48 protein-coding genes and 1 tRNA gene (1 of these 49 running past the window's edge) are annotated in these 57,671 nt (G+C 35.0%); 19 read left to right on the top strand and 30 right to left on the bottom strand.

The genetic code is table 11. The features are described from left to right. The 4 genes from N2Z72_00465 to N2Z72_00450 all read right to left on the bottom strand — a co-directional run. On the bottom strand, positions 1-881 hold the 5' portion of the coding sequence (locus N2Z72_00465; GenBank protein MCX7696149.1) for a mannose-1-phosphate guanylyltransferase. It extends 214 nt beyond the left edge of the window; the window shows 881 of its 1,095 coding nt (coding positions 1-881); the start codon lies at positions 879-881; the stop codon falls past the left edge of the window. Between the two features lie 50 nt (positions 882-931). Continuing rightward, positions 932-1,684 (bottom strand): permease-like cell division protein FtsX, encoded by a 753-nt coding sequence (locus N2Z72_00460; protein ID MCX7696148.1) that lies wholly within the window; start codon positions 1,682-1,684, stop codon positions 932-934. A gap of 205 nt (positions 1,685-1,889) precedes the next feature. Further along, positions 1,890-2,915 (bottom strand): PorP/SprF family type IX secretion system membrane protein, encoded by a 1,026-nt coding sequence (locus N2Z72_00455; protein ID MCX7696147.1) that lies wholly within the window; start codon positions 2,913-2,915, stop codon positions 1,890-1,892. Between the two features lie 13 nt (positions 2,916-2,928). Beyond that, complete coding sequence (locus N2Z72_00450) at positions 2,929-4,866, bottom strand: gliding motility-associated C-terminal domain-containing protein (GenBank protein ID MCX7696146.1); 1,938 nt, start codon at positions 4,864-4,866, stop codon at positions 2,929-2,931. A gap of 46 nt (positions 4,867-4,912) precedes the next feature. Between N2Z72_00450 and N2Z72_00445 the strand changes: the two genes are divergently transcribed. Genes N2Z72_00445 through N2Z72_00435 form a run of 3 tightly spaced genes read left to right on the top strand, consistent with a single transcriptional unit; the run spans position 4,913 to position 9,828 of the window. Then, positions 4,913-8,524: a HAMP domain-containing histidine kinase gene (locus tag N2Z72_00445; protein ID MCX7696145.1), complete on the top strand. Its 3,612-nt coding sequence runs from the start codon at positions 4,913-4,915 to the stop codon at positions 8,522-8,524. A gap of 54 nt (positions 8,525-8,578) precedes the next feature. Further along, a complete protein-coding gene (gene trxA / locus N2Z72_00440; protein ID MCX7696144.1) occupies positions 8,579-8,896 on the top strand; it encodes a thioredoxin in 318 nt (105 codons plus the stop codon). Further along, positions 8,893-9,828 carry a DUF58 domain-containing protein gene (locus N2Z72_00435; GenBank protein ID MCX7696143.1) on the top strand — a complete coding sequence of 312 codons (936 nt, stop codon included), beginning with the start codon at positions 8,893-8,895 and terminating at the stop codon, positions 9,826-9,828. The genes trxA and N2Z72_00435 overlap by 4 nt, the downstream gene beginning before the upstream one ends. Here N2Z72_00435 and N2Z72_00430 read toward each other — a convergent pair. From N2Z72_00430 to N2Z72_00395, 8 genes are read right to left on the bottom strand one after another with little or no spacing between them, the layout of a single operon-like run. Continuing rightward, on the bottom strand, positions 9,763-11,082 hold the full coding sequence (locus tag N2Z72_00430) for a tetratricopeptide repeat protein (GenBank protein MCX7696142.1): 1,320 nt from the start codon (positions 11,080-11,082) through the stop codon (positions 9,763-9,765). The genes N2Z72_00435 and N2Z72_00430 overlap by 66 nt on opposite strands. 5 nt (positions 11,083-11,087) lie before the next feature. Then, positions 11,088-11,723, bottom strand: a complete 636-nt coding sequence (locus tag N2Z72_00425; GenBank protein ID MCX7696141.1) for a hypothetical protein — start codon at positions 11,721-11,723, stop codon at positions 11,088-11,090. 54 nt (positions 11,724-11,777) lie between these two features. After that, on the bottom strand, positions 11,778-12,776 hold the full coding sequence (locus N2Z72_00420; GenBank protein MCX7696140.1) for an NAD(P)-binding domain-containing protein: 999 nt from the start codon (positions 12,774-12,776) through the stop codon (positions 11,778-11,780). 5 nt (positions 12,777-12,781) lie between these two features. After that, on the bottom strand, positions 12,782-14,458 hold the full coding sequence (locus N2Z72_00415; protein MCX7696139.1) for a M28 family peptidase: 1,677 nt from the start codon (positions 14,456-14,458) through the stop codon (positions 12,782-12,784). After that, complete coding sequence (locus N2Z72_00410) at positions 14,455-16,104, bottom strand: Zn-dependent hydrolase (protein ID MCX7696138.1); 1,650 nt, start codon at positions 16,102-16,104, stop codon at positions 14,455-14,457. Before N2Z72_00410 ends, N2Z72_00415 begins: the two co-directional genes overlap by 4 nt. A 4-nt stretch (positions 16,105-16,108) precedes the next feature. Then, a complete protein-coding gene (lgt, locus tag N2Z72_00405; protein ID MCX7696137.1) occupies positions 16,109-16,942 on the bottom strand; it encodes a prolipoprotein diacylglyceryl transferase in 834 nt (277 codons plus the stop codon). Further along, positions 16,939-17,340, bottom strand: a complete 402-nt coding sequence (locus N2Z72_00400) for a RidA family protein (GenBank protein ID MCX7696136.1) — start codon at positions 17,338-17,340, stop codon at positions 16,939-16,941. Before N2Z72_00400 ends, lgt begins: the two co-directional genes overlap by 4 nt. Positions 17,341-17,363: 23 nt before the next feature. Then, positions 17,364-18,542, bottom strand: coding sequence for a sigma-54 dependent transcriptional regulator (locus N2Z72_00395; GenBank protein ID MCX7696135.1), 1,179 nt, complete (start codon positions 18,540-18,542; stop codon positions 17,364-17,366). Between the two features lie 87 nt (positions 18,543-18,629). On the opposite strand from N2Z72_00395, the gene N2Z72_00390 reads away from it, so the two are divergent. From N2Z72_00390 to N2Z72_00335, 12 genes are all read left to right on the top strand, one after another. After that, on the top strand, positions 18,630-21,263 hold the full coding sequence (locus N2Z72_00390; GenBank protein MCX7696134.1) for a lamin tail domain-containing protein: 2,634 nt from the start codon (positions 18,630-18,632) through the stop codon (positions 21,261-21,263). Further along, the gene (locus N2Z72_00385; GenBank protein MCX7696133.1) at positions 21,263-21,871 is read left to right on the top strand and encodes a DUF3109 family protein; all 609 of its coding nucleotides are present in this window, start codon (positions 21,263-21,265) and stop codon (positions 21,869-21,871) included. The genes N2Z72_00390 and N2Z72_00385 overlap by 1 nt, the downstream gene beginning before the upstream one ends. Before the next feature lie 17 nt (positions 21,872-21,888). Then, the gene (locus N2Z72_00380) at positions 21,889-23,562 is read left to right on the top strand and encodes an amino acid permease (protein MCX7696132.1); all 1,674 of its coding nucleotides are present in this window, start codon (positions 21,889-21,891) and stop codon (positions 23,560-23,562) included. 29 nt (positions 23,563-23,591) lie between these two features. After that, positions 23,592-24,599, top strand: coding sequence for a 3-deoxy-7-phosphoheptulonate synthase (gene aroF / locus N2Z72_00375; GenBank protein ID MCX7696131.1), 1,008 nt, complete (start codon positions 23,592-23,594; stop codon positions 24,597-24,599). Beyond that, complete coding sequence (locus tag N2Z72_00370; GenBank protein ID MCX7696130.1) at positions 24,599-25,294, top strand: HAD-IIIA family hydrolase; 696 nt, start codon at positions 24,599-24,601, stop codon at positions 25,292-25,294. Before aroF ends, N2Z72_00370 begins: the two co-directional genes overlap by 1 nt. A 195-nt stretch (positions 25,295-25,489) precedes the next feature. Next, complete coding sequence (locus N2Z72_00365) at positions 25,490-26,746, top strand: IgA Peptidase M64 (GenBank protein MCX7696129.1); 1,257 nt, start codon at positions 25,490-25,492, stop codon at positions 26,744-26,746. A 286-nt stretch (positions 26,747-27,032) separates the two neighbouring features. Then, a complete protein-coding gene (locus N2Z72_00360; GenBank protein MCX7696128.1) occupies positions 27,033-27,455 on the top strand; it encodes an Hsp20/alpha crystallin family protein in 423 nt (140 codons plus the stop codon). A gap of 704 nt (positions 27,456-28,159) precedes the next feature. Continuing rightward, complete coding sequence (locus tag N2Z72_00355; GenBank protein MCX7696127.1) at positions 28,160-30,160, top strand: urocanate hydratase; 2,001 nt, start codon at positions 28,160-28,162, stop codon at positions 30,158-30,160. Positions 30,161-30,164: 4 nt separating this feature from the next. Beyond that, on the top strand, positions 30,165-31,082 hold the full coding sequence (locus N2Z72_00350) for a hypothetical protein (protein MCX7696126.1): 918 nt from the start codon (positions 30,165-30,167) through the stop codon (positions 31,080-31,082). A gap of 7 nt (positions 31,083-31,089) precedes the next feature. Further along, positions 31,090-31,821 carry an FKBP-type peptidyl-prolyl cis-trans isomerase gene (locus N2Z72_00345; protein ID MCX7696125.1) on the top strand — a complete coding sequence of 244 codons (732 nt, stop codon included), beginning with the start codon at positions 31,090-31,092 and terminating at the stop codon, positions 31,819-31,821. Positions 31,822-32,330: 509 nt separating this feature from the next. Beyond that, positions 32,331-34,535: a TonB-dependent receptor gene (locus N2Z72_00340; GenBank protein MCX7696124.1), complete on the top strand. Its 2,205-nt coding sequence runs from the start codon at positions 32,331-32,333 to the stop codon at positions 34,533-34,535. An 11-nt stretch (positions 34,536-34,546) separates the two neighbouring features. Next, a complete protein-coding gene (locus N2Z72_00335; GenBank protein MCX7696123.1) occupies positions 34,547-34,936 on the top strand; it encodes a heavy-metal-associated domain-containing protein in 390 nt (129 codons plus the stop codon). 9 nt (positions 34,937-34,945) lie between these two features. Here the strand turns inward: N2Z72_00335 and N2Z72_00330 are convergent, their stop codons facing one another. The 17 genes from N2Z72_00330 to N2Z72_00250 all read right to left on the bottom strand — a co-directional run bounded on the left by N2Z72_00330 (position 34,946) and on the right by N2Z72_00250 (position 49,353). Continuing rightward, entirely contained in the window at positions 34,946-35,506 is a 561-nt protein-coding gene (locus tag N2Z72_00330; protein ID MCX7696122.1) for an acyltransferase, read from the bottom strand. A 62-nt stretch (positions 35,507-35,568) separates the two neighbouring features. Next, positions 35,569-36,033 carry a biopolymer transporter ExbD gene (locus N2Z72_00325; protein ID MCX7696121.1) on the bottom strand — a complete coding sequence of 155 codons (465 nt, stop codon included), beginning with the start codon at positions 36,031-36,033 and terminating at the stop codon, positions 35,569-35,571. Next, positions 36,030-36,608, bottom strand: coding sequence for a biopolymer transporter ExbD (locus tag N2Z72_00320; GenBank protein MCX7696120.1), 579 nt, complete (start codon positions 36,606-36,608; stop codon positions 36,030-36,032). Before N2Z72_00320 ends, N2Z72_00325 begins: the two co-directional genes overlap by 4 nt. A gap of 7 nt (positions 36,609-36,615) precedes the next feature. Next, positions 36,616-37,014 (bottom strand): hypothetical protein, encoded by a 399-nt coding sequence (locus N2Z72_00315; protein MCX7696119.1) that lies wholly within the window; start codon positions 37,012-37,014, stop codon positions 36,616-36,618. 6 nt (positions 37,015-37,020) lie between these two features. Next, positions 37,021-37,836: a MotA/TolQ/ExbB proton channel family protein gene (locus tag N2Z72_00310; GenBank protein MCX7696118.1), complete on the bottom strand. Its 816-nt coding sequence runs from the start codon at positions 37,834-37,836 to the stop codon at positions 37,021-37,023. A gap of 24 nt (positions 37,837-37,860) precedes the next feature. Next, positions 37,861-37,948: transfer RNA gene (locus N2Z72_00305), tRNA-Ser, on the bottom strand. 49 nt (positions 37,949-37,997) lie between these two features. Continuing rightward, positions 37,998-39,206, bottom strand: coding sequence for a peptidoglycan DD-metalloendopeptidase family protein (locus N2Z72_00300; protein MCX7696117.1), 1,209 nt, complete (start codon positions 39,204-39,206; stop codon positions 37,998-38,000). Then, positions 39,203-40,072 carry a DUF4292 domain-containing protein gene (locus tag N2Z72_00295; GenBank protein ID MCX7696116.1) on the bottom strand — a complete coding sequence of 290 codons (870 nt, stop codon included), beginning with the start codon at positions 40,070-40,072 and terminating at the stop codon, positions 39,203-39,205. The genes N2Z72_00300 and N2Z72_00295 overlap by 4 nt, the downstream gene beginning before the upstream one ends. Beyond that, positions 40,059-41,750: a tetratricopeptide repeat protein gene (locus tag N2Z72_00290; GenBank protein ID MCX7696115.1), complete on the bottom strand. Its 1,692-nt coding sequence runs from the start codon at positions 41,748-41,750 to the stop codon at positions 40,059-40,061. The genes N2Z72_00295 and N2Z72_00290 overlap by 14 nt, the downstream gene beginning before the upstream one ends. Further along, on the bottom strand, positions 41,750-42,748 hold the full coding sequence (locus N2Z72_00285; GenBank protein MCX7696114.1) for a sugar phosphate nucleotidyltransferase: 999 nt from the start codon (positions 42,746-42,748) through the stop codon (positions 41,750-41,752). Before N2Z72_00285 ends, N2Z72_00290 begins: the two co-directional genes overlap by 1 nt. A 13-nt stretch (positions 42,749-42,761) precedes the next feature. Then, complete coding sequence (gene dut / locus N2Z72_00280; protein MCX7696113.1) at positions 42,762-43,193, bottom strand: dUTP diphosphatase; 432 nt, start codon at positions 43,191-43,193, stop codon at positions 42,762-42,764. A 30-nt stretch (positions 43,194-43,223) separates the two neighbouring features. Further along, positions 43,224-43,931, bottom strand: a complete 708-nt coding sequence (locus N2Z72_00275) for a methyltransferase (protein MCX7696112.1) — start codon at positions 43,929-43,931, stop codon at positions 43,224-43,226. Further along, positions 43,928-44,455, bottom strand: a complete 528-nt coding sequence (locus tag N2Z72_00270) for a hypothetical protein (protein ID MCX7696111.1) — start codon at positions 44,453-44,455, stop codon at positions 43,928-43,930. The genes N2Z72_00275 and N2Z72_00270 overlap by 4 nt, the downstream gene beginning before the upstream one ends. Positions 44,456-44,464: 9 nt before the next feature. Then, positions 44,465-44,962 (bottom strand): 30S ribosomal protein S16, encoded by a 498-nt coding sequence (locus N2Z72_00265; protein ID MCX7696110.1) that lies wholly within the window; start codon positions 44,960-44,962, stop codon positions 44,465-44,467. A gap of 62 nt (positions 44,963-45,024) precedes the next feature. Further along, a complete protein-coding gene (locus tag N2Z72_00260; GenBank protein ID MCX7696109.1) occupies positions 45,025-46,248 on the bottom strand; it encodes a bifunctional 3,4-dihydroxy-2-butanone-4-phosphate synthase/GTP cyclohydrolase II in 1,224 nt (407 codons plus the stop codon). Positions 46,249-46,510: 262 nt separating this feature from the next. Then, positions 46,511-47,923, bottom strand: a complete 1,413-nt coding sequence (locus tag N2Z72_00255) for a T9SS type A sorting domain-containing protein (GenBank protein ID MCX7696108.1) — start codon at positions 47,921-47,923, stop codon at positions 46,511-46,513. Between the two features lie 38 nt (positions 47,924-47,961). Further along, positions 47,962-49,353, bottom strand: coding sequence for an arginine decarboxylase (locus tag N2Z72_00250; GenBank protein MCX7696107.1), 1,392 nt, complete (start codon positions 49,351-49,353; stop codon positions 47,962-47,964). Positions 49,354-49,452: 99 nt separating this feature from the next. Here N2Z72_00250 and N2Z72_00245 point away from each other — a divergent pair, with 99 nt between their 5' ends. Continuing rightward, positions 49,453-51,660, top strand: coding sequence for a M43 family zinc metalloprotease (locus N2Z72_00245; protein MCX7696106.1), 2,208 nt, complete (start codon positions 49,453-49,455; stop codon positions 51,658-51,660). Positions 51,661-51,665: 5 nt separating this feature from the next. On the opposite strand, the gene polA is transcribed toward N2Z72_00245, so the two are convergent. Then, entirely contained in the window at positions 51,666-54,419 is a 2,754-nt protein-coding gene (gene polA / locus N2Z72_00240; protein ID MCX7696105.1) for a DNA polymerase I, read from the bottom strand. Between the two features lie 237 nt (positions 54,420-54,656). Here polA and N2Z72_00235 point away from each other — a divergent pair, with 237 nt between their 5' ends. The 3 genes from N2Z72_00235 to N2Z72_00225 form a co-directional block, all read left to right on the top strand. After that, positions 54,657-55,595: a helix-turn-helix domain-containing protein gene (locus N2Z72_00235; protein ID MCX7696104.1), complete on the top strand. Its 939-nt coding sequence runs from the start codon at positions 54,657-54,659 to the stop codon at positions 55,593-55,595. Positions 55,596-55,728: 133 nt separating this feature from the next. Continuing rightward, the gene (locus N2Z72_00230) at positions 55,729-57,189 is read left to right on the top strand and encodes a formylglycine-generating enzyme family protein (GenBank protein ID MCX7696103.1); all 1,461 of its coding nucleotides are present in this window, start codon (positions 55,729-55,731) and stop codon (positions 57,187-57,189) included. Between the two features lie 12 nt (positions 57,190-57,201). After that, the coding region (locus N2Z72_00225) for a hypothetical protein (protein MCX7696102.1) at positions 57,202-57,671 on the top strand (470 nt) is incomplete at its 3' end.

The raw sequence follows: 57,671 nt of genomic DNA, 5'->3' as shown, positions 1-57,671 counted from the left end.
TTATTATTATCCTGTGGCATGTGGCTGTGTAATGATCCCCATGTGCCAAGATCTGACCATAGAAATTGACTTAAAACTACGTACACGTTATCTTTAGCTTTTTCCATAACTGCATAGTCGATAGATATGTTTCGGCATGATGCGTATGCTTCTTCTATGAATTTTTTTTCATCCGATGTATTATACACATCTTTGCCTTTCTCAAAAGCATGAGCTATGTCAGGAGCATGAGTTTGGAGAGCTTGCAATATGGAGGAAATTGACCATACAAAAATACCTGCGTTCCAAAGAAACTCTCCACTTTTAATAAATTCCTTTGCAAGATTAATGTCTGGTTTTTCAGTAAATGTTTTAACTTTTCGTATGTTGGGATGTATTTTGGAACTGTCGTGTTGGCTAAATTGGATATAGCCATAACCAGTATCAGGGCGTGTTGGCATGATTCCTAATGTAATTAGCCACGGATTGTTTCGAGCAAATTCAACTGCAAGATTAATATCATCAACAAATTTATCATCATGTTGAATAAGATGATCAGAAGGAGCAACAATCATAACCCCACTAGAATGTGTTTTATAAAGTTTTTGTGCAGCATAGGCTATACAGGGAGCAGTGTTTTTTCGATAAGGTTCAATAATGATCTGATTTTCGGGTAAGGAAGGCAATTGTTCTTTAACATAATGAACGTATTGTTCACTTGTAATAACGTATATGTTTTCTGGTTTGCAAACTTTTGCATATCGTTCATATGTTAGCTGAATAAGTGTTTTTCCGAATCCAAAAATATCTATGAATTGTTTAGGTTTTGACACCCTACTTAAAGGCCAAAATCTTGTCCCTACACCTCCTGCTAGGATGACTGTAAAAACATCTTCCTTCATGCTTTTTTGCAAACCTACGTAATTTTTTCGAATTGAAAAAGTTGAATAAATTAATAGGCATATAAAAGATCTACATTAAGTTTTATGTAGTGCCTTAAAGAAATTAATGTTGAAATAAAAGAAATAAAAATACCAGCAAATAGTATTGATCCGAAAATGAGGAACATATCTAAGGTAGAAAAAATAAATTGTAAATCAGGAATCTGATTCAGCACAAATTGAAAACTTATTTTAAGAAGAAATGCTGCAAAGACCGAAGCTATCAAACTAAACCATAAAAATAATACCAAGAAAGGTCGAAAAATAAAACTTTTGGTTGCTCCTACCAATAACATTGTTCTGATGATGAATCGTCTAGAATAAATAACAAGCCGTATAGTGTTGTGAATGAGACTTATTACAATAATTGTAATGAGTAAAGTTAAAGCTGAAAAAAGGATGGTCATAAAGTTGCTGTTTTTTTCGATTTCTTCTATCAAATTCTCTTGATAGTATGCGGACGAAAAGATAGGTTCCTTTTCAAGTTCAACTTTAAGTTGGTGCATATTTTCCGATTGAGCATAATCAGGTTTTAGTTTTATTTCCAATGAGGGTGATATGGGGTTTTCACCTAAAAGACTGATCACATCTTCTCCTAACTCTTTTTGGATAAATTTCAAAGCTGTGTCGGCAGGAACATATGTTACGCTTTCTATGTAAGGATGTTTTGAATAATATGAAATTTTTTGTTGGATTATATTAGAACCTGCACTGTCATTAATAAAAACGGTGATAACATAATTGCTTTTAATAAATTGTATCATTTTCGAGGAGTTAATAGTAATGAAAAAAATTAAACCCATCAGATAAAGTAATAGGGTGATGCTTATAATTAAAATAATGTATGGTCCTTTAAGATGGGTAATGAATTTCATGCAGCAAAGATGGCAAAATATTTCGATTTAGAAAATAAAAAAAAGACTACCCTTTCGAGGGTAATCTTTTTAAAAAATTATAGGTATTAGTCAATTAGAACAAACTGCGATTTACATTTCTATTCTTTATTACATATTTCAGATTAAATTCAAGACCTCCTTTGCCGGACGTAGCTTTTCTAAGACTTGAAACGTTAATGTCGTATGTAATACCTAAAGTGAAATCATTCATTTCAATAGAAAACATAGGGATAATAGCGTCTCTAGCACGGAAAAGAGCACCAAGGCTAAAATAAGATTCTTTGACGAACCCCGTGTATTTAGAACTTTCTTTTTGTTGATAACGAAGCAAAACACCTGGAAGGATTTCGTTTTGTTTACCTTGTTGATTATAGATGATTGACGGTTTCACAGCAAGGTTAGTATTTGCAATACCTATTAAACTTTGAACATAAGCAGTAATGCGCATATTTAATTTTTCGCTCTCAGTTGCATAATATTTAAATTTGGGCTGAGTTACATGATATAACGCAAATCCTGTTATGAGTTTAAGGCCATCGTTGCTTGACATAGTAGTACTGTTAACATTGAGGCCATAATTTAAACCAAATCCAAAATCGGCATATAAAAAGCTTTCGCTGGAAATATTTTCGTTTGAAGGAAGTGATGGATTAAATCCAGAAACTCCATCGTACTGACTTCCCCACTGAGCATTGGATAGATCCAACCCTCTCTGGCCAACTCCCCCGTAAATACCTGCACCAAGAAATTGTGTTTCATTCAGTTTGACATGATAGGCTACATTTAAATTAACAACCAGGTTTTTCAAAGTTACCGTACCAGCTACATCATTCAGTACGTTGATTCCACCCGCTAGAAAACCACTACCTAAAGTTAAAAATTGTCCATCAGCTGCAAAAGCAAAAGTCCTATATCCTTTTTGAATAGCATGCCATTGGCTTTTATAAATAAGGTTGAATCGATAATTCCCATCAAAATAGCCACTTAAAGCTGGACTTACCATCATGGGTGCTTCCATGTATTGACTAAAATGATAATCCTGCCCTTTTGCAATCGTTCCAACTAATACTAATATAATAAATACGATGTGATTTTTCATATGTTTATTTTTTTTATCTTGTTAAGGTTAATGTTCCTTCAAATTCTTTGGTTTCTCCGTTTTTGAATTCTACTGTAATGTAATACATAAATACCGCAGGATCAAGAGGTTTACCTTTGTAAGTTCCATCCCACGTATCCGTTAACGAAGAGGATTCGTACACCTTAATTCCCCAGCGATCATATATGTAGACTTTAATGTTTTTAATTCCTGCACCATAAATTTGAAAAACATCATTGTTTCCATCCCCATTTGGAGAGAAAATATTAGGAATGAATATATGAGTTATGTAGCATTCCTCGGTTCCTGCAGTGACAGTAGTGTTAGCAGAAGTCTTACAGCCATTAGCACCTGTCACCTGTACATGATAAGTTCCGGGGACCAGCATAGATATAGTGTCTGTTGTCTGGTTATTACTCCAAACAATAGCATATGGTACGTCATTTCCCTGAATAGTTACCCATGCTTTTCCATCATTAGCACCAATGCATGTTTCTGGATCGCCATAAACTTGAATAGCAGGAACTTCTTTAACGGTGATTTGAGTTGAATCTTTGTCGCTTCCGCAAGCATTAGTGGCGGTATAGCGAATGATATACTGCCCTGGTGCCAATGAACTTAAATTAATAGTTCCTGAATTTGGATCGATACCTTGACCACTCCATACACCACCAGCAGGGGTAGCTTGCAAAGTAGGATTGGGATCATTTTGACAGAAAGATAAAAGGTTAGAAGTAATCTGAGCATTGGGTAAATTGACAACCTGTATTACTATTTGGTCAGAATTAGAACAGTTATTAAAAGGATTGGTTACGGTAACACTATATGTACCAGCTGTCGAAACTTGAATTTGTTGATTGCTCGAGCCTGTAGACCAATTGTATTGATAACCAGGATTTCCTGCATCCAGTGTTAAAGATGTCCCTTCGCAAATAGAGGTATCATTTCCCAAATTAACTACCACGCCTTTTGTTGCTAGAGTAATAATGTTTTCATTCGAAGAAGTACTACCCTGAATAGTAGCTGTCACTGTACTGAATGGATTTCCTGCTACGTAAGATGATGGTGTTTGCTCTTTCCATTCTGTTGGACTGGGTGTGGTGCTCCACTTAGCCATGGTTTCCCAAACACCATCTTCTACTTCGTTATAAAATACTTCTACATCAAAATTACTTGAATTGCTTGTTCTTTCTATGCTATAAAAAAATTGATCATTCACTTCGCAAAGGACATTTTCCTTTATAGACGGATCATACCCATAATTGGTTGCATTGTAATTTCTAAAATTAACACCAACGAGGTTGTTTGTTGTAGAAGATGGAATAATGTTAATGGGTCTGAATCGGAAAGGAAGGTTTTCCGAACCCATAGGAAAATAGTATGACTGCGTTGAATTGGTAGCACGAATAAAAGATCCATTATCGTTGCTGCTAATATATCCACTCGTATATTCAAGGGCGTTTGTGGCAGGATTTGAAATAGTTAAAGTATAATCTTGCAAGTAGACTTCGTTAGCATCAAGGAAAAGTTTATTTTGTACGACAACAAAATTCCCCAATTTTTTTTGACCGTTGGTTTGAGGACCATATAAATAAAGATCATAAAATGTCGTTGGACTATTACCCTTAATTTCTTGGTTGATTCCACGTAAGTAGGTTCTGCTATTATTTGCATTAAAAGTATTGTTGTTGATCCAGTTTCCGGTATCTACAAAGATAGCTCCGTTGCTGTTAAGTGTAGCATCATTCAACATTTGCTTAACATACAATGAGTCAAAATTATTTTCAAGGGTAGTATAGCCATTGTTTAAATTTTGATATTCGCCTAATACAATTACTTTCGAATTATTGGAAATGATTACATTAGCACCGTTGTTAACCCAATAACATTGACTTTTAAGAAATAAAAGCAAAAAATGGAAAATTAAAATGAAAAATACGTTTTTATTCATAATCATATAATTTTATGCAAATCTAACAAAAAAAATTTTATTTACCATGTATTTCATAAAAAAAATTACACCCGTTATGAGAAAATCATATCTATTTATAGTTTTTGTGATGATGGTAATGATAATTTATCTAACTATTTCACAACAAAAAAATGTCGAAATCAAACGATTTTATCGAAAAATTAATCATGCTTTCAAAACATTGGATACATGGCAAGCAAAAGTGTTGAAATATTCTGTTAAAGAATTTTTGAATTTTTTTTACCAAAAAGATGTCACAGCATGGGTATATGTAAATGAAAATTTGACAGGTTGGTCGGGAAATCAATATCCTGAACCAGATAAAAAAATTTTGAAAGAAAGTAACGGATCAACTATTTCATTTGTTTCTAATGGCTGGGATATTATCAAAAAAAGGTCAAAAAAGGATACTATTTTTTTAATACAGCTCCCCATATATCTTAATTATACGTTTAGGAATGATTTTGTTCAACCTCATTTTTCATCTTTTTTTCAAGGGATTAGGCATTTAGCTATCAAACCTCCAGTAAGTCATGACGCTACCGAGTGCTTGTCAATTGATGCCTATGGTGTTTGTTTACCATTTGTATACGAACCAGGTTTTCATGAAGATGATCCTTATCAGTGGATCATGCCTATGTTGTTATATGTATTAGTTTTTCTACTTTTCAGCGGATCAAGAAAATATGTGCATAATTATGTTAGAAGTTACGTATTGAAAGTTTTATTTATTATCGTTTCAACTTTTTTCATCTGGTTTACTCTTCACTTGGTTTATTCTATCCCTGTGTGGAAAGGATTAATTATTAAACAACCTCATTTTTTTGCGTGGAGCATTCGCCTACCTTCCCTAGCAGATTTATTGAATGTTTTAATGGCATTTTTTTGGTTTACTGGATTAACTCTCCGCTTGTTGAAAAATTTTCAATGGGTAATAGCCAAGAAAGAATGGAAGTACTTTGTGGTTTTTCTGTGCTGGACCACAATTTGGCTATTCATGGTAGCTTTTTATGTCTTTTTACCTGCTTTTTTTCATAACAGCAGCTGGTACTGGAATTTTAAAGATCTGACAACATTTGATTTGCTTCAAATTTGGCTTTTCTTCACAGTTTTGCTGGCTTCCACTGTAATTGCTATTTTTTGGTACCATGCGTCAAATATTATTCAAAAAACCAAGTTAAAAGAACATTACGTTGGATTAATTTTTGTTTTGTCGGGTTCGTTGATTTTCGTTTTTACTAAGCATTTGATTTTTTGGCAAGATTATTTAGTTATTGGTGGCTTTTTAATTCTTGCTTATTTACTGCTGGTTTTAGTAAAAATGGATCAGCTCAAAAAAACGCTTTTGTTGTTTTTTGCATTGGTCATATTTTCATTTCTTGTGGTGTTATCTTTAAGAAAGATTTATCACGAAAAGTTAAAGCAAAACCTCAAAATATTATCTCTGTATCTGAGTTCTGGGAGAGACCATCTGGCTGAATATCTGATCGATGAGACTTTGCAGGAGTTCATACAAAAATCTGATTCTAATATCAATGAAGAAATCAAGATTCGTGAAACAATCTCTCAGCTTTTTAAAAAAGGTTATTTATCGAATTTTAGTTCTCAGCTTATTGTTTGTTCTTCGCAGGACAAGATTCTTATCAGGCCGTTTAACGAAGAATGCAATTGTTGGAAGTATTTTAAAAATAAGATCGATTCAAATGGTATTTTTGTAAAACCTGGTATTTTTTTCTTTAAAGAAAACAATCGGGGTTATTATTTGGTCAATTTTCCACTTTATCGTAAGACCGATACAATCCAAGTTTTTATAGAACTATTTCCTTTGATGTTAGAAAAGACGCAGGATTATCCAAATCTATTGGTCGACAGGAATTCAGACGTAATGATTATTTCATCTTTTGTATCTTATGCCTTATATGATAATGGAGAATTAAGCTATAGCAAAGGTCAGTTTGTATTCCCATTTCGAATAGATACTTCATGGTTAATGACTGATACAGCAAAGTTCGTTGAAACAAAGACACATTACATGTTTAACGTAAAAACGGATCAGGGATCAGATCTTTTACTGATAGGGGAAAAAATGGGATTTAATCATATGTGGACAGGGTTTAGTTTTGTTTTTCTCTTATCTATTTTTTATACGTTTTTTGTATTCCTTTTTATTCCAAGTTTTTCTTTTTTATCTCCAAGCGACAAAGGACTTTCAACTCGTTTTCAAAGAATGCTGCTCTGGTTCATCCTAGTTTCATTCAGCATATCGGTTTTCTTTTCAGTTCAAAATTTACTACGAATTAGTCATAGGAAAAATCAAGAGTTACTGCATGAAAAAGGGCAAAATTTAAAACTAGAACTTGAAGCTATGATTGCATCCGATTCAACATTATTCAACGCAGATTGGCTCACATCATTTGTCCTTAACTATGGCTACAAAAATCATGTAGACATCAATCTATATAACTGGGAAGGAAAACTTCTAACTACAACCCGTCCTGAGCTTTATGAAAGAAACCTCATCGCTCCATATATAGATCCAACGGTTTTTGAAAAATTAAAAGAACATGTATCTCCCTACGTTATTAGAAGAGAAAAGATAGAAAAACTGGGTTATTATTCAGCCTATTATCCCCTTTACGACAGGAATTATCATGTCATGGGATTTATCCAAGTTCCGTATTTTACACGTGAGCAACAATTTAATGAAGAATTATTTTCATACATTTCATCGATGGTAAATCTGTATCTTATTATTATATTTCTGGGGGTTATTTTGGTGTATGTTTTGACGAAACCGATATTGCGACCTTTAAGTTTAATTAAAAACAGAATGAGAACTATTCGTCTCAGTGGTGTGAATGAAAAAATTACATGGGAGGGGCAAGATGAAATAGCTGACTTGATTGAAGCATACAACAGCATGGTTGATGAACTTGCTCTTAAGGCTCAGCAATTGGCTGAAAACGAACGTGAATTAGCTTGGCGAGATATGGCTAGGCAGGTTGCTCATGAAATAAAAAATCCACTTACCCCAATGAAGCTTTCAACCCAATACATTTGGAAACTTTGGGTAGATAAAGACAAAGATTTTTCGTCTAAGTTCGAAAACTACATTAAAAGCTTGCAAAAACAAATTGATTCGCTTGATAACATTGCATCTTCTTTTTCTAGTCTAGGAAAACTAGTCCAGCCAGATCAAAGCCAAAAAACATCCGTACACGATTTAGTGCAGGATGTTGTAACCTTGTTTCTTTCGGATGAATATGATTTAAGGGTTTCTCTACCAGAAAAGAAATGCTGGATTATAGGAGATTATCAACATTGGAGACAGGTTTTAATTAACCTTTTAAAGAATGCAGTTCAAGCACTTGTTGAGGAACGAAGAGGTGAAATTTCTATCAATGTTTCATGCCTAAACGATCAAGTTTGTATTGCTATTCAAGACAATGGGAGGGGAATGTCGAAGGAGGAAATGAGCAGAATTTTTCAGCCCAACTTCACCACGAAAACATCTGGAAGTGGACTGGGACTAGCCATAGCTAAAACCATAGTAGAAATGTATGGTGGTAAAATCGTTTGTGAATCTCAACTCCATGTGGGCAGTTGTTTTACATTAATCCTGAAAACTAATTCATGATATTTATTATTTTGCTTCTAAATATTTGAGTTCTTTTTTTACTTTTGCAAAAAAATGGTAATTCAACTTACAGATAGCAATTTTGATCAGGAAGTATTACAAAGCAATTTACCCGTTGTTGTGGATTTTTGGGCCGAATGGTGTGGGCCGTGTCGTTTGATTGGCCCTATTATTGAAGAATTAGCTAAAGATTACGATGGAAAAATTAAGTTTGTTAAATTAAATGTAGACGAAAATCCAAGCTCTACCATGAGATTTGGAATTCGCAATATTCCTACCATTCTTTTTTTCAAAGATGGTCAGGTTATTGATAAGCAGGTTGGGGCAGTTCCTAGGCGAATTTTAGAAGAAAAATTAATGCGACTGCTTTGATAGATTGGAATGATCGTAAGATTTATCAGTTTGGCCATCTAGCGTTACGAGCTAGACAAGCTGTAGCAGGTTTTATTACTGGCATTCACAAAAGCCCTTATCATGGTTTTTCAGTTGAATTTTCTGAATATAAACCATATAATAAAGGAGAATCAACGAGATTTATTGATTGGAAGCTTTTTGCTCGATCTCAAAAATTATTTCTTAAGCGATTTAAGGAAGAAACAAATCTAAGAGCATATTTTATCCTTGATGGATCACGCTCCATGCTGTTTCCGAAGGACGAAACTACTGCCCTTGAACAGCAAAGCAAATTTCATTTTGCTACCTATTTGGCAGCATCTCTGATGGTTGTGCTTCACGAGCAAAAGGATGCAGTGGGTCTAAGTCTTATAGGCGATAAGATTATTTTTCATTCGTCGGTTCGTTCTTCTTTTTCACACCATCGTTTCCTTCTCCAAGTACTTGAACAACATCTTGAAAAAATGTACGAAGAAAAACCTCAACAAACTGAATTGGTTGCATGCTTGCATGAAATAGCAGAACGTATTCATCGTCGGAGCTTGATCATATTACTTACTGATTTTATGGATGTTCGACACAACATGAATGAACTATATGACGCTCTTTTGCATATTAGGCATAACAAAAATGAGGTAATTTTATTTCATGTAATAGACGGGCAGCTGGAAGGTGAGTTTCAATTTAATAATCAACCCCATAAATTCATAGATTTGGAATCTGGTGGTTTGGTAAAAATACGTCCAGCCGAAATTAGAGATACTTACATTCGTAATTTTGCTCAATGGCTTAAGATGATTGAGGATATGGCTATTGAATTTGGTATGGACTATCAATTAGCAAATTTACGTTCTGGACTCGAGGGAGTCTTGATTCCCTTCTTTATGCGACGTTTGCAGGTTCGCTCTTAGTTTGCTTATTTTTAATATTTCTAACATTAGCCAGACCAATAAAAATAAAATCACTACAAAGAAAAAGACTAGTATTCCTAGCCAGAAGTTTTGACGGGAAGAAGTTATGGTTTGTCGAGGCGTAATTGGTTTTTTGCTTAAAGATAGTATGTTGAGTTGATGGTATTTTCGTGCCATTTCATCGTTGCCAAGCGAGTCATAATTTAGAGCAATAAGATTATATATTTCGGGTAAATCAAGCATGTAACCAGAGTTTTCAGCAATTTCGATAGCATTAAGCAATGTCTGAGTGCTTTCGTGCCATTTTCGTTGATGATGGAGCATTTTGCCATAGGTAAGAAGGGAATGAAAAGCAAGAAATCGATGACCTGTTTCAATGCAATGGTTCATGGCTGAGAAAAAATATTCCTGGGCACTATCGAATTTCCCTTCATCTGAAAGTAGATAAGCATAATATATGTAACTATTTATTAATCCTTCCCAGTCGTCGTATTTTTTCCGAAGTTGCAAACTATGAGAAAGATAAAAACGTGCTGAATCATATTGACATAAAATCCTATAATTGTTCCCTTGCAAATTAAAAGCATGAGCCATCATGAGTGGATGATCATATTCTTTAGCAATTTGAATGACTTTTTGTAATAATTCCATGCTTTTTCTGGTTGAATCGATGATAGAATAGAGATTAGCTATGTTGAGCAAAGAAAGGGCAGCACTCAATGTGTCCCCGTATTTGAGGTCAATCGTTGTCGATAACTGATAAAGATATAATGCCTGTTCTACACGTCCCTTTAACTGTAGAATTTCTGCAAGATTATTTAAGCCAGAGGAAAGTGCTGCTGTATCATTAAGTTGAAGATCTAAATAAATAGCCTTGAGAAAGTAATAAGCAGCCAAATCTAAATGATCAGTTCTTTTATAAATAAGTCCTAGATTATTGGCACAAGCTGAAATGCCTTTAAGATCATTAATTTTCTCATACCATTGCTGACTTTCTTGTAAATATTTAATACCATCATTGTATTTTCCAAGAAGAAGGCACGCAGTTCCCATGTTCCGAAGACTCAGAGCAATGTCTGAAGCACTGTTTTGCTGTAACGATAATTGATAAGCTTGCCTGGCAATGGAAAAACTTTTTTCTGGGTCGTATTTTCTTAATGCAATTGATTTTCTGTGAAGAGAGTCTAGATGTATTTGACCACGAAAAAATATTGAGCTTGTTAAAAAAAATACAAGTAAAAGAAAGCGTTTCATTAAAATTACTGCATGGAGCTATTGTAAAATTTTATACGTGCTTTCCCTTCCTTGATTTCAAAACACTTGGTATTATTATTGTTACACAATTTTGCTTCAAAACTGATAAACCATTGATGGGCACTAACTGATCCACTACTAAGATCTTTGGTCGTATCGATGGTAACACTTCCACTTTGGGCTACTTTTTCCGTAGAATACCACATGCCCTGATAGTCGCACCATCGAATTCGTAATCCCATACTTTTGTTGGAATCAGCAGATGATGCATTGTAGAAAGGTATGCTTGTTCTATTCGACATCATTATATGCCAGAGACTGTCTTTTTTAGATGCAGTATCAGCAAAAGGGATATTGACCAACTCAAATACGATTTTTTCTTTAGATGCTATGTAATAACCAGAAGAACCTTGATATAACTTAATACCTGTTAGAAATTTAACCGTATCACCGATTTTTCTTGTCGAATCAAAGTAAGTATCCAAATATCCATTGATTCCTACAGTAAGAGACTTACTTTTTTCATTAATAAAACCTTTGAAAAAAATTCCTTTGGGAATAGGTGTAACGGTATCCTTGTTTTCCTTGCATGATATGAAGGAAAGTAACGAAATTATAATGATATAAACATATTTATTCATAAAAAAAGTGTTTTTTCCATCCACGAAATTAATATTTTTTTTAAAATTTTTCACTCATGTCAAAATTTCTGAAAGCTTTTTCATCTCTCGTGAGGGAGACAGTTCTTTGTAGAGGATCCGATAAACGGTTTCGAGAATAGGCATGTGAATATTCATTTTATCAGCAATTTCTTTCATACATTTGGTGGCGTAATAACCTTCTGCAACTTGTTTCATTTCAATTCTTGAATAATTTACACTATAGCCTTTTCCAATAAGTCGGCCAAAAGCTCTGTTACGACTGAACTGACTATATGCTGTCACGAGTAAATCACCAGCATACACAGAAGAATTTATATCTCTATTAAAGTGATTGATGGAATTGAGAAAAAATTGCATTTCTTTTATAGCATGAATAATTAGAACACTAATAAAATTATCGCCATAATTTAATCCATCACTGATACCGGCTGCAATAGCATAAATATTTTTTAGAGTTGCCGCATATTCTATTCCTTTCACATCGGTGGATAAAGAAAACTTAATGTTGTTGGACGATAAAATATTTTTAAGAAATTCAGCAAATTTTATGTTAGTACTTCCAATAGTAAGATAAGATATCTTATTCATGACCAATTCTTCGGCATGACTGGGACCTGCTAATATTGCATAATTCTCAAGCGAAAAATTAAAAAACTGGGCAAAATATTCAGAAGGAATGAGATTGAAATCTGGAATAATTCCCTTGATGGTAGAGATGATAAACTTTTCACAAATGAGTTCTTCATCAACTTCAGAAAGTGCTTTGTTTAGAAATGCTGCTGGTATAGCAAGAAACAAATAATCAGATACTTCGAAAATATCCTGAATATTGTGGTAGAAGCTAATTTTGCTGGGATCAAACTCAACTGAACTTAAATAATCTGGATTATGTCCGAATTTTTTTATATATTCAATCACTTCTCGTCTTCGAATATACCATAAGACGTGAAAGCCATTTTCCTGAAGTAATTTGGCAAGAGCTGTTGCCATACTTCCGCCACCAACAATACCAAGTAATACATCGTTCTTCATGGAACCTAGTTGAGTTGGAATGGAAAACTTAACTTATTCTCCTGTCGAAGGATGAAAATCAAATGCTCTTTATCCGAAGTTAATTTGTTCAGGACCTGCATGTATTGATAGATGTTTTCTATATCAATTTCATTAATTCTTACGATTATATCACCTGGTTGGAGGCCAATTTTTTCAGCGATTTTGCCCGAAACAATACCATCAATACGAACACCCTTTCCTTGCCAAGATAAGTCAGGTACAATTCCCAAAGAATGTTTTGTTCTTCCGTGTGAAATAGTGTTTTCTTCTGGTACATTCGAGAATGGTAAATATTTGATCTTATTTAGCTCGGCTAAAAGATTAAGGGTTATTTCAAGGATCTTTATCATGCCGTCGTAGTAGATTTTCTCAGGATCATCATCATGAGTGTGGTAATCTTGATGCATCCCGGTGAAAAAGAAAAGGACGGGAATTTGTTTAATGTAAAAACTATATTGATCTGAGCCCCGAATACTACCAGGTACTTTCTTGATGTAGTTTTTTTCTCCGAAGGAGACATAAAATAAACTATCCCAAATTGGACTTGAACCAGTACCCAAAATGTAAAGAGGTCGTTGAGTAGAGTCGAAACGCCCCACCATGTCGAAATTGAGTGCAGCAATTGTTTTGTTCAAGATATCAGGATATTTGTTTACAAAGTGCTTGCTACCAAGTAGTCCTTTTTCTTCAGCGCTCCAAAAAGCAAATATGTAATTATGATTGTTAAATAATTGAGGATGAGAAATTATATATTTGGCCAAGGCTAGTACAAAAGCAACTCCACTAGCGTTATCATCAGCACCATTATGAACCATTGGTTTTCCAATATTTCGTGAATTGCTTAAACCATAGCCAAGATGGTCATAATGAGCACTTAAAAGAATTGTGGTTGGAGCTTGGTTATCAATCCAACCTAGGATATTTCTGGAAACGCTGGTAGTATCTGAAGAAAAATGAACCGATATACCATATTTAATGGGAAAGCGTGAGTTGGTTAAATATTTTTCAAGTTTTTTTGATCGAACGAAAAGAATATTTTGATGTGAGTAATAACGAGGTATAATTTTGGATGGTAATGACATGGGACGATTGCTTGCCAATAATAATGTGTTACCTGTTGAATATGCAAATTTTTGTTTTAGTTTTTCAATCATAAGAAAACTCAAACTGTCTTCCCAATGTTTTTTACCCAGTTTTGGATCAATTTCGAGTTTAGCAAAAGTTGATCCTGTAAAAGATATCGTATCTACAGACTGGTAGCTTAATTGTTTGAAAGCAAGTAAGCCATTGTCGTCTTGTAATAGCTGGTAGATGCCAAAATCATTGGGGTAGGTAAAGGTCGTTTTGTCGACAATAAGCACTGCTTTTTTTACACTAGGGAGAGATGGAATAGTAAATCGATCTTCGTAAGTGTCCAATAAAGGTTGGATGTGTAGTTGTTTTAATGTTCGAATAATGTATTTGGATGCTTTTTTTTCTCCCTTTGTACCAGCTTCACGACCGTGCATTCTATCAGCCGAGAAGGTATAAATATGTTTTTTTATTTCAATCAAAAATTTTTGCTTCTCTTCTTGAGATAAAAAAGAAAGCTGGCATCTGAGGATGCCAGCATAGGTAAAATAAAATAAATAAAATAAGGAGGTAAAAAGAGATCTGATCATTTTAGGCCAAGAATATTTTTGCCTTGCTTGAAGACAATATCTACAGGAATTCCGCTTTTGTTGACTTTTTCCAAATCTTTTTTCATGTCGTCTGGCATAACAGCTTCAGCTTCAATCCATTTTTTTGCTGCCTCGTAATTGCCATCGCCTTGAATAACTAGAATCTTTTTGACAAGGGATTCTACAGATTGGGGGATCTTGTCTAGGTGAACAAAGTATTTTCCATTGGATTTTTTCTCTATAGCACCTGTTTTCAGGAAATGATTGAATGCCAGCAAATTAGCTTTTCCATGAGCGCTAGCGGCGCCGAACCGAACAGATCGAAAAATACCAGCCACATACGTAACGTAGTTTTCGTTCATGTTACCTTCAGTGATGAGGTTCATCTGGCGTAAGAGACCAACCAAATAAAGGCCTAAAATATCTGCTTTGCATTCCTCTATGGTACTGTAAGCTTCTTTGAGAGCTTCTCGAACAGTAGTTTTGGAATTGACTACATATTTGATACCTAGTCCGTGTGCTACTTCGTGGAACATCACATTGTTAAAGAAAGCATCAAAATTGATCAAATTGATTTGGGTTTCGTCAATGAGCATGTTAGCAATAGGTGTAAGGATTTTGTCAAATTTTGCTTTCATAGCATTTTTAAGCTGAAGTCGGCGTGTACCTTTCTTTAACTGAACTTGTTCGTCGTTGGGAAGGTTAATAGCAATGGTTTTACTACCAGCATTGCAATCTCCAGCATAATATAGAACATAATAAACATTCATATCGCTCGATGTGCCGGGTGTTTCTTTTTTATATTTTTCGTCAACAGGAAGTTTTTTCTGAAGTTCTGGTAAAACTTTGATAAATTTTTCGAGTTTGCTACTCCATTCTGTGTCTTTAACGAGGATGAAAGCTTCAAAAGCAGCTTTTTTCTCAAAGAGATGGTCGTCGTAACTCTCGATAGGTCCCACTACAAAGTCGAAGAGATTGTCCTTCATGTCCATCCATGCCATATCACTTTCGAAGTACTGGGAAGTAACCAATGCTTTTGCTCGTAATTGTAGATATTTTTGAAAAGCTTTGTTGTCAGTTAATTCGGATGCTTGCATCAGGAGATCATGAGCTTTTTGAAGTTGTTCCTTATATGCTTCATGATACCATACTACTTTTAGTTTTCCATTTTCATCACGTCGAATGAGGGTATACAGACTATTTTTATCTGGATTTTCGAACTTATCAAACTCTTCTTTGGTCATGTCAGAAGGATAATAATTGGCACCCAATGGTTTCTCTCCGAAGCCTTGCATGAAAGGTTTATTATCGTTAAGTCTTTCCCAAGGGCCATAGTTGATTAAAAAGTATTTTTTCAGAAGCTCGTTCTTCAAAGTATCTAATATTTGTTTCTTTTTGTCCAGTCCTAGGGTTTGATCCCAAAAAAGTTCGTCCATAATGTCAGCCACATCAAAAAGAAGAGAAAGCATTTTTTTGTCTTTATCGGAAAATTTAGTTAAATCATAATTGAGTTCAACTTCAGCAAATTGTTCGACCTTCTTTTTAAGTGTTGTGTCTTCGTTTTTCATTTGTTCATTTTTGGGTTGTTTACACTGGGTAAACAAAAAAACAAGACAAATGCCAATGATGTTAATGATTTTTTTCATGGCTTTATTTTTTTAATGAGTTTTTAGGCATTGGTGGTAAACCCAATTTTTTTGAATGCAGTATATAAAAAGCTCCAATAAGTACAAATGGAATGCTGAGCAACTGGCCCATATTAAGACCAATGGTTTGGACAAGCTGAACTTCCCATTCAACTTGCACATTTTTTACAAATTCTACCATAAAACGCAGAACGAAAATCAATACTAAAGTCCATCCCATTAGATAACCACGCGGGATTATGCCATTTTTTCTTTGATATATGATCCAAAGTATGAAGAAAATAATTAAATATCCGAGAGCTTCATAAATTTGGGTGGGGTGATGGGGAGTCGATACTCCGTCTCTGACAAAAATAAAGCCCCATGGTAATGAAGTTTCATGACCATAAATTTCACTGTTAAAGAGATTACCCAGTCGGATAAGACTTCCAGCAAGAGGGGTTAGGACAGCAATCCTGTCCATGATATATAATTCGGATTTATTCCAAGAACGTCTTCCATAGAGATAAAGCCCGATAGCAAGTCCAATACCACCACCATGACTAGCAAGTCCTCCTTCCCATATAGCAAGTATCTTATGTGGGTTAGATAAGTAATATTCAGGCTCATAAAAAAAGACATGCCCAAGCCTTGCACCAATCACAGCTCCGAGTATAACGTACAAAGACATTTTGTCAATTTCTTGCAAGGGGGCATTTTCTTTCTTGAACATGTACTTTAAAAGAAAATAGCCAAAGACAAAACCAAGCGCAAAAAGTAATCCATAGTATCTTATCTGTAGGGGCCCCAAATGAAGAAAAACGGGATCAACATCCCAAACTACATAAAAAAAGTTCATAGATTATTGTTTTCTTGTCTGTAAGCAATGCATTCAATTTCAATCAAAACATCAAGTGGTAGTCTTGCTACCTGATAAGCAGCTCGAGCAGGAAAAGGTTCAGAAAAATATTCTGCATAAATTTGATTAACTCTAGAAAAATCTTCCATATTTGATAATAGCACAGTAGTTTTTACGATATCCTTAAAAGTGAGACCAGCTTCTTGAAGAATGGCTTCTATATTTTTCAAAACTTGATGAGTTTGGACAACAATATCTTTTTCAACCACCTTACCTGTTTTTGGATCAATAGGAATTTGGCCAGATATGAACAGAAAATTTCCTGCTTTTACAGCCTGACTATATGGACCCACAGGTTTCGGGGCATTTTCAGCATAAATAACTTCTTTACTGTTCATTGTCTGTTTTTGCAAAAATAAAATTATTTGCTAATTTTTTTGCCAAAGTGGGGGTAAGCGTACGATTCAACATCTTTTTCTGTTATGGTTTGTCCCCCTAGAATCAAAAGTCGTTCAACGACATTTCTTAGTTCTCTAATATTGCCTGGCCAATCAAAGGATTGAAGTTTTGCAATGGCTTCGGAACTGAACTTTTTTTCTTTTTTACCATATAGATTTGATATTTCTTTTGAAAAATGTTCAATAAGGAGGGGAATATCTTCTTTTCTTTCACGGAGTGGGGGTACTTCGATAATAATAACTGCGAGCCTATGATAGAGATCTTCTCTGAATCTTTCTTCCTTAATTTCCACTTCCAAATTTTTATTGGTAGCAGCGATGACACGGACGTCCACAGGAATTTCTTTTTCTCCACCGACACGCATGATTTTATTTTCTTGAAGAGCACGAAGTACTTTAGCTTGGGCTGAAAGGCTCATATCGCCAATTTCATCTAAAAACAATGTTCCGCCGTTTGCCAATTCAAAATCGCCTTTTCTTTGCTTGATAGCTGAAGTGAAAGCCCCTTTTTCGTGACCAAACAATTGACTTTCGATGAGTTCACTCGGAATAGCAGCACAGTTAACTTCTATAAAAGGCCCTGCTGATCGATGGCTTAATTCATGAATAGCTCGAGCTACCAACTCCTTTCCTGTTCCGCTTTCTCCTAAAATCAATACACGTGCATCTGTTTCAGCGACACGATGAATGAGTTCCTTAACATGAACGATAGCTTTAGATTGACCAACTATCGTATGAATTTGTCCAACTTTTTTCTTTAGTCGTTGATTTTCTTGAATGAGTTTTTGTTTATCGAGAGCATTTCTGATGCTAACTAATAATCTATTTAAGTCTGGTGGCTTAGGAATGTAGTCGTAGGCTCCTTTTTTAATAGCTTCTACAGCTGTTTCAATAGTTCCATGCCCTGAAATCATGATGACAGGTGAATCAGTTAGTTCCTGAATTTTAGTTAAAAGTTCTATTCCGTCCATTCCAGGCATTTTGATGTCGCACAAGATGACATCAAATGTTTGTTGCTCAATCTTTTGCAAAGCGGAAACCCCATCGGCAGCTTCTTCAACTTCGTAATTTTCATAGGTTAAAATTTCTTTTAATGCTTGCCTAATGGGTAATTCATCATCAATCACAAGGATGATAGGCATTTTTTAAACAAAGCTATAAAATTACTTTTATTTGAATATGCTTTATTTACTTAGATTTATTGAAATTAAGTAATTTTACAAAAAAAAATGAAAAATCCTCTTTGGTGGATGCTTTTGATATTAATTTTCTTCAAATCTTTCGGGCAATTTTACGAAGATTTTAGCGACGGAAATTTTACGACAAACCCGACTTGGCAAGGAGACGTATCAAAATATAAAATCTCATCTTCTACGGCTATTCCTTCCAACATGCGACCCGCCTTGCAATCCGATAACACTGTTGCTGATACCACTTATTTATCAAGTCAATACAACCTACAACTGGTGGATAGTGTGGAATGGGAATTTTGGATTAAACTAAGTTTTAATCCATCGTCGTCCAATTATGCGAGGGTTTACTTGTTGTCGAATAATTTGAATTTGACTTCAAATCTTCAAGGATATTTTATTTCTGTAGGTTATCAAGGTGTGGATAGAATACATCTTGTTAGGCAAGACGGAAATACTTTTGCTGTACTTCTAGTAGGAACGGTTGCTAATTTAAATAAAAGTACGAATGCACTGCGAATTAAGGTCAAATGGTATGATGATGGTACGTGGAGAGTTTATTCAGATACCTTAGGAGGAGACAATTATGTCATGGAAGGGTTAGCGATGGATTTGTCTTACACTCAAGGTATGGCTTTGGGTGTTTACAATTGTTATACTTCTTCTAATGCCACTAAATTTTACTTTGATGAATTTTATGCTGGTCCAGTTCGAGTAGATACCATTCCACCTCAAGTAACTTCTGTTAAGGTACTGAACCCTATTTATGTTCAGTTAACTTTTAGCGAACCCATTAATTCATATGAGGCTTTAGACCCTTCTCATTATATCATTGATCAAGGTATTGGAGAACCTTGGCTAGTTGAGAAAGACTTACAAAATCCTTTGGTATATTACCTTACTTTTTCCAATCCTATGCAAGAAAGAACCATTTATTATTTAACGGTAAACCAAATTTCGGACTTATCCGGAAACTATCTTACGTCATCCACTCATCCATGTGTTTATTATGTTCCCCGTTCTTATGATGTTGTCATAAATGAAATTATGGCTGATCCAACGCCTTCCGTAACTTTACCTGAGTATGAATATATCGAACTTTTCAATACCACAGACATTCCCATCTCTTTAGATGGCTTTAAACTTGTTATTGGAACATCTGTAAAAAACATAGGTAATGTTGTAATTCCTCCTCAAGGTTATCTTATTTTATGTGATGAGGATGGATTAAGTCTTCTTTCCCTTTATGGTCAGGCATACGGTTTTTCGTCATTTTCAGTGACTAATACAGGAACTACCATAAGTTTGTTAGAACCATCCGGTTCATTGATTACCACGGTTAGTTTTACTGACCAATGGTATGGAAGCAGTTTAAAGGCAAATGGGGGCTGGTCATTAGAACAAATAGATCCATACAATCCCTGTGGTGGAGCAGCTAACTGGAAGGCATCTGAAGATTTTCGTGGTGGAACACCTGGTCAGGTAAACAGTGTGAAAGCCAATAACCCGGATAATATTTCGCCGTATCTTATGCGGGTAACACTTGAAAACGATAGTCTTATTTGTATCTGGTTCTCCGAAAGTATGGATAGCCTTGCTTTACTCAATCCGGCAAGTTATTCTTTTTCTCATCAATTAAGCCTGAATGGTATTCCAGACCCTGTATTTCCTGAATACAAGAAAGTTTATCTGTCCCTCAATCGCCCTATTGGAAATGATACCATTTACGAAGTAACAGTGGATTTTTTATTATCGGACTGTGCTGGAAATCAAATCGATTCTCTTAAAAGAAAGGCTAATTTTGCTAAACCTAAACCTATTTTACCTGGAGATCTTATAATCAATGAAATACTTTCTAATCCAACTGAAGCCACAGAAGATTTTATAGAAATTTACAACAAAAGCAACAAAATAGTTGATTTGAAACATGTTACATTAGCCACACTTGATGACTCTGCTCATCTTACCTCGCAATATTATATTTGTCCCGATGGTTACCTTATGCTTCCAGGGCAATACCTAGTTTTTACTAAAAAAAGAAAAGCTTTAATTGGTTATTATTATACTCCATATCCAGATTGGGTTATCGAGGTTTCATCCATGCCAAGTTATAATAACGACCATGGGACCGTGGTACTTGCGTTTGATTACGGTCAAATCATTGATCAAGTTACTTATGATGTATCCATGCATGATCCTCGTCTCGTTGAAACTGATGGAGTTTCTTTGGAGCGAATTTCTCCATATTTAGCTTCAGATGAACCATCTAACTGGCACAGCGCTGCCTCTACGGTAGGTTACGCTACCCCAACATACAAAAATAGCCAACATTTCGAGCAATTAGGTGATGAAGATGAATTTTGGCTTTCCAACACATCTTTTAGTCCAGATAATGACGGGTTTGAGGATATTTTAGCTATTTTTTTCAAACCTTCACGACCTGGGTTGTTTGCAACGTTGAATATTTATAATTCATCAGGATATCTCGTAAGAAACCTTTTTTCTCAAAAAAGTATAGGATCTGAGGAAACTTTCCTTTGGGATGGCAAAAATGACGACAATCAAAGCGTTCCCGTAGGATATTACATCATCCATTTTCGAGTTTTCGATCAAAATGGTTACACAAAACAATACAAAAAAGTTGTGGCTGTAGTAACGAAATTTTCGAAATAATGTTTGTTGAACATGTTATTGTTCCAGATGAACTGAGTAAAATTCACTTTCATTGTCAGTATGAGTTATGTCATGGTCGTTGCTGTGTCGAAGGGGATGCAGGAGCTCCTCTCGAATTTGAAGAGATTAGAGATTTAGAAAAAAATGCTCATCTCATATTATCTAACGTAGAGGAAGATGCTCGGGAAGTACTAGAAAAAAACGGTTTTTTTGACTTCGACTTAGAAGGAAAACCGTGCACACCTCTTAAAAGTAACAATGAATGTGTTTTCATGGCTTGGGAAAATGGTATTGCACGTTGCATCCTTGAAAAACTCTATGAGTGTGGCTTATTTTCGTGGAAGAAACCCATATCGTGTCATCTTTATCCAATTCGAGTGAAAAATGAAGGTATATTTGAACGATTAGAGTTACACCGCTGGTCTATTTGTTACAGTGCTTTTCAAGTTTCTAACGTTTCAGAAAATAGATTGATTTTTTTTCTCAGCGAGGCACTCATTAGAAAATATGGCATGAATTGGTATCGAAGGTTGTTGATTTTAAGTGGATTCGATCCTGACTTGTTTTTAAATAGAACCAATAACAAGGATTACAAAAAATGTTTCTAGAAATCATGTTTTAGTAAATGGCTTGGTCGGAATTTTTTAGGAAAAAAAGAATCGATAGCAGTACTTTAGAAGAGGAAAAGCTTAGTCTTCGTAGGGTATTAGGGGTTGGCGATCTCACAGCTCTTGGTATTTCAGCTATCATTGGGGCTGGAATTTTCAGCACAATTGGCACGGCTGCATCTTATGCTGGTCCATCAGTTGCTTTTCTTTTTGTTCTCACTGCTATTGCATGTGGTTTTTCAGCTATGGCTTATGCACAGTTTGCTTCTGCTATTCCCCTTAGCGGAAGTGCTTATACTTATGCCTACGTCGCTTTTGGTGAGATTGTTGCTTGGATTATAGGTTGGGATCTCATCATGGAATATTCCATTGGCAATATTGCAGTAGCAATTAGCTGGAGCGACTATTTTACTGCTTTTCTTGAGGGTTTTGGAATTCATATTCCACCGTATTTTTCAATCGATTATGTATCGGCTCATCGGGGCTATGAAAAAGCATTAATTTCTTTGCAAACAGGGCAAATACTTACACCAACTTTGCAAGAGGCATATGAAGCATACGTAACTGCACCACAGATTGCTGGAATTCGGCTCATAGGAGATTTGCCAGCTTTTTTCATCGTAGCTACGTTAACAGTTTTGATTTTGATAGGAATTCGGGAAACAAAACTAACCAACAACGTGATTGTAGTATTAAAAATACTCATTTTACTGGTAGTAATAAGTGTAGGAATTTTTTATGTCGATTCATCAAGATGGCGTCCATTTTTTCCGAACGGGGTTGAGGGTATGCTAAGTGGCGTTGCAGGTGTTTTTTTTGCTTATATTGGTTTTGATGCCATTACGACTACAGCAGAAGAATGTCGTAATCCAGGCAAAGATCTTCCGCGAGGTATTTTCTTTTCGCTTTTTATTACTACCATACTTTACGTAACTATAGCTCTTGTCCTGACTGGAATCGTTCCTTATCATGAATTAGCGGTAGGTGACCCCATGGCATATGTTTTTTCTTCTCTGGGTCTTGCAAAATTTAGTGGTGTGTTAGCTTTTTCAGCTGTTATAGCCATGCTCGGAGTACTGCTGGTTTTTCAGGTTGGACAAACTCGAATTTGGATGAACATGAGTCGTGATGGTCTTTTACCTCCTTTTTTCTCTCGCATACATCCACGATTCAAAACCCCTTATGTGAGTACCATCATAGCTGGAATTTTTGTAGCAGTTCCTACACTTTTTACCAATTTAGAGGAAATGACTGAACTTACTTCAATCGGTACCATTTTTGCTTTTGTGCTTGTTACTGGTGGTGTGATGTTGCTTGATCGAAAAAAGAAAGAAATGTTTTCATCTTTTCGCATGCCTTATATCGATTCGCGTTTTATAGCACCTCTTTTTATCGTTGTCCTTGATGCATTGTTTTTTTATTTTTTTGATTTTTCGGAGAATTGGTTTTATACGGTTTTATTGATCATTTTCAACGTATTGCTTATTTTATCTATTGTTTACCGTTGGAGTTTTCTCTTACTCGTGGGTTTGATGCTGAATATTTTTATGTTAAGCACGCTCTCTGAAACAAGTTGGTTACGTTTTTTGCTCTGGCTGGCAATAGGCTTGATGTTATATTTTTTCTATGCTCGTAAGCATAGTAAGCTTAATAAAAAGCAGGATGAAATAGCAACGAAAAAAAATAATTAGATTTTCAGATTTAAAAATTCAGTTTACTTTTGTTTGAACTTTTTGTTCCTATGATCATTAGGATCTCTCATCAAGCAGATATATCTTTTTTTGAAAAGTATAATAAACCTTTTTACCTGATCAATTGGGATGGTTACAACTATCTTGTTTTGTCTTCGGAAATTAAAGAACTTTCAATTCCAGACTCATGGTACGATAAAATTTGGGTTTTTGATGATGACATTCAGCTTGCATCGCGTAAATTTTATTCCAAAACAAGAGAAATTAAGATCGGTGACTATTTTACGACTGGCAGTGATCAAATCATTCTCATTGCTGGCCCTTGTTCGGTAGAAAATGAACAAATGATTGAAGAATCAGCTCAATTCATTAAGTCACTTGGTTTAGCATCTTTACGAGCAGGTAGTTATAAACCACGAACTTCACCCTATAGTTTTCAAGGGTTGCAGAATCATGGTTTGAAATTGTTAGCACAGATCAAGGAGAAATACGGACTCTGTATTGTGACGGAAGTAAGGGATGCTTGTCATGTGGAAGAAGTAATTTGGGTAGCTGATGTGGTGCAGGTGGGGTCTAAAGCCATGTATGATAGAAGCATTCTTACCCAACTTGGAAAAATCCAAAAGCCAGTGTTGCTTAAACGGCACTTTGGAGCAACATTACAGGAATTTGTACAAGCTGCTGAATTTATTCTTTCTCATGGCAATCCCAATGTAATTCTTTGTGAAAGGGGCATACGGACATTTGAGACGAAAACAAGGTTCACGCTTGATTTAACTGGTGTTGTTTGGTTGAAAGAACATGTAAATCTTCCCATCATACTTGATCCCAGCCACGCTATGGGCTATGCCTATGGTGTTCCCGACTTAGCTAGAGCATGCCTTGCTCTAGGAGTTGATGGCCTTCTCATTGAAGTTCATCCTAAGCCTGAAAAAGCTCTGTCAGATGCCAAACAGCAACTCAATCACGAACAATTTTCAGAATTGTTTGTAACTTTGAAAAGTATCGCAGCAGCAATTCACAAAAAAATTGTCTGATGAAATATTTCACAAATTTGCTTCAAGAATATATCACACAAAAAGGTGATCCTTTAACATTCATTGAAGATGCTTGTCATTTTTTTCCTGGAACTATAAGTTTACTGCTAACACGTCAGCGAGTGCCAACCTGGAATGAGATAGTAACTCTAGCAAAGTATTTTCAAGTGGATCCCATAGAACTTGTGTTACCTAAGAAACTCATTGGACAATTGCGAACTTATTCTTTTAAATGGATTATTCTTGATGTTGATGGAGTTTTAACCGACGGAGGAATTTACATTTCTGCGCGAGGCGTTGAATCTAAACGTTTTAATGTAAAAGATGGCTATGCTATCAAGCAACTGATAGAGAATAATTTTCAAATTGGTTTTCTATCTAATGCTCATTCATCCAGAATTGTTTCATATCGAGCCAAGATGCTTAATGTAGCGTTATATTACGTCGGAGAAAAAACGAAGCATGAAGTTTTTTCAGAATGGGTGGAGAAATATAACATAGAACACTCGAGTGTCATATATGTAGGTGATGATCTTAATGATTTGGATTTAATGAAAAAAGTTGGATTTTCCGTATGTCCTAGCGATGCTCATCCTTTTATTCTTGAGCATGCCGATATGGTTCTTTTTTCACGTGGTGGTGAAGGATGTGTTGCTGAGTTATTAATATATTTAAAAAGAATCATGTCGTTTTAAAATTGTATTTAAATAATTTCTGATTTTGTTCATTTGCTTTTGTGAAGGAAGTGGTGCGCTCTTTCCAAGTTTAGATCTAAAATTGATTTGCACAAATATGCTATTTTAGCATTAAAAATGCCAATAATAAAGCTTGTTTATCTTATAGAATGCGCAAAACTGACTAAAAATATTCATAGAAATTGCATTTTAGGGATGCAGTTATGTGGCTTTTTGTTTTTTTCTTGTCTAGAGGTTAGTATTGTTTTTTCTCAAGAGAAGCAGTTTCGATATGATGATTTTTTTACTGATGGGGCGTTGAGAATAAACCTTGTACGAACGGGAAATTATCACTCTTCTACCATACGAATTCATTCTATGTTTAAGGAAACATATTGGAGCGGATGTAAGACAAAAACCATAGAACCTTACGATTATGGTAATTATAAAATCTACGTATATGATTCTTCGTCAAATCAGTTAATATTTACTCGTTCATGGTCAAGTTTGTTTTCGGAATACATTTTTACTGAAAAGGGTCGTACGGAACCGAAATCGTTTGAAGAAGTTGTTCGAATACCTTTCCCCCGCAAGACTATAAAGATTATTTTTTTCTACAGGAAAAATGATATTCCTATCTGGCTGAAGCAGGATAGTGCTTATATTAATCCAAAACATTTGGTGCTCGATGCTCCTCTCGTACCTCATGATATGGATGTTCAGAAAATTATCCATGCCGGTAAACCTGAAAATGTGATGGATATTGTCATCGTAGCTGATGGGTATAAACCTGGCGAAAAGCAAAAATTTATACAGGACGCTAAGCGGGTCATTCAATATCTTCTTCATTGTAAGCCTTACAAAGAATTTAGAAAATTCATTTCTGCCTGGACTGTCTTTATTCCAATGTCAGTTAGTGATTCTATGCTTTGTTCATTTAATACGTTGGGTATAGATCGCTACCTTATGACTGAGCGAGTTTTTTTACTTCACGATTATATAAGCCAAATACCATACGATTTTATAATATTGTTAATTAATACTGACGTGTATGGTGGGGGAGGGATCTATAACTTCTATGCTACTTGTCCTTCCGATAACCCATATACAAATTTTCTAGTCATTCATGAAACAGGTCATTCTATAGCTGGTCTTGCAGATGAATATTGGACGTCGGAGGTGAGTGTGAAAAATTTTTACAATTTGAATTACGAACCTTGGGAGCCTAACATCACGACCCTTGTGAGTTTTGAAAAAAAATGGAGTTCCATGGTGAAACCTAAGACACCAATTCCAACTCCTGCTGTAGCCACTTGGGAAAAAGAAATTGGCGTGTTTGAGGGAGGAGGATATAGTGAAAAAGGCATATATCGTCCTTCGTATGATTGCAGCATGAAATCACCTATTTACGACAATTTTTGTAAGGTTTGTCAAGAAGCAATAAAAAAAGTGATTCGTTTTTATATAAATTAAAGTAATAATCATCCAACTCATTAATTATTCATACCTCATATCATATCTTGCCTTCCAACTTTGATAAATCAGAGAGTTAAATGGTTGCAACATGCAAGTAGAAAAAAGTTTTTAAATAAAATATGTCATTTTGACACAATAAATATATGAGTTATGCCAATTTGGCATTAAAGACTAAAACCATAAGATTTTGATAATCAATATTTTGTTGAAAGTTATGCAAATGGTATATACTTTGGAAATAAGAGGATGAAGTTAAACATAAAAAAGAAAGGAGGGCAAAGCTATGTTACCGGTCAGAAGTGATTTAATTCCAAGTTTGTTCGAAGAATTTTTCAGAGATTTTCCCTTTGTTGGTTCTTTATCAACGGAATTAAGAACCATCCCTAAAATCAACATTGCTGAAACTGAAAAGGCTTTTGAAATTGAAGTTGCAGCACCAGGCTACAAGAAGGAAGATTTCAAGATCGAACTAAATGACAACACTCTAACTATCAGCTCCGAAAAGAAAGAAGAAAAAACAGAAAAAGGCAAAGACTATCATCGTCGTGAATTCAACTATTCGTGCTTTAGTCGTAGCTTTATCGTACCAGATCATGTAGATGCTGATAAGATTCATGCTGTTTATGAAAACGGTGTTCTCAGTGTAATTTTACCTAAAAAGGAAGAATACGTTTCTAAGAAGAACAAAACCATTGAAATTAAGTAAAAGCGTTTCACTTTTATCTAAGAGCAGCTGCACAGCTGCTCTTTTTTATTTGTAAGCAAAGTATTCTCCTATAAAGTAACTTTAGATAACCAATTAAGAGTAATTAAGTATAAGAATAAGAGTATAAAAAGCATAGTATGCCTCGATAATAGGCGATTAACAGATCTACAAAGAAATAACATCTTCGTTCCACTTTAAGTAAGAAAGGTAAAAAAAGCTATTATGCTTTTGCTCAACTACCGAAGAAATAAAGGCAAAAAATTAAGATAGCTAATAGTGTCAATACATGATTTCATCTATGCTAAAAAAATTTTTTTATTTTGAAAAATGATTAACTTAATTCTTTGATAACGTGTAATTATTATTTTTTATTTGCTTAAATCATTTCAAAGAAAATAATGATCAAATCTTTAAAGTTAATTGATAAATTTTATCTAAGTAAATATTTGACTTTATTTTTTAAAATTTTATTTTTGACTAAATTTTTTGTGAATTAAATTTTAACTTAATTACTATTCCAATCTGTTAACTCAAAAGATGTTATTGTTATGTAAACATCAAACTTTTTTCTTATTATAAATGCCCATCACTGATGGTGGGATAAACAAGAAATGTATTAAATCTACTTGATTTAAAATTAGAATATTAATTTATGCCAGGAAGATATAAGATAAAAGATGTAAATTTGCTTAAAACTATACGATATGCAGGATTTTCGTCAAGCCATTTTGCAAGGTATTCCGGATGAACTACCTCCAAGGAAATCATTGGATCCCAATGTCAATCATGCTCCAAAACGTAGAACTCATCTGACACAAGAAGAAAAAAAATTAGCTATAAAAAATGCCCTTCGTTATTTTAAACCCGAGTGGCATCCGATTCTTGCAAGGGAATTTGCTGAGGAACTAGAAAAATATGGGCATATTTACATGTATCGATTTAAGCCCGATTATCCTATGTACGCTAGGCCCATTTGGGAATATCCTGCGCGGTCGGTTCAAGCAGCAGCCATTATGCTCATGATCCAGAATAATCTTGATCCTGCAGTTGCACAGCATCCTGATGAACTCATAACCTATGGCGGTAATGGATCAGTATTTCAAAATTGGGTTCAGTATTTACTCACTATGAAATACCTTGCTACCATGACGGACGAACAGACATTGGTCATTTACAGTGGACATCCTCTTGGCCTTTTTCCAAGTCATCCTGATGCTCCTCGAGTGGTGGTAACTAATGGTATGGTCATACCAAATTATAGCAAACTGGAAGATTATGAGAGAATGTATGCTTTAGGCGTCACTCAATACGGTCAGATGACAGCTGGATCATACATGTATATTGGTTCACAAGGTATTGTTCATGGAACTACTATTACTATTCTCAACGCTGCACGAAAAAAAGTTGGAAATTCCCCAGACATAAGGGGAATGTTGTTTGTTTCGTCGGGGCTGGGTGGGATGAGTGGTGCTCAGCCTAAGGCAGCTAAAATAGCAGGCCTAGTTAGTATCGTTGCAGAAATTAACCCAAAGGCTTTGAAAAAAAGATTTGAACAGGGATGGGTTGATGAAGCGTATGATGATTTATCTCGCTTAGGTAAGCGTGTGGTGTCGGCCATGACTAAGCATGAAGCAGTTTCTCTTGCTTATGCCGGAAACATTGTCGATTTATGGGAATATCTTTATAAAGAAAAAATTTTCGTTCAAATAGGTTCCGATCAAACTTCATTACATAATCCATATAATGGGGGTTATTACCCTGTTGGTTTAAGTTTCGAAGAAGCTCAGCGTTGGATGGTTGAAAAACCAGAGGAGTTTAAGAAAAAAGTTCATGAATCTTTACGTTTACAAGTAGAATTGATTGATAAGCATGCAGAACGAGGCATGTATTTTTTTGACTATGGGAATGCTTTCCTTCTCGAAGCATGTCGAGCTGGGGCTAACGTTATGTTGCCCGATGGTAGATTTAAATATCCAAGTTATGTTGAAGATATTATGGGGCCTTTGTGTTTTGATTATGGTTTTGGTCCCTTTAGATGGATTTGTACTTCCGGGGATCCTCAAGATTTAAGAGTGACCGATCAGATTGCCGCTGAAGTGCTTGAAGAATACTATAAAGAGGCTCCGGAAGAAATACACCCACAATTGAAAGATAATATAATGTGGGTCAAAAAGGCTGAGGAGAACAAACTGGTTGTTGGCTCGCAGGCTCGCATTTTATATGCCGATTCTGAAGCAAGAATTCGCATTGCACAAGCATTCAACGATGCCATTAAAACAGGGAAAATATCTGCTCCTGTAGTTTTAGGGAGAGATCACCACGATGTTTCAGGAACAGATAGCCCATATAGGGAAACTGCTAATATTTATGATGGTTCTAGGTTTACGGCCGATATGGCTGTGCAAAATTTTGTTGGTGATGCTTTCAGGGGGGCTACGTGGGTTTCCTTACATAATGGTGGTGGTGTAGGATGGGGGGAGGTTATCAATGGAGGATTTGGGTTGGTTCTTGATGGATCCGATGCGGCTTCTCGTCGTTTAAAAATGATGCTTTTCTGGGATGTAAATAATGGAATAGCTCGTCGTGCCTGGGCTAGAAACCCAAATGCTTTATCAACTTTGCATCGAACTCTAAAGAATTATCCTGATCTTCAAGTTACTATACCTTATCTGGTTGACGATTCTTTGCTCAATGAAATCTTTTAAGTCTATGAGAATTGCGTTTCTTGTAATTTTAAGTGTATTGTTATTGATAGGGTGTAGGAAAAAGGACAATACTCGCGAGGTTTCAGATCATCCTGCCACAGAAGAGAAGATAGAGGCAACACCACTTATCATTGGTTATACTACTGAATCTTATGATATTGCTAGGGTTCTTGCTCAAGAATTTTCTTTCATACATCCAGATAAGACAATCAGGTTGCAAGAAATTAATTCGGAAAAGATCGATTCTATTTTAAAAATCACAGTCTTTGATGCTGTTTTTTCAAGTTTTGAACTAGATACTCTTTTTATTTATAAAAACCTTGTCAATGAAATTTATCTCTTCGCTTTAAATTTTGATAATCCGGTTCTACCTCGATTGGTTCAAACAGGAATAGATTTGCAAACTTTGAAAAAGGTTTTATCAAGTTATGAAATTCGAAATTGGAATCAAATTCTCAAAGATGTGCCGTCTCAATCCCTCCAAGTTTTTGTTCCTCCTCAAAATCATCCAGTCAATATTTTACTGCATAAATATTTTCAAGTTAGGATTCATTCACATCATATAGTTCCTTCTTATGATCAAGTGAAACAAAACCTTAGTGTTTCTAAAGGTGGTTTGGCGTGTATTTCATTACGTGACGTATATGATCTTCGAAGTGGTTTAAGAAAAAAAGGTATTTATCCTCTTTTTCTCGATTTGAACGATGATCAGTTTCTTTCGGATGACGAGTTGTTTTATGATCAAATTAATCATCTTAAAAAAGCATATCTTCGAGGAAAATATCCTGAAGGTTTTGCTTTGAAACATTATGTTTATTTTCAAAAAACTCAAACTAAAAAAGAGCTTATGGAATTTATGAAATTTGTGAACGAAAATGCTTTAAATTTGCTCGAGCCACGTGGCTATGTAAAACCCAAATAATTATTATATGAAAATAAGATTCATTACCTTGTTTATTTTTTTGGTGGTGGGAAATGTGGTTGTATATGCTCAAAAGCAAAAGAAAAACAGAAGCAAAAAGTCAACAGTGACCACCCTAACTTTTACTCAATTTAGTGATACGGTCAGTTATATGATTGGATCCGATATAGGCAGAAGTCTTAGCATGAATAAAATCCAAGTAAATGAAAACCTGCTTTTCCAAGGCATACGCGATGGTTTGGTAGGAAAAGATACTATTTTCACTAAAGAACAATTCAATGCTGTAATGCAACGATTGCAACGAGAACTCCAAAGGAAAATGGAGGAGGCTCAGGCAGAAGAAGCAAAGAAAAACAAGGAAGCTGGCAAAAAATGGCTTGAAGAAAATAAAAACAAACCTGGAGTTATAGTCACGTCGAGTGGATTGCAATACAAGGTTATACAAGAAGGAAATGGTCCCAAGCCAACTTTAAATAGTAAGGTGAAGGTGCATTACGAAGGTAAGCTCATAGACGGAAAAATTTTTGACTCAAGTTATGATCGTGGTCAACCCATTGAATTTAATCTCAACGGTGTAATTGCAGGTTGGCAGGAAGGCTTGCAACTCATGCCAGTTGGATCTATTTATGAATTTTATATTCCAAGTGAATTAGGTTATGGTGATCGTTCTTTGCCTGCTATACCAGCTGGATCTGTACTCATTTTTAAAGTAGAGCTACTCGACATCGTAAAACCTTGATAAAGATCATCTTCTTATTACATTTTTTTTATTTGATTATATTTGTTACGTGAAAAGTTCATATCCTATATACATACTTATAGCAATTTTATTTATTCAGCAGGTATTGTTCCAGCTTTATGCTATTCATATATGTCATGAAAAACAAACTTTTCATGTTTTTTTTGGTAAATGTGATCATGAAAGAGAAGATGCAAATTGCAGCAATCATAAAAATGAACCTTCGGAGTTAAACATTCGATTTAATGTAGGTTCTTGTTGTGAGAGAATTTCTTTTTCATTTTTTCCCATATTTTTTTTTGAAAAGTTCATTTTAAATATTGTCTTACCACCTCATCCTTTCTTAAAATTGAACAAGGAATTTTGCAATTTTTATTCACGTGAAGATTATTTTATTTTTTTGCGTAATGAACCATTTTATTTAAAATTTTCGTGTTTTAGAACTTGAGATTTTAATCAGTATTTCTATCACAACCTTTCAAAATACCACTTATTTAAAACAGATCGCTATGAGAAAAATATTCTTTATTATTTGTTTTCCATATATATTTATCGTTGGGTATGGTCAAATCGTAGGAAGAGTCTGGGGCGTCAGAGGTAATGATACCTTCTACCTTCCTTATTCGAACATTGTCCTGATTAACTCAAAGGTAGTGAAAGTGACAGATGATAAAGGTTTTTTTGCGATAGAAAAATATCAGTTACCTGACACGCTGGTAGTTTCTTATGTTGGATTTGTGTCTGATACGATGGTAATAGATGTTAACCAGGAATCAAAAAATATTAATGTCTACTTAAATGAAAATCTCATCTTGAAGGAGATTCTCATTACTTCTAGGAGGACCGTAGAGATGAGTTATTTAAGTCCACAGTGGAAGCAAACTTTGCATCAAAATGAATTGCAAAGAGCCCCTTGTTGCAATTTAAGTGAATGTTTCCAGACAACTGGCAGCGTAAATGTAACCTATGCAGATGCAGTAAGTGGAGCTAAGCAAATACAATTTTTGGGTCTTTCTGGGAAGTATGTTCAAATGCTTATGGACAATGTGCCCTACATGCGAGGGGCAGGAAACAGTTATACTTTACAATTTATACCTGCTAGTTGGATCAGTGCGATAGATGTATCTCGAGGAGCGGCCGATCTGACTCACGGATCAGAAAGTATTACCGGACAGATTAACATAAATCCAAAAAAACCTGGTGATGCTGAAAATCTTTATGTAGATCTTTTCGTAGGTGGCGAGGGAAAAACTGAAATTAATCTGAGTAAAACGTTGGGTAGTTCGAAAAAAGGGATGGTTATGTTTGCTCATGCTTACCGTCGATGGATGTCTATGGACCATAATCGAGATGGTTTTATGGATGCACCTTTGGAGGATAGATTTTCCTTTCAGGCTTACGGGCAACTCTTTGCGTCAAAAAAGTGGGAGTTTAGAAGTGGCTTTCGCGCAATCTACGATGACAGATCTGGTGGTCAACTCACCAATAGTTCTTATGCGCATATCGATGATTTTCATGGTGCGTGGAAAACCCATGTGAATTACAAAGTCTTTGAATTATATACAAAAGGAGGGTATGTTGCTTCTTCAAAATCTGCATGGGGGTTTATTCAATCTACAACTTTTATCGATGCTTCTATGAAGTTTGGTCTTAAGGAATATGATTGTCGACAAAATAACTATTACGCTGCTATTCTCTATCGCTATGAAATCGTACCTGATAAACATGAGTTTGATGCTGGTTTTAATATGTATTTAGATTATTATGCTCAATCTTTTTCGGATAGCAATTGGGTAGTGTTTCCCGTAACTACTGGGATTTTTTATCAGCATACTTATTTTTTGGGTAAGAAATTGACATTACAAGCTGGAAGTAGGATAGATTATCATTCATTTGATAAACGTTCTCGGTTGATACCTCGTTTGCATCTTCGTTATAACATTTCAGACAAGACAATTTTACGTATCACTTCCGGCTTAGGAGTTCATTATCCTATGATTTTTACCGAAACTCCTTTCTTGTTTACGTCCAATAGAAAAATTCGATGGGAAAATCCCATTTCATATGAAAAAGCAGTGAATAATGGTATTGCATTAATGAAATATTTTACTCTTTTTGGATGTGATTTTACTTTTTCGCTTGATTATTTTTACACTTACTTTTTTTCTCAAATGTTGTTTGACATCGAGCATGATACATCTTTTATTTACGTTTATTCTTCTACTAATAAGTCTTATGCTCACTCGATGCTTACAGAGCTATCTGTAAGTCCAACAAAGCATTTTGAAGCCAGGACTGCCTTTCAGTTGAACAGGCGTTATTACCCTAATCTGAATGGCATTATGCAGATGCAACCATTGCTCAATTTTCATAGAGCTTTGCTTACACTATCTTTCTTTACCAATCAGCGAAAATGGATTCTTGATCTAACTCTACTTTGGTATGGAAAAACAAGGCTCCCTGATAGGAGTTTTTACATCGTCGATCAATTGCCTGATTTTTCTCCATCGTTTCTCACAGGATATGTTCAAGTAACTAAGAACTGGAAGAGATGGAAGGTTTATGGTGGCATTGAAAATTTGACAAATTATAAACAAAAGAATCCTATTTTAGGTTACCAAAGACCTTATTCAAATCAATTTGAATCAGGTATTATTTGGGCTCCATTGGAGGGTCGAATGTATTACATTGGAATAAGATACGTTATCCTTTAAAACATAAAGCTATGAAAACAATCCGTTTTTTTATTTTTCTTGGCCTAATGAGCGTGTATATGGCAATTTTAGGTCAGGACGAAATTAGAGAGGTTAAAATTCTTACTAACATGCACTGTCAAAACTGCAAGAAAAAAATCGAAAACGAACTTGCTTATACCAAAGGAGTTGTCGAAACCATTGCCGATCTCGAAACAAAAATTGTTACAGTAAAGTACCATTCTCAGCAAACTTCACCAGAAAAATTAGTTGAAGCCATTCAAAAACTTGGTTATCAGGCAACGGATCTTACTCAAACCGATCAAAACAATGATTTAAAAACTTCTGAACCTTCCCAAAAGGAAAATTGTAGAAAAAAATCATCTTGTTGCAAGAAAAAGCAAGAAGAATGTAAACATTGAGGCCTGTTCTTATAATGAATTGCTGAGCAGAAGGGTGGTTAATTCTGACATCCTTCTGCTTCTTTCTTTGATAAATCGAGCAGGAATACCGGCGTAAATTTTCCATGCTTCAAGTGATTGGGTTATAAGCGACATAGCTCCAACAGCACAGCCTTCTTCGAGAATTACTCCTGGCAGTATAACACTTCTGGCACCAACTTGAACGAATCTCTTGATAAAAACATGTCCTTCTATCACATGACGAAATGAATGAGGTACCATAGGTCCAATCAAATATTCACCTGAAAAATCATCAGTCGCTGAAAAAACGATAGTTCCTGGAGACAGACCAGTGAAATCCTCCATAGTAATACCAGCTTGTCCATAAAGAGCACATTGTGCAGATATATGTATGTAATTTCCAAGTTTTATTTTTCCCGAAAGAATGCAGAAATCATCTATTCTTACATGATTACCAATTTCGATTTCCGATGGACTGTAAAAGCTTGCCTTCCTGCTTATCAAAACATTTTCTCCTACTGTTTTAAATCCAATTGATAATAATTCTTCTTTACTGTAAAAAGAATTCATAATTTTTTGTTTATATAAAAAAAGTCGTCCACGTGGGACGACTTTGCATATTTGCAACAGGCCTATTCTACCACCTTTCCTTTTTTGGTGGAATAGTTGATTTTATATGCACCGCATTTTCGAAGTTCCTGTTTTACGTCGGTAACAATTCCCATTTTAACTTTTTTATCAACTTTCAAAGAAGTAGTCAGAAAAGGTCGGTCAGCTTCAGAGCGGGCAGCTCTTTCTTTTTCAATAAAATCAATAACATTGGCTATGGTAATAAATTGGTCGTTTACTTGGATTCGTGCATCTGTTCCAAATTTAGGATTTATAGGAACCCCGATGTAAATGTACGAAACAAGATTTTTTCGTTCCAATTTCTGGATTTCGGTGGCAGCAGGTGGAGTCACTTTAACCAATAAGGTTGCTTCACGTATTTTAGTGATAACCATGAAAAAGAAAAGAAACATAAAAATAATATCCGACATGCTTCCTGTGCTGATGCCGGGTATTTCTCTTTTTTCTGACTTTTTAAAAATGCTCATTTTTTTCCTCCTCCTACATCTTCTGGTTCTGCTTCGGAAATTGCCATGGGGTATGCATCGGAAATGGCTTTGATCTGGGTTTCGTCCCTCAAATCTCTGAATTTCTTTCCAAAGACCTTCATAGAAAGTTCATCTCTTAGTTCATTAATAGCCGCTGTGATTTCGTTGGATACTTTAATGTACATTTCATAGGATGTACCTCGGTCGTTCTTAAGTGAAATTACTCCTTTGGATTTCATGAATTTTCCAACGTACGGAAGTTCAATTTCAGTTTTTTCAGGCAAATTAGGATCATTGTAAGGGTTAAGGAAAAATTCTTTAACTGTTTTGCGTAGATCTTTAACTTCCATAATCTTACCTTCAACCATGAGCTTATCGTAGGCATTTATGAGTACTGCTAATACATTCCTTTCTTTCACCTTAATGTCTTCTTGCTCTTGAGTGGGAAGAGGGGGAAGCTTACGTAATAAACCAGAGTCAGTATCAATGCTTGAAGTTAGTAGGAAAAATGTCAGCAGAAGAAAACTGATGTCAGCCATGGAAGAGGTATTCAATTCAGGAACTTTCTTTGCCATGGCAATCTTATTTCGTTAGATTTCTTATGGAAAAACCGATGATGATTAGGATAAAAAAACCCAGTAGAGTATATAAAAAATAAAGCCCTGCTCCAATGATAGGACTCCAGCTTAGAGAAGTACCTGTTTTTTCTAAAATCATGGGGTCAATATCTGTGCGTGGTGTAATGAAATAGTATATTATAAAAAGTCCAACTGCAAAAAGTATAATTCCTAGGACTTTTGCATTTTTTCTAAAGTTGGTAAAAAGGTTTAAGACAGAAAAAGCTAAAGCAGACAAAATGGCAATCAATCCAGCAGCATAAGCGACATATAGCCTAAGGTCTATTGATCCTAATGACAAAACAAGAGCAATAATAATAAGAAGAAGGATTAGTCCAAATTGCAATAACTTGTTTTTTTTCATGGGTCTTTACTTTTTGATTTTGTAAATAATGTCCATGAAAGAAATAGAAGCGTCTTCCATTTGATTGACAAGAGATTCAATCAATGATACCACCACACTGTAAAGCAATTGTAGAATAATGGCAGAAATAAGACCAAAAACAGTTGTAAGAAGAGCCACTTTCATACCACCAGCAACAATGGTCGGAGAAATATCACCGGCTTTTTCTATATCATCAAAAGCTTGAACCATTCCAACGACAGTACCCAAAAAACCGAGCATGGGAGAAAGAGCAATGAAAAGGCCAATCCATGAAAGACCGCTTTCGAGTCTTCCCATTTGAACTTCGCCGTAGGTAACAACAGCTTTTTCAATGTTTTCGATACCCTCATGATAGCGATCAAGACCTTGGAAAACAATACTAGCAACGGGCCCTCTTGTATTACGTGCTAATTCTTTAGCACCATCTACATTGTTTTGTTGTAGAAGTTTCTCGATTTCCTCGAGAAATTTTTGAGTATTGATTCTACTCAGATTTAGATAGATGATGCGTTCAATTACTATGGCAAGTCCTAATACTAACACGAGAAGGATGGGGGTCATCCAGCCGGCACCACCTTCGATAAATTTTTCTTTGAGAACCTGGTGAAAAGTTTTTTCTGTCGTTGGTTCGGTAGTTTGCATAGTGGTTGTTGCTGCTGTTGTTTTTGCAGTGTCCTTTTTAGTTGTATCTTTTTGGATAGTGTCAGCTTTTGCATTAGGCTTTGTTTGCGCAAAAGCCACATTCAGGTTAACAAGCATAAATACGCTTAAAATGCTCAATAAAACTATTCGCTTTTTCATACCTATTGTTTTGAAATTAGCTTGCGGAGAGAGTGGGATTCGAACCCACGATACCCTTTTGGGGTATACACGCTCTCCAGGCGTGCCTCTTAAACCACTCGAGCATCTCTCCCGATTGGTTTGCTAAATTATAAAATTTTATTTCAATCATTGAAAAAAAATTATTTTTTTAACCAATCCAGGGGATTGAGAGGAGTTTTTTCATGCCAAATTTCAAAATGTACAACAGCATTATCTTTCTTGGTTATTTTTCCAATGGGCTGATCAGCACTGACAGAATTTCCTGCTTCAACAAAAACTTCAGTGAGTTGAGTATAAACAGTTAAATAGTCCTCATGACGAATGATAACTAAAAAATTATCATTTTCAAGAGGAACAACCTGAGTCGCGATACCTTCGAACACGGCTCTTACTATTGAATTATTTTTACATAAAATATCTATACCATTATTTTTGTAATGTATGTCTTCAAGTAAAGGATGAGATTGTTCGCCAAAATAACCTATGATGGTTCCATTCACAGGCCAAGGAAGAGAACCGCGTTGGTTGATAAATGATGAATTCTTTTTTTCGCTTTTTGAAGTAATGGATGGATCTTTTTGCGTTGAAGGTGTAGGACTATTCTTTGAACCATAAGAAGATGTTTCAGATGCAGCTATTAATTTTTGAATCTTTTTGTTAAGTTTTTCCACTTCATTTTTTTTGATTTCGAGTTGTCGGCGAAGTTCTTTTTCTTTACGTTTGGCTTCTGTTCTGAGTTTACTTTGTTCTTGCAAAAGTTGCTGGTATTTTTCGATAGAAGCTAACAATTTTTTTTGTGTATTGAATTTTTCATCTTGTAATGTTAGGAGATGCTCTTTTTCTTTTTGAAGTATAGTCATTCTATCCCTAAGTTGTTCGATAAGTTTTATGATTTTTCTTCTGATATGATTCATGTAAAGGTATTTATTGTAGGCCATTTGAAGAGAAGTAGAACCAAACAAAAATGCCAACCTTGAGGTAGGGGAACGTAGCAAATAAATCACTTTTATGAGAGCTTTAAGTTTTATTCGAAAAATTTCAATGTTTTGCTCAAGATGAAAAATCATCTTGTCTTTTTCGTGAATCTGTTCTGAGATCAACAGAATATCATTATTAATTGAGGAAAGATATTGTTCGTAAAGGCTGATTTGCTTACTAAGCATAATGGCTTTGTCATATAAATTTTTTTGACTCTTAGCTATTCGAGATATTTCATCATTGAGGAACTGTATTTCTTGTTCTATTTTTTCTTGAGCTTTCTTGTATTTAATGATGTTTTCTTTTTTTTGGGCAGTTATGCTAAACGTACAGATCCATAATAAAAATAAAAAAAAGCATCCTTTTGTCATTTCTTTTCAAGAAAATTTTTATAATCTGATGGAATTCTGAAGTTGGTAATGATGGAGTCATTAAGTGACACCTTTTCAAGTATAATGGATAAAGTAAATTTTTTATCTGACAGTATTTCAATGTTATACTCATAAGGAAATAAAATATTATGATCAATACTTCGAAAATCGTTGTATTCCAACGTAAACGTTTGATTAGGATTAGATATTTCCTTTATTCTTTGTTTTCTAATTTTCCAGTAAGTAGTATCGATCCATATATCCTGCATATAAATTCTTTCAAGATCCTCTCTTTTTTTGACATATTTTTTGATTTTAGTTCTAGCAGGGGTAGAAAGACGGAGATGGTTCTCGTCACGCATTATTTTAAAAAAACTTGTTTCATAGTACGAAAAATCTTTGTTTAATAGTAAAGAATATATCATGTCGAAGTCCATATTGATAAAGAAAAGTTGTGAAACGTTTAAATAATCTCCACTGAAATAAAACTTGCCAACTCGATCAATAAAAAAGACCGAATCAGGACGAAGTAAGATCCTTGCAAATTCGATATTCAAAAGAGTATTGATGGAGACCCAAACAAGCTGATTAGCCCTGATTCTCAAAGATCCAGAAAATGTAGTTTTATCTTTTTTATCGTCGGTAAAAGTACAAGAAAATTTTGCTGACATCGTAGTAAAATTCAAGTAATTTCTTTCTAACTTTTTAAAAATGCTATCAGTATGATGGTGAACTGTTTTTTGTTCGATTTGTTCTTGAGACTGAGAAGGGATATTGGAGGTTTTTTTAAAAATTTTGCAACTAGTAAGCAAAACGATCATATTCACAGAAAAAATAAACAGCCAGAAGTAATTATTTTTTTTCATAGTTTAATTGAGTTTGAAGTTTGATATTAATACGAGGTGATTTAGTGAGGGCATAAGCATATGTCCACCAATCAATGGCTTCTTCCGAAGATCCCTCTTTTAAAGCAATATCTCCAGCAAGTTCCAAAATTTCAGGAAAAAATTCTTTTTGATATTCTGTTTTATGAATTAAAAATGAAGCTTGTTTATAATTTTTTTCGTAAAAGGCTTTAATTGCATTTTGGTAAGTTAAATGTGTAAGATTTTTAAAAGGGTGCTTACTAGCCCAGCTAAGAGCTTTAAGGGTATCGGTTTTGACTTGGATCAAAAAACAGAAGTACATATAAGAGAATGTTTCTATTCCAGATTTTTCTAATTCAGCAACAATTGCTTCTTCAGGAGTATTTGGTACCGAATAAAGATTGCTCAAAGAAAGTAAGATTTTAGTAAATCTCTCTAGTTCTTTATCCTTGAAATATTTAACATAATTTTTCAGTTGAGAATTAATTGCTTCAAAATTTTGTTTAATGAATTCGAGGTAATAGTGAAAAAATTGCAAGTGAGGTTGTTCGGGAAAAAGTTCCATGGCACGGGGTACAAAAGTAAATAAACCTTGTCGATCATCAGTCAGAAACTGAGCGTACAACAAATTTTCCCAGACTAAATATCGAGAGGAATCAAGATGAATAGATCGCTTCCAAAATTCAATAGCTTCTGAAAGATGATTTCTTTGAAAATGCACATCACCACTGAGAGCATAAATTTTAGGATCATCTGGATATTGCTTAATAAGATTATTTATAAAAGAAAAAATAATTAAAGAATCACCATACAGATCTTTTTGCATGAGAGAAAGCACGATAAAAACTTTATCATCTACTGAAATGTCTGATCTTTCAATCAGAGAATTTACCTGTTCTTTTGCCTTTAACGTATCTTTGATAAGAAAGTAGTAATCTGCCAAGTAGAGATTTGCTAGTGTGTTGGAAGGATCGTATGAAAGAGTTTTTTGAAGATAATCGTATCCCAGATGAATTCTTCCTGTTTTAAAATAGTATTCAGCTAATTTTAAAGAATATTGAGGGTTACCAGGGATGGTTTTGAGCATTGTGGCAAGTTCTTGATAAGCTTTTTCTTCTTGCCCTATAGTTAGATAAATTTCAAATTTTCTTCTGTAAACTTCTTCAGTTGGTCCAATTTTTTTTTCGAGATAGTTAAAGGTTTCTAGGGCTTTGGTAGCATTGTTTGCTTGAAAATACAAGTCTCCAAGCTTGATTAGAAAATCTGAACTGTTAGGGTATTGGCGTGTGAGTTTTTCGTAAACCTCAATGGCATCCTTATATTCGCCCATCATAATATAAGACTGGGCTAGGAGGATCTTATACCATATGTTATTGGGATCAAGCTTTACAGCTTTATTTAAATGTTCGATGGCTTTGTCATATTTACCTTCGTTAAAAAATAATTTGCCAAGTTCGTAATGCGAAGGATGATGCCAAGGATGTGTTTCAAGAATACTGTTGAAAATGTCTTTAGCAGTTTCGTTCTGCTGAAGAAATGCCTGCCGGAAAGCTTCGATGTATTGAGTTGTGAGAGTTATACTGGAATGCTGCTGAGGTTGATTTACCTCATTTTTTTTTGTCCTGCATGAAGTAACTGTAATTCCTAATAAAATGAAATAAAAAATGACTTTCGACATTAGTTTATGATTGTATAGTCTCCTACGTTTAATTCTTTATGTTTTTCGTGATATTCAACGTAATTGCCAACCATGGAATTGTCGATGTTAGCATTGACAATGTAGCTATGGCTTTGAACAATGGATTTAGTAATTATGGAATCTTTAATGTGTGTATGGTTTTCAATGGAAACAAAGGGGCCTATAATGCTGTTAGAAATTTTAACATGATGACCTACATAACATGGAGGGATAATGATTGAGTTTTCAATAGAACATGTGGAGGAAATGATGTTTTCGCCATGTCTTTCTAAAATTCTTTTATTTGAATATACCGTAGCATCTTTATTTCCACAGTCCAACCATTCATCAATGGGTAAAGCAAAAAAATTCATTCCTTTGTTGAGGAGATTTTTTAATGCATCCGTTAGCTGGTATTCACCATTTTCCATAATGTGTTCTGCTAATAAAAACTTAATTTCATTCTTCAAGTATGAAGCCTCTTTAAAGTAGTAAACACCCACGATGGCAAGATTAGAAACCAATTGTTTAGGTTTTTCATGAAATTGAATAATTCTATTTTCAGAATCGACTCTGACGACTCCAAAAGCTGATGGATTGTCAACTTCCTTAACCCATATGACAGAGTCCAATTCAGTTTTGATTTTTTGCTTGGTAAAAAATAACGTGTCGGCAAAAGCTATGATTACACTCTCCTCAAGAAACTCCTCAGCACAAGAGATAGCATGAGCTGTTCCAAGAGGTTTATCTTGATGTCGAATATGACCTGTAGCTTGATATTTATGAGCAAGCTGTAAGAGATATCTTTCTATTTCTTCTCCGAAATTATTAATAATAAAGACAATTTCAGAAATGGGAGATTCAGTAAGCGAGAAAATTTCATCTATCAATCTTTCTACGATGGGCTTACCAGCTAATTTAATAAGTGGTTTAGGGACAGTTAAGGTATGGGGGCGCATCCTTTTCCCCTGACCTGCCATTGGAATAATGAGCTTCATAATTCCTCCTTTTTTAAATACCGGAATGACCGAATCCTCCTTCACCACGGATGGTTTCTTGAAGGGAATGAACTTCATCCCATTCTATCCGAACAACTGAAGATATAACGAGTTGTGCGATTCTATCTCCGGGTCTAATGGTAAAAGGTTTGTCACTTAGGTTAATGAGAATAACTTTAATCTCTCCTCGATAGTCAGCATCAATGGTACCAGGGGTGTTCAATACTGTAATTCCATGGTTAATAGCTAGACCGCTTCTTGGTCTTACCTGTGCTTCGAAACCATCAGGAAGTTCTATAAAAATTCCAGTTGATATTAAAGCACGACCCATGGGTTGCAAAGTTATAGGCTCGTCAAGATGTGCTTGCAAATCAAGACCAGATGATTGAGCGGTGGTATATGATGGAAGTGGATTGCTACTCTTATTTACTATCCTTACTTTCATTGAAAAAACTCTTGCAAAAATAAAACATTTTCAAATGTGGAGAAATGAACCAACCATTGTTTTATATTCTTCTGTATAGGTTAGATCGTCCGATTGAATGATAAGATTTTCGGTAATGACAATTTCAGGTTTTATTTTGCTAAAAGAAAGCAACCTTAAATATGGATATGAAGTTCGAAAAGATCGAATAATCCATTGTTTATGAACATGGAGCCCATGTAGAAAAAATTTTTTCTCAACGTAAAATGAACTAATAAACGGATAAGCAAGATGAATCTGACCTTCATATGTAAGAAATGACGAAGCATAAATGAGTTCATCCACCCATTTTTCATTGCTGTGACGTGATAACCTTTTATATGGATTTGGAGAGGGGAAAGCATCAACAAAGTAAGGTGGATTCGTGACTATCAAGTCAATTTTTTCTTGATTTTGTTGAACCCATTCATGTAGAGAAATATGCTTGACTTTCATTTTGTAGTGCCATGGATTGATCAGGAAATTTAGCTTGCAAATTTTGACAGCTATAGGATTTATGTCGATAGCCAAAATATTTTCAGAATCTTTTTGAGCTAGCATAAGGGATATGTAACCAAGACCACATCCAACTTCAAGTACCTTTTCCCAAGGTTTTTCAGAGGAAAAAACACCCAGTAATACACCATCTGTGTTAACTTTCATCACTTTTTCGTGCTGGTAAACTTTAAAAGCTCGAAAATTGAAAACTTCAAGATTCATAATAGAGATTTCCACTCGGTAGGAAAATGGATGGTTAGTTTTTTCGAGACTCTTTCATTATTCAGAATGAATTCTTTTATGGCGGGAAGATATATGATTTTACCTTCTGGTGAACGAAGTTCAAATAAAAATTGTTTACCTCGAATAATAGCAATAATTTTACCTAGATAATTTCCATTTTCGTCATACACTGTGTAACCGCTAAGATAAGGACCAATGACGTTGTTGTCCAGAAACTTACATTTTCGAACATCGTGATAAATGGGTTTACCCGTAAGCTTTTTTGCTATATTTATATTATCTACGAAATGAAAAGTGAAATAATAGAATGTTTCATTAAGCTGTTCGACTTCTAAGGGCAAAAAAGGAACAAACATGCCGTCAAAATTCAAAAAACAAAAATCGTTGATGTTTTTAGGCAACAAACCATTACTGAAAGTAATGAGAACCTTACCTCTGATCCCATGTGTTTTTACGATCATGCCTGATTCTACCAGTTCTTCAACAGGTATAGGATAAGGCATGAATAGGGGTTATGTATGATCAGATGGATTGTCTTGTTGGGATGATTCTTGAGAAGTAAGGGCAGCCTTTTTCTTTTCTCTTTCTTCACGTTTTTTTCGTTCCAACTTAAGTTGTTCTTCTCGTTTAAGATTTTTTTGGTAATCGTATTTTTTCTTTAATTCTACCAGTTTCAATTCTTTCTTTTGTAGCCATTCCTGAAATTTAGCTTCTGCTTGTTCAGGTGTAAGAGCTCCTTTCTGGACACCTATGTCTAGATGTCTTTTGTAAAGTACGCCCTTGAAGCGAAGTATTGCTGATGCCGTTTCTGTAGGTTGTGCTCCAACCGATAACCAATACAGGGCTCTCTCGAAATTTATTTCAATCGTGGCGGGTTGAGTTAAAGGATCATAATATCCTAACTTTTCAATGAATTTCCCATCACGTGGGGCCCGACTGTCTGCAACGACCAAATGGTAAAAGGGTCTTTTTCTTCTACCATGGCGTTGTAACCTAATCCTTACTGCCATACAATTATATTTTTATTTTTTTGGGACTGCAAAGGTTATAATTTTTTTTGAAATGTGCAATATCAATCGGTTAATTCTTCTGGATTAAACAGATGTCCCATTTTGTTATGCTTAGTTTCAAGATAATGGATGTTGTATGGATTCGCCTGGACGATAAGGGGTATGATTTCCACGATTTCGATTCCATAGCTTTCTAAGCCGATTCTTTTGACTGGATTGTTGGTAATAAGTCGCATTTTTTTGATGCCTAAATGTCGAATGATTTGTGCACCAATTCCATAATCTCTTTCGTCATCCTTAAATCCAAGGGCATGATTAGCTTCTACAGTATCTTTGCCAAGTTCTTGAAGATGATAAGCTTTTAGTTTATTAATCAAACCAATTCCACGTCCTTCCTGATTCATGTAGAGAACTAGTCCTTTTCCTTCTTGCTCAATCATCTGCATGGCTTTGTGCAATTGAGGACCACAATCACATTTGTAACTGCCAAAAATATCGCCAGTAGCACAAGAAGAATGTACTCTTACAAGAACAGGTTCAGTGGTGTTGACCTCACCTTTGACAAGAGCAAGGTGAATGATGTTGTTTGTAAGCTGTGTAAAAGCGATCAATTTAAAAGTACCATAAAGCGTAGGTAGATGGACTTCTTCTTCCTTTCTAATGAGGCTTTCAGTTTTTAAGCGGTAAGCAATAAGATCTTTGATTGAAACAATTTTTAACTCAAACTTTTCAGCAATTTCGAAAAGTTGAGGTAAGCGTGCCATAGTGCCGTCATCGTTCATGATCTCAACAAGGGCTGCTACGGGCTTTAGGCCAGCAATTCTACAAAGATCTACGCTGGCCTCTGTGTGACCAGCACGTTCGAGAACACCACCTTTCTTGGCTCTCAAAGGGAAGATATGACCGGGGCGTCCCAAATCTTCAGGTTTGGTGGATGGATCGGCAAGGGCATAAATGGTTTTCGCTCTGTCGGATGCTGAAATCCCTGTGGTACATCCATGGCCGATTAAATCGACTGATACGGTAAAAGGTGTCTCATGCAAAGACGTGTTTTCTTTGACCATTAAGTCCAGTTTTAGTTCTTCTGCTCTTTCTTCGGTAAGAGGAGCACAAATAAGACCTCTGCCGTATTTAGCCATGAAATTAACAATGTCGGGAGTTATTTTTTCTGCTGCTGCCACAAAATCTCCTTCATTTTCACGATCTTCATCGTCGACCACAATAATGATCTTTCCAGCTCGTAAATCTTCTAATGCACTTTCAATAGTGTCCAATTTATTTTTCATGTAAAAAGTTTTTAGCAAAATTATCAATTATTCATAAGGAAAATGTTTAGTATCTGTCATATTTGCCTTATGCTTAAACTATGACACTTCTTTCTTAGAACTAGAAGGAATGTAGAAACAACCATAAAACTTGTTCAGCCTTCAATTTTTGAATTATCTTGTAAAGGTGTTTTATTAGACTAAAACCAAACCATTATATGCGTCATGATCGATATTAAAATAAAAAAGCCCCCGAAAGGGGGCTGAAAATATGGGCATGTAATTAATTTTTAATGAAAGGTTTATACCAAATCATGTCGTCAAACTGAATTCGAACCTGATACGGTCCTGGAGGAAGGGTAGAAATAGAGCCATCAAATCTAACATCATGAACAGCTTCAGAATATAGTATCTTTCCTTCTGCATTAAGAATGGTAATGGTTCTAATAGGTTGTGAAGCTTCAATGGTTAAAAATTCCTGACATGGATTGGGGTAGAGACGAATGTTTTTTTGTAGAGCAAAATCGGGTAAAGAAACCAACGGCTTTGATTTTAAGTACAATTTATCTACGAATAATTCTGATCCTACATATATGAGGGAATCATGTGAGTCAATACTTGATGATATGAAAATACAAAGTGAATCTGGTGCATTAGCAATAAGAAAAGGTTCCTCAACAACTGTATAAACACCTGTATCAGTTAAATTAATATTAATCCAATATGTAGGCCATTGATTTCCCGTTTTTTTAAAAACAATATTTATTTGAGCTGTATCATCATGGGAAGGATAATATTTATATGCAAAAACTAGTGTATCATAAGGTCGATTGTAGGGTCTACATCCAACCAAATTCCATGAAAATCCATCGAAAACCCATTTTCCTGTTCCAATTATGCCCTTAATCGAAATTGAATCATCTTCTTGTAAAAAGTTTTTAAGATGTAAAGCATAGTTTCCTTGGTAAGCGTCAGTACTTTTATTTACACTAAGGGGATGACCCAAAATGTTCCAATCAATAATTTTAGAATAGATTTCTGTCGTCCAATTTTCAAAACTACCGTTCAATTGACTAGGTTGAGTGGAAATCCCAGTGAAAGAAATGCTATCTAATATGATCCAACTTCCTACTTGGGGAGTTCCAGAAAAAGGATTGGTTGATGCAAACCCAATTTGAACTGTGTCTGGACTTGTGGGTAATGGGGGATTGAATGAAAAGGAAAACTGGGTATATGTAGATGCTGATGAACTTATTAGGAAAGGATATGTTGCAATAACATTTCCTGTTTTGCAAAATTGAACTAAAATCAGAGCTTGGTCTCCGTTAAGACTTGCTTTATAGTACCCTTTTATGCCAGTAGGGGTTCCACTGATGGGAAAACCACCTTTCCAGGTGTTGGGATTATCATTTGGTCTTACATTGATCGCATAACCAAAAATTGTGTCTTGTGCTTGATAGCTGACAGTCGTTAATTTCAGAGCAAAATTTCCATGATACGCATCGGTTACTTTTTTCATAGAAACAGGTGGCAATGCAAACACGATTTCATATGAATTGGAATGAAAAGGATAACCTGTTGGATATTCCAATGAATAATCTATCCATTGTTCGAAATCTCCGTTTGGAATGGGTTGAATTTGGGAATGAGAAAGAACCCATCCTCCAATGAAAATCATAAAAATAATTTTTTTCATAGGATTCCTATTTTTATGCTACAAATATATATAAAAATTTAATATCCTAGTATTTTGAGCATAGATTTATAACTTTGTTCTTTAACAAAGAGTCGTGTGTAGTATTCACCATCTTCATCTTCATAAATGAGTACATGCTTCGGTGCTGGAAGAAGACAGTGTTGGATACCTCCATATCCTCCAAGGGCCTCCTGATATGCTCCCGTATGAAAAAAACCTATGTAAAGGGGATCGGCAGGTGTGAATTTAGGAAGATAAATCGCATTGGCATGCATTTCAGAATGATAATAATCATGACTATCACAAGTTAGACCACCTAAAAAAACTCTTTGATATTCAGAATCCCAATGATTAAGAGCGAGTAAAATAAATCGCTGATTCAGGGCCCATGTGTCAGGAAGTGTTGTCATGAAGCTACCGTCAATCATATACCACATTTCTTTGTCATTTTGTTGTTTGCCTCCAAGGATTTTGAAAAGTACTGCACCACTTTCGCCAACTGTGAAAGTTCCAAATTCTGTGAAAATATGAGGCTCTGGAACACCGTGCTCTTTACATATCTTCTTAATTTGATAAATAATTTCTTCTGCCATGTATTCGTAGTCATAATCAAAAGCAAGGGAATTTCTTATTGGAAAACCCCCACCTATATTGAGCATGTCTAGGGTCGGACAAATTTTCTTGAGTTCTGCATAGACGTTAACACACTTGTGTAGTTCACTCCAATAATAAGCAGAATCTTTGATTCCCGTGTTGATAAAAAAATGCAACATTTTGAGCTCAAAATTGGGATGATTTTTTACATATAAGTTGTAAAAGGGCAAAATATCACTATAACGGATCCCAAGGCGAGAAGTGTAAAATGTAAATTGGGGCTCTTCTTCAGAAGCAATGCGAATGCCCAATTTTGCCCTAATTCCCTTCTTTATTTTGTATTCAAATAGCTCATCTTTATGATCAATTACAGCAATTGTGTTTTGGAAACCGTTATTAATCAAGCGACTAATGTTTTCGATGTATTGTTGTTTTTTGAAACCATTGCAAATGATGTAAATATCTTTATCTATTTTTTTGTCTTCGTAAAGTTTTTCAATGATGTTGATGTCAAAAGCACTAGAAGTTTCGAGGTGAATGTCATTTTTTAATGCTTCTTCGATGACGTGAAGGAAATGGCTACTTTTAGTGCAATAAGCATAATAATATTCACCTTTGTAGTCGGCTTTTGCAATAGCTACGTTAAAAATTCTTTTTGCTTTTTGAATCTGTCGGCTTATACTGGGAAGATAAGTGAGTCTTAAAGGGGTTCCATATTGGTCAACGATATCCATCAAATTGATGTTGTGCCAGTATAATTCGTTTTCTATCATTTTAAATTCCTCAGTCGGGAATTCAAAAGTTTGCTCAATCAAATCAATATATCTGGTTTTCATTCCCAACCATATATTTGAGTTAACTGGTAAAAACTTTGCAAAAGTAAATCATTTAATTTTAGGAAATGTTAAATTTTTAATTTTGTAAAAAATGATTCTATGAAAAAAGGGGTTTGGATTGTTGGAATTTTATTTTTTTTACGAATTGTCCATGGACAGGTTCCTTTTTTCTTTCATGCAGATGACGTATTATTGAAGAATAAAATTACTCAAAATCCTGAGGTAATCATAAAATATTTAATTTTTGAAGAGAATCTTAAACAACTAATGACAACATTGGAACATCAATACCCAAAAACAGACACTCTTATTAATGGCAAGCGTGTTATACCTGTGGTGTTTCATATTATTCATACGTATGGATCTGAAAACATTTCTGATGAACAGGTCCTGGACGGGCTTACCCTTCTGAACATTGATTTTAATAAATTGAATCCTGATACAGCTAATACATATCATCTTTTTAAAAGCAGGGCAGCCGATTGTAAGATTGAATTTAGATTAGCACGAAAAGATCCCAATGGAAATTGCACCTCTGGTATTGTCAGACATTACGATCCCTCCACAAATTTTGCATATTTTGAAACCATGGCTCAGTATGCATGGGAACCCAAGCACTACATGAATGTTTTTGTCGTTAAGAACATCTATCCTTCCGATATGTCGCTTCCTGATGGGGCTTTTATAGGTGGCATGTCACCATTTCCACCTAATAATCCGCTATCACAAATGTTAACTGGTGGAGATACGCTCAAGGACGGTGTTCTAATTCGTCATGATGGTGTTGGATCTATAGGTACTGCTACGCAAATGGGGGGAATGCCTATCAATATGATTAACAGAACCTTCACCCATGAAGCGGGTCATTATTTCAATCTATATCATACTTTTCAAAACTTGATGGCTGGTCTTATTCCTTCTTCCAGTGGGTGTCCATCATTTTTAGCTCCAAATGGTGATGAGGTTAGCGATACCCCACCTGTCGACCAAGCAACAATTAATACATCAGTTCAATGTTATCCTCCTGGTAGCCGTAATACTTGCACCGAAAATCCTGACGAACCTGATATGATAGAAAATTACATGGATTATCAATGGGGTTATTGTAACAATATTTTCACTCTAGGTCAAAAGGCTAGAATAGATGCAACTCTTAATGGTTATCGGCGAAGTCTATGGTCCAAGGAAAACCTTATAAAAACAGGAGTTCTCGATACAAATACTCAATTATGCTCACCCATAGCTGACTTTTATACACCATCACCCATGATCTGCCAGGGAGGAACTGTGCAATTCTATGATGCTTCTTTCAATGGACCAGTGGAAAACTGGATTTGGGAATTCGAGGGAGGTACGCCTTCATCATCTACACAAAAAAATCCTCTGGTGACATACGATCAAGGTGGAATTTTCAAAGTAAAACTCAAAGTTTTTAACTCTAGTGGCATGGATAGTCTTGTGAAAACCAATTATATTCATGTTTGGTCAAACAGTCAGGTCATTGATGCTCCTTATTTTGAAAGTTTTGAAAATGGCGGGCAGAACAATTTTCTTAGTATTAATGAAGCAGGTGGATCTTGGACTTTGAAGACAGGTACTGGTTGTACAGGAACCAAATCGATGTACGTTCCTAATTTTCAAAATGGACGTGGGGGAAGCAAGGATATACTTGTAAGTCCAGTCTATAATTTAACTACCTTCACAGGGCAGGCTGTAAAGATTTCTTTTAAATACGCTTATGCTGGTAAAATAATTCCAGGAAGTATTATTACTCCGTCTGATACTGCTTTCGACAAGTTTCTTGTAGCTATTTCATCAGATTGTGGCAAAACATGGCAAACCAAATTAAGTTATTCAGGACCTTCATGGGCAACGGCTAATCCAACTCAGAATGAGTTTTCTCCTACCAGTCCTTCTCAATGGAAAACAGCTGAGTTTATCATTCCAGCTGGTCAAGTTTCTCAACTGAATAGGATGCGAATTAAGTTTGAATTTTTCTCTAATGGTGGAAATAATCTTTATCTTGACGATATAAACATAAATCTCTTAAGTGCCGGAATGGAAGATCTGCGGTCGATTTTGAAAATCTATCCCAATCCTGTTCAAGATGAGCTTCATATTGATTTTACCGATGTTGTAACACGTTCCTTTACTTATGTCATATATGATATAGTCGGAAATGAAGTAGTAAGAGGAATACTTTATAATACCCATGAGATAATAAACGTAGCACATCTTAAATCTGGCACTTATTGTATAAACTTGATTTCTGACAGGGAAAATTTTTCGATAATGTTTGTTAAATGAATTTTTTAGTTGTGAGCTTCAAGCCAATTTTTTCCTTTTTGGATGGATACGTTAATAGGTACAGCCAGCGGTAATGCATTTTTCATGATGGTAGATATGGAAGACATCACTTCCTCGGCATCTTTTTCTGGTGCTTCAAATACGAGTTCATCATGTATTTGAAGAATGATTTTAGTTTCAGGATATTTTTCAGTCAAAAATTTGTGAATTTGAATCATGGCAAGTTTCATCATATCTGCTGCTGTTCCTTGGATGGGCATGTTGATAGCATTTCGTTCAGCATAGCCTCGGACAGTTGGATTGGTTGAGTTGATATCCGGTAAATATCGACGTCGTTTTAAAAGGGTCTGAACGTATCCATGTTCGCGTGCGAAAGCGATGGCATCTTCCATGTATTTTTTTATTCCTGGAAATTCTTTAAAATAGGAATCGATGATTTTCTTAGCTTCTGAGCGAGGGATCCCTAGCCTTTCAGCAAGTCCAAAAGGCGACATGCCATAGATGATGCCAAAATTGACAGTTTTAGCTATTCGCCTCATTTCTGGTGTAACATGAGCTTCATCAACATTAAAAAGTCGGGCTGCTGTCATAGAATGAATGTCTTTATCATTTTCAAATGCTTTTATCATGTTTTCATCTCCCGACATGCTTGCCATGATGCGAAGCTCAATCTGATTATAATCAGCAGAAATTATACAATAGTCGGCTTGTTTGGGAATAAAAACTTTTCTAATTTCTTTACCTCTTGTCGTACGTATGGGTATGTTTTGAAGATTAGGGTTTGATGAGCTAAGTCTACCTGTCGAAGTGATAGTTTGATTAAAGCTGGTATGAATTTTTCCAGTTTGCGAATGTATGAGTTGAGGCAGAGCATCTACATATGTGTTTTTTAATTTTACGAGTTCTCTGTAATCGAGAATCTTATTAACGATTGGGTGTGCTTGTGTGTACTTTTGCAGAACTTCTTCAGATGTAGAATATTGCCTTGTTTTAGTTCTCGGAGGATTAGCATCTATTTTTAGATCTTCAAAAAGTATTTCACCTAACTGTTTAGGACTATTGAGATTGAATTTTTTACCAGCTAGCTCAAAAATTTCATTTTCAATTTGTACAATATCCTTTTGCAGTGATACTGAAATTTCTTTTAATTCTTCTGTGTTGATCTTGACTCCCGTCAATTCCATGTCCATGAGAACTTTAATAAGTGGTATTTCTACCTGATAAAACAAATCGATTAATTCCTTTTCTTTAAGAAGAGAATCGAAAGTTTGGTAGAGTTGCAAGGCTATGTCTGCATCTTCACAAGCGTAGTCTCTGATGAGCTCGGGAGGAACCTCTCGTATGTCTTTCTTTTTATTCATCATTTCATCGTATGAAATAGTTTTATATTGTAAGTATACTTCACTGAGAAAATCCAAACCGTGTTTTTTTTCAGGATCCAGTAAATAGTGAGCAATCATCGTATCAAAAATGGAAGATGTAACATCAATCTTATATTTTTTAAGAATGGATAAATCAAATTTCAAATTATGCCCAACGATAAGGATAGACGAACTTTGCAAGTATGGTTTGAGTGTTTCAAGAAAGATGGAAGGATTGTTTTTTGTATCCACAAAACAAGCTTTATGGGGTTTAAAACTCAGAGCTATTCCTACCACTTCAGCTGAAAATGGATCGAGAGAAGTTGTTTCTAAATCAATAGAAAGGATATCTTTAACCTGCTGTAGCCAGATTTTTAATTGTTCAGGGTCCTGAATAAGTTCATATTCGTGAGACATAGAATGGATGGATGCGAAGGATTCACTTCTTTGTTCGACAGGAATATGTTCTTGATCAAATAAGGTTGGTTGATAGCGACTAAGAGAGGGTTTTTCGTTGGATAGTTGTTGGATGGTTTCCCAGAAGCGTTTAGAAAAAGTTTTAAATTCAAGTTCTTCAAAAAAAGGTTGAAGATCTTGAAAGGAAGGAATTTTCCATTCCAGTTCGGAAAATCTTAACTCCAAAGGAACGTTAAGCTGAATAGTAGCAAGTTGCTTAGAAAGAAAAGCTAGGTCTTTGTTCTCTTCTAGCTTTTTTCGTAAAGATGGTGATGAGATACTTTCCAAATGTTGATATAATTCTTCTATGGAGCGAAATTGGCGGATAAGGTTGATAGCAGTTTTTTCGCCAATACCATGTACACCAGGGATATTATCAGATGGGTCTCCCATGAGTGCTAAAATATCGATGAGTTGAATAGGTTGTTCGATCCCATATCTATCGCAAACTCTCTGAACGTCCCAAATTTCTTTTTCCTTACTGCTAGAGGAGGGTTTGTAGAGTAAAATACGGGAACTTACAAGTTGCCCGAAGTCCTTATCTGGGGATACGATATAAGTGATAAGATGATTTTTTTCTGCTTCATGGGCAATGGTACCAATGACGTCATCGGCTTCATAGCCGGGTACTTCAATGGCAGGAATGTTCATGAGTTTGGTCATTAGCTTTGCATATGGAATGGATTTAAGAAGATCCTCGGGAGTTGGGGGCCGGTTGGCTTTGTAGAAAGTATAATCTGTTTCGCGATGTGTTGGAGTTTCAGAATCAAAAGCTACAGCTATATGAGTGGGTTTTTCTGTTTTAATTAGATCCAATAAAGTGTTTGCAAAACCAAATATGGCCGACGTATTCATTCCTTTAGAATTATATATGGGTTTTTTTAAAAAAGCATAATATGACCTGAATAAAATTGCAAGGGCATCGAGTAAAAATAAACGCATTGTTTTTTTGTAAAAATATTGGTTTTTTTAATTTTGCTCATGATGGAAGAGATAAACATTGTTGAATATTTGCATTTTTTCATGATTTTACAGCCCATATTGTATGCCCTTCAATTATATGCATACAGAGGAATTTTTAGTAGGCCACATCGTATATTGGCCATCTATATGGTTCTTATTTCATTTTACTTTTTTATTAATGCAAATTTTTTATTCTCTAAAGAAATGCAAGTTTTTATGCTAATTTGGGTATTTCCCTTGCTTGTCTCATTCAATCCCTTTTATTATTTTTATGTACGGTCATTGACAGATGAAAATTTTCAATTTTCAAAAAAACATCTTTTACATTATTTACCCTCTTTCTTGGCTTTGATATTAATGTTCATCGAATATTTCTATGCACATGATAATTACGTTTCTTTTTTCTTAATGATAAAGAATATTTTCATTTTAATATATTATTTACAAATCATTGCTTATGTAACTGCCATCATTCATTTACTTATCAGACACAAGAGGAAAATCAAAGAATATTTTAGTTATACGGAAAATATTTCTCTTTCGTGGTTGTGGCTTTTTTTAATTATTTACATTGTATTTGCTGGTTTTGACATATCAATGTATTTAATGATACCAGATCATCCATATGTTCGTGTCATATATTATGTAATTATGATTGTTTTCATTAATTTTTTAGGTTTTTTTGGAATCAAGCAAGCAGATATTTACCTTCAAAACCTTTATGAAAGCCAAAAGATTACGATCAGTAATTATTCTTCTAAATCTCCTGGTAATGAAAAAAGCTCTCAAAGTACTTCTTCCACTTTGACAGAAGAATTTAAGGAATCATTGTTTCATCAAATTTTAGAATTATTAAAACGTGAGAAAATATATTTGAACCCAGATTTGACCATTACAACCATTGCAAAACTTTTAAACACCAATTATAAATACATCAGTCAGGTCATCAATGAAAAAGCAAAGACCAACTTTTACAATTTTATCAACGAATATAGAATTGCTGAAGCAACTGAAAACATCAAGAAATACAAGGAAACCTTAACCCTCGATGCTATTGCTCAGATGAGTGGTTTTCGCAGTCGAAGCACTTTTATCAATGCCTTTAAGAAAAAAATGAACGTTACACCTGGTGAATTCTTAAAAAATATTCTTTGATGTTAACCAATTGTTAACTTTAATTTTTTAAATTATTTTTGTATAAATTCATGTATTACAACATTTTTTTATTGTTTAATATTTAATCTGTGATTATTTTTGTAATTAAGAGGAAAATGCAAATATGTGATCAATGAATAAAATTTTTAGGTCAATTTTGTTTTCTTTTGCTATATCGATTTGCTTGAAAGGTAATAATCTAATTATTACTAACATTACAAGGAGTGGTTCTAATAATGATCTTATTACATTTAATGTATCTTGGGAAAACTCATGGTATGTTCAAGGTTTGCCTTCCAATCATGATGCCATTTGGGTTTTTATCAAATTCAGAGAATGTAATACTTCAGGACAGTGGAATCATGCTCTTTTGAGCACAAATATGCTTGATCATTCATTATCTGCAGGCCTTGCTTTTGCTCAACCGATTACTACCGTAGATAGATGGGGAAATCCAGGTAGTCATAATACAGGTGCCATGATTCGAAGATCTAATTACGGAACTGGTAACATTGTTAATGAGACTGTCACTTTACGTGTTGTAGGAAGTACTAGTGGTGTTCCATTCAATGCTAGTACGAATTATGATATCAAAGTGTTTGGTATTGAAATGGTTTATATTCCTGAAGGTCCTTTTTATGTAGGAGATGGACAAAGCACTTATGCATTATTTACACCTGGAACCAATCCACGTGCTCCATACAGGGTAACCTCCGAGGCTTCCCAAACTATTGCCACTGGTCTAAATGGTTATCCTTGTACGTTACCTGCTACTTTTCCAAAAGGTTATTCTTCATTTTATATTATGAAATATGAAATCACACAGGGGCAATATGTAGATTTTTTAAACACCATTGATCCAGCTCATGCAATTTCGAGATCCTACATATATAATGGAAATATGTACAACATTCAATTAACCGGGGGAACTTATACTACGACTCAGCCAAATCGGGCCATGATTTATCTTTCTTTTGTAGATTTACTGTCATATCTTGATTGGGCCGCTTTGCGACCTATTACAGAAATGGAATATGAAAAAGCTTGTAGGGGGCCTAAGGATTTTGTGATGGGGGAATATGCTTGGGGCACAACCAGTTTCATCGAGGCTATAAATTTTTCTGGAACAACTTCAGGCCAAGAAGTGTGTAACAATGTAGGTGCTAACTTGCATTTTTATGGTACTTCCTACAATTGTAGTGGTGGAATGTTTGGTTCTTCCAATTCTGGACCAGTAGAAGTGGGGGTATTTGCAAGAGACAATACTACATCTAGGGAAGGAACAGGGGCTGGCTATTATGGTGCTATGGAACTCAGTGGAAACGTGTGGGAAATGTGTATTCAAGTTAATGTAAATAACAATAATCCAAATACATCATCATCGTATATGGGAATTTGGGGAGATGGTATGCTAAACAATGCGGGTTCCTACAATGTAACGTCATGGCCCACAGTGGAATGGTTTTGTTATAAGGGAGGATCATGGACGTCTCATCAAGACAGGTGTCGAGTCAGTGATCGTAATGATATTGGGTATGGTTCAAGTTATTATAATTCAAGATATAATAATTCAAGTGGACGTGGATCAAGATAAAATTAAAATAATATGAGAAGCAAATTTTTTATTGTATTTTTTCTCGTTTTGACGATAGTTAAAGCCAACAATGTACGTGTAACTAATATTACTAGAACTGGTTCAAATCGGGATATCATCGAATTTAGACTTTCGTGGCAAAACAGTTGGTATTTTGTAACTGGTTTTCCACAAAATCACGATGCAGTATGGGTATTTATTAAGTTCAGGCAATGTGAAACCAGTGGACAATGGAATCATGCACTGCTCAGTGTTAATATGACGGATCATTTTTTTGATGATTCCCTTACTTATGCTAAGCCTATTACCACACTTGATCGATATGGCAACCCTGGTCAACATAACACAGGAGTATTAATTCGTCGCAAATACCCAGGCCAGGGACATATTGTAAATAAAACAGTTCGGTTAAAAGTGGTTGGATCTACGCAAGGAATTCCATTCGATGAAACAATTGAATACGACATAAAGGTTTTTGCTAT

The sequence above is a fragment of the Bacteroidales bacterium genome (assembly GCA_026418905.1).
In the GTDB taxonomy this organism is placed as follows: domain Bacteria; phylum Bacteroidota; class Bacteroidia; order Bacteroidales; family DTU049; genus JAOAAK01.
This window is presented reverse-complemented; position numbering and strand designations above follow the sequence as displayed.

What these genes read in the sequence shown, in the direction of transcription:
- N2Z72_00410 (MCX7696138.1), bottom strand. Translation starts at nt 16,104, where the DNA reads ATGAAAAAAATCATTAACATCATTGGCATTTGTCTTGTTTTTTTGTTT.
- N2Z72_00425 (MCX7696141.1), bottom strand. Translation starts at nt 11,723, where the DNA reads ATGAATAAATATGTTTATATCATTATAATTTCGTTACTTTCCTTCATA.
- N2Z72_00395 (MCX7696135.1), bottom strand. Translation starts at nt 18,542, where the DNA reads ATGCCTATCATCCTTGTGATTGATGATGAATTACCCATTAGGCAAGCA.
- N2Z72_00245 (MCX7696106.1), top strand. Translation starts at nt 49,453, where the DNA reads ATGAAAAAAGGGGTTTGGATTGTTGGAATTTTATTTTTTTTACGAATT.
- N2Z72_00460 (MCX7696148.1), bottom strand. Translation starts at nt 1,684, where the DNA reads ATGATACAATTTATTAAAAGCAATTATGTTATCACCGTTTTTATTAAT.
- N2Z72_00275 (MCX7696112.1), bottom strand. Translation starts at nt 43,931, where the DNA reads ATGAATCTTGAAGTTTTCAATTTTCGAGCTTTTAAAGTTTACCAGCAC.
- N2Z72_00350 (MCX7696126.1), top strand. Translation starts at nt 30,165, where the DNA reads ATGAGAATTGCGTTTCTTGTAATTTTAAGTGTATTGTTATTGATAGGG.
- N2Z72_00270 (MCX7696111.1), bottom strand. Translation starts at nt 44,455, where the DNA reads ATGCCTTATCCTATACCTGTTGAAGAACTGGTAGAATCAGGCATGATC.
- N2Z72_00315 (MCX7696119.1), bottom strand. Translation starts at nt 37,014, where the DNA reads ATGAAAAAAAACAAGTTATTGCAATTTGGACTAATCCTTCTTCTTATT.
- dut (MCX7696113.1), bottom strand. Translation starts at nt 43,193, where the DNA reads ATGAAAGTAAGGATAGTAAATAAGAGTAGCAATCCACTTCCATCATAT.
- polA (MCX7696105.1), bottom strand. Translation starts at nt 54,419, where the DNA reads ATGCGTTTATTTTTACTCGATGCCCTTGCAATTTTATTCAGGTCATAT.
- N2Z72_00415 (MCX7696139.1), bottom strand. Translation starts at nt 14,458, where the DNA reads ATGATCAGATCTCTTTTTACCTCCTTATTTTATTTATTTTATTTTACC.
- N2Z72_00255 (MCX7696108.1), bottom strand. Translation starts at nt 47,923, where the DNA reads ATGAAAAAAATTATTTTTATGATTTTCATTGGAGGATGGGTTCTTTCT.
- N2Z72_00290 (MCX7696115.1), bottom strand. Translation starts at nt 41,750, where the DNA reads ATGTCGAAAGTCATTTTTTATTTCATTTTATTAGGAATTACAGTTACT.
- N2Z72_00320 (MCX7696120.1), bottom strand. Translation starts at nt 36,608, where the DNA reads ATGGCAAAGAAAGTTCCTGAATTGAATACCTCTTCCATGGCTGACATC.
- N2Z72_00340 (MCX7696124.1), top strand. Translation starts at nt 32,331, where the DNA reads ATGAGAAAAATATTCTTTATTATTTGTTTTCCATATATATTTATCGTT.
- N2Z72_00380 (MCX7696132.1), top strand. Translation starts at nt 21,889, where the DNA reads ATGGCTTGGTCGGAATTTTTTAGGAAAAAAAGAATCGATAGCAGTACT.
- N2Z72_00250 (MCX7696107.1), bottom strand. Translation starts at nt 49,353, where the DNA reads ATGAAAACCAGATATATTGATTTGATTGAGCAAACTTTTGAATTCCCG.
- N2Z72_00310 (MCX7696118.1), bottom strand. Translation starts at nt 37,836, where the DNA reads ATGAAAAAGCGAATAGTTTTATTGAGCATTTTAAGCGTATTTATGCTT.
- N2Z72_00260 (MCX7696109.1), bottom strand. Translation starts at nt 46,248, where the DNA reads ATGAAAAATAAATTGGACACTATTGAAAGTGCATTAGAAGATTTACGA.
- N2Z72_00400 (MCX7696136.1), bottom strand. Translation starts at nt 17,340, where the DNA reads ATGAACAGTAAAGAAGTTATTTATGCTGAAAATGCCCCGAAACCTGTG.
- N2Z72_00235 (MCX7696104.1), top strand. Translation starts at nt 54,657, where the DNA reads ATGCTAATTTGGGTATTTCCCTTGCTTGTCTCATTCAATCCCTTTTAT.
- N2Z72_00450 (MCX7696146.1), bottom strand. Translation starts at nt 4,866, where the DNA reads ATGAATAAAAACGTATTTTTCATTTTAATTTTCCATTTTTTGCTTTTA.
- N2Z72_00335 (MCX7696123.1), top strand. Translation starts at nt 34,547, where the DNA reads ATGAAAACAATCCGTTTTTTTATTTTTCTTGGCCTAATGAGCGTGTAT.
- N2Z72_00355 (MCX7696127.1), top strand. Translation starts at nt 28,160, where the DNA reads ATGCAGGATTTTCGTCAAGCCATTTTGCAAGGTATTCCGGATGAACTA.
- N2Z72_00265 (MCX7696110.1), bottom strand. Translation starts at nt 44,962, where the DNA reads ATGGCAGTAAGGATTAGGTTACAACGCCATGGTAGAAGAAAAAGACCC.
- N2Z72_00330 (MCX7696122.1), bottom strand. Translation starts at nt 35,506, where the DNA reads ATGAATTCTTTTTACAGTAAAGAAGAATTATTATCAATTGGATTTAAA.
- lgt (MCX7696137.1), bottom strand. Translation starts at nt 16,942, where the DNA reads ATGAACTTTTTTTATGTAGTTTGGGATGTTGATCCCGTTTTTCTTCAT.
- N2Z72_00385 (MCX7696133.1), top strand. Translation starts at nt 21,263, where the DNA reads ATGTTTGTTGAACATGTTATTGTTCCAGATGAACTGAGTAAAATTCAC.
- N2Z72_00445 (MCX7696145.1), top strand. Translation starts at nt 4,913, where the DNA reads ATGTATTTCATAAAAAAAATTACACCCGTTATGAGAAAATCATATCTA.
- N2Z72_00430 (MCX7696142.1), bottom strand. Translation starts at nt 11,082, where the DNA reads ATGAAACGCTTTCTTTTACTTGTATTTTTTTTAACAAGCTCAATATTT.
- N2Z72_00325 (MCX7696121.1), bottom strand. Translation starts at nt 36,033, where the DNA reads ATGAGCATTTTTAAAAAGTCAGAAAAAAGAGAAATACCCGGCATCAGC.
- N2Z72_00285 (MCX7696114.1), bottom strand. Translation starts at nt 42,748, where the DNA reads ATGAAGCTCATTATTCCAATGGCAGGTCAGGGGAAAAGGATGCGCCCC.
- N2Z72_00390 (MCX7696134.1), top strand. Translation starts at nt 18,630, where the DNA reads ATGAAAAATCCTCTTTGGTGGATGCTTTTGATATTAATTTTCTTCAAA.
- N2Z72_00420 (MCX7696140.1), bottom strand. Translation starts at nt 12,776, where the DNA reads ATGAAGAACGATGTATTACTTGGTATTGTTGGTGGCGGAAGTATGGCA.
- N2Z72_00345 (MCX7696125.1), top strand. Translation starts at nt 31,090, where the DNA reads ATGAAAATAAGATTCATTACCTTGTTTATTTTTTTGGTGGTGGGAAAT.
- trxA (MCX7696144.1), top strand. Translation starts at nt 8,579, where the DNA reads ATGGTAATTCAACTTACAGATAGCAATTTTGATCAGGAAGTATTACAA.
- N2Z72_00295 (MCX7696116.1), bottom strand. Translation starts at nt 40,072, where the DNA reads ATGAAAAAAAATAATTACTTCTGGCTGTTTATTTTTTCTGTGAATATG.
- N2Z72_00455 (MCX7696147.1), bottom strand. Translation starts at nt 2,915, where the DNA reads ATGAAAAATCACATCGTATTTATTATATTAGTATTAGTTGGAACGATT.
- N2Z72_00370 (MCX7696130.1), top strand. Translation starts at nt 24,599, where the DNA reads ATGAAATATTTCACAAATTTGCTTCAAGAATATATCACACAAAAAGGT.
- N2Z72_00365 (MCX7696129.1), top strand. Translation starts at nt 25,490, where the DNA reads ATGCAGTTATGTGGCTTTTTGTTTTTTTCTTGTCTAGAGGTTAGTATT.
- N2Z72_00360 (MCX7696128.1), top strand. Translation starts at nt 27,033, where the DNA reads ATGTTACCGGTCAGAAGTGATTTAATTCCAAGTTTGTTCGAAGAATTT.
- N2Z72_00300 (MCX7696117.1), bottom strand. Translation starts at nt 39,206, where the DNA reads ATGACAAAAGGATGCTTTTTTTTATTTTTATTATGGATCTGTACGTTT.
- N2Z72_00230 (MCX7696103.1), top strand. Translation starts at nt 55,729, where the DNA reads ATGAATAAAATTTTTAGGTCAATTTTGTTTTCTTTTGCTATATCGATT.